At 44.3% G+C, this 57,671-nt stretch carries 45 protein-coding genes, 1 pseudogene and 1 riboswitch (1 of these 47 running past the window's edge); of the genes and pseudogenes, 23 read left to right on the top strand and 23 right to left on the bottom strand.

The window, feature by feature from the left end:
* Positions 1 to 758, bottom strand: the 5' portion of a protein-coding gene (locus AB4154_RS00230; protein ID WP_017069525.1) for a LysR family transcriptional regulator. It extends 154 nt beyond the left edge of the window; the window shows 758 of its 912 coding nt (coding positions 1-758); the start codon lies at positions 756 to 758; its stop codon lies off the left edge, out of view.
* Positions 759 to 1,088: 330 nt separating this feature from the next.
* Positions 1,089 to 2,561 carry a carboxypeptidase M32 gene (locus AB4154_RS00225; protein ID WP_372121907.1) on the bottom strand — a complete coding sequence of 491 codons (1,473 nt, stop codon included), beginning with the start codon at positions 2,559 to 2,561 and terminating at the stop codon, positions 1,089 to 1,091.
* A gap of 296 nt (positions 2,562 to 2,857) precedes the next feature.
* Between AB4154_RS00225 and AB4154_RS00220 the strand changes: the two genes are divergently transcribed.
* Entirely contained in the window at positions 2,858 to 3,493 is a 636-nt protein-coding gene (locus AB4154_RS00220) for a LysE family translocator (RefSeq protein WP_017058961.1), read from the top strand.
* A gap of 106 nt (positions 3,494 to 3,599) precedes the next feature.
* Here AB4154_RS00220 and AB4154_RS00215 read toward each other — a convergent pair whose 3' ends face one another.
* The 4 genes from AB4154_RS00215 to AB4154_RS00200 form a co-directional block, all read right to left on the bottom strand.
* Complete coding sequence (locus AB4154_RS00215; protein WP_017063796.1) at positions 3,600 to 5,075, bottom strand: aerolysin family beta-barrel pore-forming toxin; 1,476 nt, start codon at positions 5,073 to 5,075, stop codon at positions 3,600 to 3,602.
* A gap of 560 nt (positions 5,076 to 5,635) precedes the next feature.
* A complete protein-coding gene (locus AB4154_RS00210; RefSeq protein WP_017059728.1) occupies positions 5,636 to 6,097 on the bottom strand; it encodes a hypothetical protein in 462 nt (153 codons plus the stop codon).
* Positions 6,094 to 6,906, bottom strand: a complete 813-nt coding sequence (locus AB4154_RS00205) for a winged helix-turn-helix domain-containing protein (protein ID WP_017066273.1) — start codon at positions 6,904 to 6,906, stop codon at positions 6,094 to 6,096. Before AB4154_RS00205 ends, AB4154_RS00210 begins: the two co-directional genes overlap by 4 nt.
* Before the next feature lie 386 nt (positions 6,907 to 7,292).
* Complete coding sequence (locus tag AB4154_RS00200; protein WP_017059726.1) at positions 7,293 to 8,663, bottom strand: sodium:alanine symporter family protein; 1,371 nt, start codon at positions 8,661 to 8,663, stop codon at positions 7,293 to 7,295.
* Between the two features lie 128 nt (positions 8,664 to 8,791).
* Positions 8,792 to 8,911: riboswitch (glycine riboswitch) on the bottom strand.
* 609 nt (positions 8,912 to 9,520) lie between these two features.
* Between AB4154_RS00200 and AB4154_RS00195 the strand changes: the two genes are divergently transcribed.
* Positions 9,521 to 10,255, top strand: coding sequence for a chromosome partitioning protein ParA (locus AB4154_RS00195; protein ID WP_372121905.1), 735 nt, complete (start codon positions 9,521 to 9,523; stop codon positions 10,253 to 10,255).
* Positions 10,256 to 10,577: 322 nt separating this feature from the next.
* Positions 10,578 to 10,805, top strand: coding sequence for a hypothetical protein (locus AB4154_RS00190; protein ID WP_065584878.1), 228 nt, complete (start codon positions 10,578 to 10,580; stop codon positions 10,803 to 10,805).
* Between the two features lie 143 nt (positions 10,806 to 10,948).
* Here the strand turns inward: AB4154_RS00190 and AB4154_RS00185 are convergent, their stop codons facing one another.
* The 6 genes from AB4154_RS00185 to AB4154_RS00160 form a co-directional block, all read right to left on the bottom strand.
* Complete coding sequence (locus AB4154_RS00185; RefSeq protein ID WP_017059723.1) at positions 10,949 to 12,490, bottom strand: sodium:alanine symporter family protein; 1,542 nt, start codon at positions 12,488 to 12,490, stop codon at positions 10,949 to 10,951.
* A gap of 560 nt (positions 12,491 to 13,050) precedes the next feature.
* Positions 13,051 to 14,223, bottom strand: coding sequence for an ABC transporter permease (locus tag AB4154_RS00180; protein ID WP_102320370.1), 1,173 nt, complete (start codon positions 14,221 to 14,223; stop codon positions 13,051 to 13,053).
* Entirely contained in the window at positions 14,220 to 15,521 is a 1,302-nt protein-coding gene (locus tag AB4154_RS00175) for an ABC transporter permease (RefSeq protein ID WP_065583586.1), read from the bottom strand. Before AB4154_RS00175 ends, AB4154_RS00180 begins: the two co-directional genes overlap by 4 nt.
* Positions 15,522 to 15,528: 7 nt before the next feature.
* Positions 15,529 to 16,503: an HlyD family secretion protein gene (locus AB4154_RS00170; protein WP_017070946.1), complete on the bottom strand. Its 975-nt coding sequence runs from the start codon at positions 16,501 to 16,503 to the stop codon at positions 15,529 to 15,531.
* A 3-nt stretch (positions 16,504 to 16,506) separates the two neighbouring features.
* Positions 16,507 to 17,943: a TolC family protein gene (locus tag AB4154_RS00165; protein ID WP_017059718.1), complete on the bottom strand. Its 1,437-nt coding sequence runs from the start codon at positions 17,941 to 17,943 to the stop codon at positions 16,507 to 16,509.
* 215 nt (positions 17,944 to 18,158) lie between these two features.
* Positions 18,159 to 18,386, bottom strand: a complete 228-nt coding sequence (locus AB4154_RS00160; protein WP_372121903.1) for a hypothetical protein — start codon at positions 18,384 to 18,386, stop codon at positions 18,159 to 18,161.
* A 617-nt stretch (positions 18,387 to 19,003) separates the two neighbouring features.
* On the opposite strand from AB4154_RS00160, the gene AB4154_RS00155 reads away from it, so the two are divergent.
* From AB4154_RS00155 to gnd, 5 genes are all read left to right on the top strand, one after another.
* A complete protein-coding gene (locus tag AB4154_RS00155; protein WP_372121901.1) occupies positions 19,004 to 20,656 on the top strand; it encodes an ATP-binding protein in 1,653 nt (550 codons plus the stop codon).
* Positions 20,657 to 20,722: 66 nt separating this feature from the next.
* Positions 20,723 to 21,418, top strand: coding sequence for a response regulator (locus AB4154_RS00150; RefSeq protein WP_372121900.1), 696 nt, complete (start codon positions 20,723 to 20,725; stop codon positions 21,416 to 21,418).
* Positions 21,419 to 21,855: 437 nt separating this feature from the next.
* Positions 21,856 to 23,358 (top strand): glucose-6-phosphate dehydrogenase, encoded by a 1,503-nt coding sequence (zwf, locus tag AB4154_RS00145; RefSeq protein ID WP_017059714.1) that lies wholly within the window; start codon positions 21,856 to 21,858, stop codon positions 23,356 to 23,358.
* Positions 23,355 to 24,089 carry a 6-phosphogluconolactonase gene (pgl, locus tag AB4154_RS00140; RefSeq protein ID WP_017066266.1) on the top strand — a complete coding sequence of 245 codons (735 nt, stop codon included), beginning with the start codon at positions 23,355 to 23,357 and terminating at the stop codon, positions 24,087 to 24,089. The genes zwf and pgl overlap by 4 nt, the downstream gene beginning before the upstream one ends.
* A gap of 28 nt (positions 24,090 to 24,117) precedes the next feature.
* Positions 24,118 to 25,566 carry a decarboxylating NADP(+)-dependent phosphogluconate dehydrogenase gene (gene gnd / locus AB4154_RS00135; RefSeq protein ID WP_372121898.1) on the top strand — a complete coding sequence of 483 codons (1,449 nt, stop codon included), beginning with the start codon at positions 24,118 to 24,120 and terminating at the stop codon, positions 25,564 to 25,566.
* Positions 25,567 to 25,698: 132 nt separating this feature from the next.
* Here gnd and AB4154_RS00130 read toward each other — a convergent pair.
* Positions 25,699 to 26,852 (bottom strand): annotated as a pseudogene (locus AB4154_RS00130) (HD-GYP domain-containing protein).
* A 428-nt stretch (positions 26,853 to 27,280) separates the two neighbouring features.
* On the opposite strand from AB4154_RS00130, the gene AB4154_RS00125 reads away from it, so the two are divergent.
* Positions 27,281 to 27,694 carry a VF530 family DNA-binding protein gene (locus AB4154_RS00125; RefSeq protein ID WP_010438513.1) on the top strand — a complete coding sequence of 138 codons (414 nt, stop codon included), beginning with the start codon at positions 27,281 to 27,283 and terminating at the stop codon, positions 27,692 to 27,694.
* A 116-nt stretch (positions 27,695 to 27,810) separates the two neighbouring features.
* Here AB4154_RS00125 and AB4154_RS00120 read toward each other — a convergent pair whose 3' ends face one another.
* From AB4154_RS00120 to AB4154_RS00100, 5 genes are all read right to left on the bottom strand, one after another.
* Positions 27,811 to 28,002: a hypothetical protein gene (locus tag AB4154_RS00120; protein WP_017059711.1), complete on the bottom strand. Its 192-nt coding sequence runs from the start codon at positions 28,000 to 28,002 to the stop codon at positions 27,811 to 27,813.
* A gap of 226 nt (positions 28,003 to 28,228) precedes the next feature.
* Positions 28,229 to 28,987 carry a sulfite exporter TauE/SafE family protein gene (locus tag AB4154_RS00115; RefSeq protein WP_102333369.1) on the bottom strand — a complete coding sequence of 253 codons (759 nt, stop codon included), beginning with the start codon at positions 28,985 to 28,987 and terminating at the stop codon, positions 28,229 to 28,231.
* A gap of 192 nt (positions 28,988 to 29,179) precedes the next feature.
* Positions 29,180 to 30,700: a tripartite tricarboxylate transporter permease gene (locus AB4154_RS00110; RefSeq protein WP_012603793.1), complete on the bottom strand. Its 1,521-nt coding sequence runs from the start codon at positions 30,698 to 30,700 to the stop codon at positions 29,180 to 29,182.
* Between the two features lie 10 nt (positions 30,701 to 30,710).
* Positions 30,711 to 31,211 carry a tripartite tricarboxylate transporter TctB family protein gene (locus tag AB4154_RS00105; RefSeq protein ID WP_004733594.1) on the bottom strand — a complete coding sequence of 167 codons (501 nt, stop codon included), beginning with the start codon at positions 31,209 to 31,211 and terminating at the stop codon, positions 30,711 to 30,713.
* A gap of 245 nt (positions 31,212 to 31,456) precedes the next feature.
* Positions 31,457 to 32,428: a tripartite tricarboxylate transporter substrate binding protein gene (locus AB4154_RS00100; protein WP_017062289.1), complete on the bottom strand. Its 972-nt coding sequence runs from the start codon at positions 32,426 to 32,428 to the stop codon at positions 31,457 to 31,459.
* A 499-nt stretch (positions 32,429 to 32,927) separates the two neighbouring features.
* On the opposite strand from AB4154_RS00100, the gene AB4154_RS00095 reads away from it, so the two are divergent.
* The 11 genes from AB4154_RS00095 (at position 32,928) to AB4154_RS00045 (ending at position 48,937) form a co-directional block, all read left to right on the top strand.
* On the top strand, positions 32,928 to 36,101 hold the full coding sequence (locus AB4154_RS00095; protein ID WP_372121896.1) for an HD domain-containing phosphohydrolase: 3,174 nt from the start codon (positions 32,928 to 32,930) through the stop codon (positions 36,099 to 36,101).
* A gap of 392 nt (positions 36,102 to 36,493) precedes the next feature.
* Complete coding sequence (locus AB4154_RS00090; RefSeq protein ID WP_372121912.1) at positions 36,494 to 37,213, top strand: GntR family transcriptional regulator; 720 nt, start codon at positions 36,494 to 36,496, stop codon at positions 37,211 to 37,213.
* Positions 37,214 to 37,313: 100 nt separating this feature from the next.
* A complete protein-coding gene (gene prpB / locus AB4154_RS00085; RefSeq protein WP_372121895.1) occupies positions 37,314 to 38,210 on the top strand; it encodes a methylisocitrate lyase in 897 nt (298 codons plus the stop codon).
* A 146-nt stretch (positions 38,211 to 38,356) separates the two neighbouring features.
* The gene (gene prpC / locus AB4154_RS00080; RefSeq protein ID WP_372121893.1) at positions 38,357 to 39,568 is read left to right on the top strand and encodes a 2-methylcitrate synthase; all 1,212 of its coding nucleotides are present in this window, start codon (positions 38,357 to 38,359) and stop codon (positions 39,566 to 39,568) included.
* A gap of 101 nt (positions 39,569 to 39,669) precedes the next feature.
* Positions 39,670 to 42,306: a Fe/S-dependent 2-methylisocitrate dehydratase AcnD gene (gene acnD, locus AB4154_RS00075; protein WP_372121891.1), complete on the top strand. Its 2,637-nt coding sequence runs from the start codon at positions 39,670 to 39,672 to the stop codon at positions 42,304 to 42,306.
* A 9-nt stretch (positions 42,307 to 42,315) separates the two neighbouring features.
* On the top strand, positions 42,316 to 43,488 hold the full coding sequence (prpF, locus tag AB4154_RS00070) for a 2-methylaconitate cis-trans isomerase PrpF (RefSeq protein ID WP_372121889.1): 1,173 nt from the start codon (positions 42,316 to 42,318) through the stop codon (positions 43,486 to 43,488).
* Positions 43,489 to 43,606: 118 nt separating this feature from the next.
* A complete protein-coding gene (locus AB4154_RS00065) occupies positions 43,607 to 45,511 on the top strand; it encodes a propionyl-CoA synthetase (protein ID WP_372121888.1) in 1,905 nt (634 codons plus the stop codon).
* 147 nt (positions 45,512 to 45,658) lie between these two features.
* The gene (locus AB4154_RS00060; protein WP_050648228.1) at positions 45,659 to 46,105 is read left to right on the top strand and encodes a hypothetical protein; all 447 of its coding nucleotides are present in this window, start codon (positions 45,659 to 45,661) and stop codon (positions 46,103 to 46,105) included.
* Positions 46,106 to 46,341: 236 nt separating this feature from the next.
* Positions 46,342 to 46,743: a glycine zipper domain-containing protein gene (locus AB4154_RS00055; protein WP_017062298.1), complete on the top strand. Its 402-nt coding sequence runs from the start codon at positions 46,342 to 46,344 to the stop codon at positions 46,741 to 46,743.
* 215 nt (positions 46,744 to 46,958) lie between these two features.
* Positions 46,959 to 47,438 (top strand): GNAT family N-acetyltransferase, encoded by a 480-nt coding sequence (locus tag AB4154_RS00050; protein ID WP_009846623.1) that lies wholly within the window; start codon positions 46,959 to 46,961, stop codon positions 47,436 to 47,438.
* Positions 47,439 to 47,524: 86 nt separating this feature from the next.
* Positions 47,525 to 48,937 carry an NUDIX domain-containing protein gene (locus AB4154_RS00045; protein ID WP_029235369.1) on the top strand — a complete coding sequence of 471 codons (1,413 nt, stop codon included), beginning with the start codon at positions 47,525 to 47,527 and terminating at the stop codon, positions 48,935 to 48,937.
* Positions 48,938 to 49,037: 100 nt separating this feature from the next.
* On the opposite strand, the gene AB4154_RS00040 is transcribed toward AB4154_RS00045, so the two are convergent.
* On the bottom strand, positions 49,038 to 49,847 hold the full coding sequence (locus AB4154_RS00040; protein WP_017062301.1) for a Cof-type HAD-IIB family hydrolase: 810 nt from the start codon (positions 49,845 to 49,847) through the stop codon (positions 49,038 to 49,040).
* Positions 49,848 to 50,031: 184 nt separating this feature from the next.
* On the opposite strand from AB4154_RS00040, the gene queE reads away from it, so the two are divergent.
* On the top strand, positions 50,032 to 50,700 hold the full coding sequence (gene queE, locus AB4154_RS00035; RefSeq protein ID WP_346762947.1) for a 7-carboxy-7-deazaguanine synthase QueE: 669 nt from the start codon (positions 50,032 to 50,034) through the stop codon (positions 50,698 to 50,700).
* A gap of 58 nt (positions 50,701 to 50,758) precedes the next feature.
* Complete coding sequence (gene queC, locus AB4154_RS00030; protein ID WP_136974304.1) at positions 50,759 to 51,454, top strand: 7-cyano-7-deazaguanine synthase QueC; 696 nt, start codon at positions 50,759 to 50,761, stop codon at positions 51,452 to 51,454.
* 7 nt (positions 51,455 to 51,461) lie between these two features.
* Here queC and AB4154_RS00025 read toward each other — a convergent pair whose 3' ends face one another.
* From AB4154_RS00025 to AB4154_RS00010, 4 genes are all read right to left on the bottom strand, one after another.
* Positions 51,462 to 53,441 carry a diguanylate cyclase gene (locus tag AB4154_RS00025; protein WP_136974303.1) on the bottom strand — a complete coding sequence of 660 codons (1,980 nt, stop codon included), beginning with the start codon at positions 53,439 to 53,441 and terminating at the stop codon, positions 51,462 to 51,464.
* Between the two features lie 162 nt (positions 53,442 to 53,603).
* The gene (locus AB4154_RS00020) at positions 53,604 to 53,954 is read right to left on the bottom strand and encodes a DUF2750 domain-containing protein (RefSeq protein ID WP_017062305.1); all 351 of its coding nucleotides are present in this window, start codon (positions 53,952 to 53,954) and stop codon (positions 53,604 to 53,606) included.
* A 135-nt stretch (positions 53,955 to 54,089) separates the two neighbouring features.
* Positions 54,090 to 54,707, bottom strand: a complete 618-nt coding sequence (locus AB4154_RS00015; RefSeq protein ID WP_136982597.1) for an OmpA family protein — start codon at positions 54,705 to 54,707, stop codon at positions 54,090 to 54,092.
* Complete coding sequence (locus AB4154_RS00010; RefSeq protein WP_017062307.1) at positions 54,707 to 56,014, bottom strand: TolC family outer membrane protein; 1,308 nt, start codon at positions 56,012 to 56,014, stop codon at positions 54,707 to 54,709. Before AB4154_RS00010 ends, AB4154_RS00015 begins: the two co-directional genes overlap by 1 nt.
* Positions 56,015 to 56,416: 402 nt before the next feature.
* Between AB4154_RS00010 and AB4154_RS00005 the strand changes: the two genes are divergently transcribed.
* On the top strand, positions 56,417 to 57,671 hold a 1,255-nt coding region (locus AB4154_RS00005), incomplete at its 3' end, for an Ig-like domain-containing protein (protein WP_372121886.1).

Below are 57,671 nucleotides of genomic sequence, written 5' to 3'. Positions count from 1 at the left end.
ATAGCATGATTGGCAAACTCAGTATTAGCAAAGGTTTTAGGCAGTAACGCCCAACCCAACCCCGCTTCGACCATCTTTATCACTAGGGCAAGTTGATCGATTGCTTCATTGTCTGAGCTGTAAATAATCTTCTCTGACATACCTTCTTCAATAAAAGATCGTAAGACAAATTGTTTGCTGTTTTTCAGAGCCACCAAGACTGCACTTTTCTCCAACCTAGATAGATCTCCACCTTTTTGAACAAAAGGGAGAAATTCGAAATGCCCAAGGAAAGTAGCATCAAAGCTATACATCGCCTGACGGTCATGCACATTGACGATACCAAAATGGTATTCGCCACTATCTATGCCTCTTTTGATGTCCTGTTTATTCCTAACAAAAAAGTTCACGCGCATTAGCGGAAAATCGCGAAGAAATTGCTGGCGGATTTCAACCAAAGCGCGATGAGGAATCACACTAGAATAAGCGATGTTGACGCTTTCTAATCCACCATAAGAGAGGCTTAGCGCCAATTTATCGAAAGTACGCGCTTGCTCGATGGTTAATTTAGCATTGTGATAAAGAAGGTGACCATCTTCAGTTGGCTCTACCGAACGCCCCACTCGTTCAAACAAACTGACCGCTAGTTGGTCTTCAAGGTTGGTAATCACCTGCCCTATCGTAGTTCGGTGCTTATTGAGTTTGACCGCGGCTTTGCTAAACGAGAGTTGTTCATAAACGGTCACGAACGCGAGAAGTTGTTCAAAACTAAAATTCATAGGTTTCGCTTCCTTTCTAGAGTGATTTACTTAAAATATGATAACTGATCTGCACCAGTGATACTGGACACTCGACTAAGCGAGTTGCCCTACTTCTGTTAATTCATGACTTACTAAATTAGATAAAACGCAACTCGGAAATGTCCAGAACCTTCACAGATGGCACTTCGTAACTCAGAAGTGCCCCTTTTCTAGTTAGAACCAAAGCTACCCTTCAGCTATAATTGTGACTTTTGACTTACAATACTTGTACTATGCTTTTTTCAGCTTGGTTCTACTTACACAGCAAGCTCTGCAAGTAGAAACCTTCAATGTAGTTGGGCGTTTTATCTACAGATAACGACTTCTCAAATGGTCTTTGAAGTATTGCGCATTCAAGGTTTCGCCCGTTGCACCTTTCACCAAGTCATCAGTGGTCAGCAGGCTGCCTTTGCTCCAAATGTTTGATTCTAACCAAGTGAAGATAGGGGATAGGTCACCGCTTTCAATCACAGAGTTTATATCTACCGTTTTCTTCATTGAAGCCATGAACTGCGCCGCGTACATCGCACCTAATGTGTACGATGGGAAGTAACCAAATGCGCCGTCTGTCCAGTGGATGTCTTGCATACAGCCGTTAGTGAAGTTGCCTTGAGTGCTTAAACCAAGGTAAGACTGCATCTTGGTATTCCATAACTCTGGCACGTCAGTGTGTTTGATCTTGCCGTTGATCAAGTCACGCTCAATCTCGTAACGCAGGATAACGTGTGCAGGGTAGGTGAGTTCATCAGCATCGACACGGATGAAGTCTTTCTTCACGCGCGTGTAGATCTTCTGGAAGTTTTCTTTCTCAAATTCTGAGCCTGAGAATTGCTGACCAGCCAAGTTCGCTAAGTGTCCAATGAACGGGTCGCTGCGGCCGACTTGCATCTCGAAGAATAAAGATTGAGATTCATGAATGCCCATAGAACGAGCTTCCCCCGCTGGTTGTCCTGCTAGGTGTTTTGGTAAGCCTTGTTCGTAACGTGCGTGGCCTGTTTCATGCACAATACCCATTAAGCTTTGAACGAATTCCGCTTCGTCATAGCGTGTTGTGATACGCACGTCTGAAGGCACGCCGCCACAGAATGGGTGAACACTTTCATCCAATCGGCCGTGTTCAAAATCGAACTGAAGCAGCTTCATGACTTCTAAACCCAGTGCTTTCTGTTTCTCGGTCGAATAGATACCTGATGGTGCGTTAAATTGCTCGCTCGATTGTTTTTCGATCACTTCATCAATTAAACTTGGAAGCCAAGTTTTAACGTCTGCAAATAGGGTATCAAGTGAAGTAGAGCTGGTGCCCGGTTCATAAATATCCAGCATCGCATCATAAGGCGTTAGATTGGCTGCGTCTGCGCGAATCTGCGCTTCTTCACGAGAAAGCTCAACCACTTCACGCCAGTTCTTTTCGAATCCAACCCAGTCGTTGTTACCGCGTTGGCTACGCCACGCATGTTCACATTTTGAACCCGATAGAGATTTCGCTTCAACCAGTTTTTCTGGAAGTAGGTTTGCTTGTTGCCACTGGCGTTTTATTTCACGAAGTGACGATTGTTGCTCAGTGTTCAGCGCTTCATTTTCAGCGTCTGCAATCCAATCGCCAAGCTGTGGTTGAGTCATTAAGCCGTGAATATGAACAGAAAGCTCGGCCATCGCTTCACTACGAGCTTGGTTACCACCTGCTGGCATCATTGAAGCTTGGTCCCAACCACAAATAGAAGCTAGGTGTTGAAAGCGTGAACATTTTTGAGAGTGTTCGACTAGTTTTTTGAATGCGCTCATTTGACTACTCTTAATTTGGTTTCTTTAAATGATCCTTAGGGCTGCGTCAGCGTTAAGGTTCATCTCGTGTACTTTGATTATGGCTTTGCTTTTTAATGACGCCGACCTTCGCAGTCGAAGATATAGCGAGAAAAGCATGAGGCGGTACGATGCCTTGAATTTACTATTTCTTAACAAATCAAACTGTTCTATTGTGCACAAAATCAGTGAGTTGTATAGCTGGTGGCAATTGTTGCTTGCGAATTGTTCAGATACACGGTATTGATGATAGATCGCTGAACAAAAATGACAATGATATGGATATTTTGAACTTTGAGGCATTTCTAATTGCCATCACTATTTTAACGCTAACGCCGGGCTTAGATACGGCTTTGGTGATTCGCAATACTAGCCGCTCTGGCTTAGCTGACGGTTGTATGACGAGCTTTGGTATTTGTAGCGGCTTGTATGTACACGCGTTTTTCTCTGCTGTGGGTATATCTGCAATCCTCGCCCAATCCGCTGAACTCTTTCAAGCCGTTAAGATGGTAGGTGCGGTTTACCTCATCTGGCTTGGCTTAAGCAGTTTGCGAGCATTAATGAAAAACGGTGGCGGTTTAAAGGTCGGAGAACAAGCTCAGCAGGCATACAGTGCAAAGCGTTCTTTGCGTGAAGGCTTTCTGTCTAACGTTCTTAACCCAAAAACAGCAGTTTTCTATCTGGCCTTTTTACCTCAATTTGTAAACCCTGAAGGTTCGCCTTTATTGCAATCTATGTTGATGGCTTCGGTACACTTTATGATTGCGATGGTATGGCAATGTGGTTTGGCTGGCGCGCTTAACTCGGCTAAAAATTTGCTCAAAAACGCGAGTTTTATGAAGTGGATGGAAGGTGTGACGGGCATGGTGCTGGTTGGGCTGGGTGTTAAGCTTCTGATGGAAGAGCCTGTGTAGTTCACCGTTTTCAGTTGAACATGAATATATGAAAGCCCACGATGTGTCGTGGGCTTTGTGCTTTATTACTGGTAGATCTTTGTACCGATCTTATTCTACAGCGCAGTTATTCAACGACGCTAATGTTCATCTCAGCACCTTCGAAACCTAAGTCACTCAACTCATCGGCGTTAAAGTTGGTGGTAACTTCGATGTCGCCAATGCGCTCAGTAGATTCGTTGACGGAATCAGTACTTCTTTTGCTGCGTAGATTGTTAGTAATTGGTGTTGCTTGTCCAATTTCGATAGTACCTGCAAATTGAGATTCAGCGTAGAAATCTCCAGACACGTAAGAGTGGAAGGGGCGTAAGCTTCCGCCAGTCGCGTATTGCATGCTTGATAAGCCAGCTTCTTTAATCGCCCAGCCCCAATCCCACCATTTAGTTTCACCTGGGATGTAACGGTGATCCCATTGGTAGCGAATGTCGGCAGATTCACTGCTGCCACGGCCCATGGTGAAGGTATGAGCCTTGTACGGGCGGTTATCTGGATGAGAGTGCCACGCGTTGCCACCCCAACGAAGGAAGCCGTTGAATTCAACATCGTAGCTAATATCGGCGTTGAATCGGTACGGGTAAGAGATGCTTGAACGATACAGCTCAACTCGAATCGGTAGCTCCGAATTCGCAGGAACCATAGGACGAGCTTGAAGTGTTACTTGTTCGCTAGTGGAGTTGCCATTTGTTTCAGCGAAGCTTTGGTTAGCCTCGAACTTAACGGTGAGCTTAGTTTCGCCAACCAAAGGCCACTTGAAGGTGTTCTCTGTTTGAACGCTCTGTGAGAATCCGTAGCTGTTCGTTTTCGACCAGTTTGTTGATTCGTCTACTTTTAGGTCTACCACCACTTGTTGCGCGATGTTGCTGTTGTTTCTTGCCGTCGCGTAAACCGTTTTCACTAGTTCACGATCCGACTCGACAACATCACCATGCCAAAAGTTGTCGTCGTTAACGGTGTAGGCAAAATTGTCGACGGTGATTTTGGTTTTTTCATCACAGCGATAGCCGCTACAAGAGCCATTGTTATTTCCTTGTATTACCCAACTGTTGCCAGAGCGCTTTATCGTCATGTCTTCGCCCACGTACTGACTGTTATTACCGCCAACCCAAGCGTAACCTAGGTTGTGGGCTAAGTAGCTTAATGGGCGTACAAAGTCGTTACGGTTGTTCACTAATTCATACTGAACATCGATTTCGCTGCCTTCCTGAACCGATTTGGCGGAATAGTTGGGGATTTCAGATTGGTCGTTGTTTGGGTAACAGAACGTTGACCCACTGCTTGATTGCTTAATTTCGCCATGATAACCCGGCCCCATGATTACCCAGTTTCCTTTTAACCCGGTGATCTGCCAAGTGCCCATGCGAGCGACCAAAGTACTCTTCTGCTCTTCTGCTTCATAACGGTCTATAGGACGATAACCAGAGCGACAGACATCTTCACCAAGTTGGTCAAACACTATTTGGTCTGGGTAAATCTTCGCATTTACACCGGTTGATAGAACAGACAACACTGCGGTTGCTAAGAGACTTCTGTTTACTGTGATCATTAACAATTCCCTCATTTGTAATTTTTCTATTTTGATAATGTTTTGTGTGCCGTGCAGTTAACAAGACAAGTTCACTTTTTCATGTTGATAAATAGATAGATACTGAAAAGGGTTGAATTAAATTACCCAGTTAATTCAATGGCTTGTATTGTCATTAGTGTTTTTACGGTGAAAGAGTATGCAACTGAACGTAAATTGTTTGATGGGGCTCAAACCGTTTTTAGAAAAATGAAGGCCCATTATTCGGGCTTAGACGTCAACATTATTTGACGTTATTTTTGGCGTTTGTATGAATGGTTAATTAGAAGAACAGGTATAACCATTCACAATACTCGTAGTTTTAAGGTGGGCAGGTAGTGAGTGACAAAGAGTAAAAATCTAACTTGAATATTTTGCTTTGCTATCGGTTTTAAAATGCAAACACTTAAAGTAAGGAAGACTGTAATAATTGTATTACTGATAAAATAATGAAAATAACCATCCGTTTTTTATGTGTAATATCGGAAAAGCTTGCTACTTGATAATAGGGCACTTTTTGCTAGTGGTTAAACTATCTCTAATTATCGTTTGGCCAGAAGTTGCGTTCGGCCTGTATTACACGTTTTAATGATGGCAAATAAATCATTCGAACTTAAGATATCAATCTTTACCGTTAATGGGTCATTGTTGATTAACAGGTAAGGCGCCAATCGGCTGTCATTCATTGTTTTATTTATTTTTTGCACAGAGACTAAGTCAATGGTGCCAGAAATAGAAAAGAAAAGTGATTGAGAAGGACGGGCTGTTCCTCTGAATCGCAGAACAAGTGGGTCGGGCATGTTGTCGTCTTGAACGGACATCAGGTGCAGCACCTTGTTGTTACTTATTTTCGTTAATCCGTCGGTACGTAATACATTGTCATTCACTATCAGGTCCACCACGCTATGTTGGTAGCGATGCTCTTCTTTTGGTTGGGGCGAAGGGATACTCCATATGCCAACCAATAAAACGAATGCAGAAATGAGCGCAACGATTGGCATCATAATTGACCTCTTTCTAGGAATAGGGCCAGTTCGGTACTGGCTTGATCTAGTTGGGTTGGCGTGTAAAAGATGTTGACGGACTGGCGTGTGGCTTTGTTCAGAATAGAGAGCTCAGAATATTCCGCTTCTTCGCTAATGTACGCCACGCAATCACATTGATACTGATAGAGAATGCTTTCTAGCTCTGGCGTCATCGCCATTTCAGGGGCTTGGAAAACTTGTATTTGACCTATCCATTGCTCGCTGAGCCGGTTAACGGGGTTGATATCGCTGAGGTTTCTCTCATTAACCTTAGCAAAAGCCAATAACGCTGATGCCAACAGTAAGCAGCCAGTGGTGAAGTAGCACAACTTGTTTCGGTTTTCAGCAGTGGGAAAGTAAGCCGACGAACTTTGTTTAGGGTTAGGCTTAGGTTCGACTGCAACAGCTGCACCGATAGCAATACCGTTATTGCCGACGGGTATCAGGTTGCTCGCATCAGCAAGGGGAGTTGTGGCTGCATTATTGATGGGGGAGTCGATTACCACGCACTCATCGATAAGGCGATAGCCCACCTTAGGAACGGTGACGATTGGGGTTTCTTTGATGCCTAATCTAACGAACCCTTGGCGCAGTAAACTTATACTTTTCGCTAGTGACGTATCCCCTATGAACTCGTTTCCCCAAGCGAAGCTAATAATATCTTGTTTGTTAACAATATCGGGTGAGTTTTTATGTAATAACTCCAGGACCCGAGTTTCACGGTATCCTACTTTAATAGAACGTTCATCGTTATAAATACGGTTTTTAATCGGGTCGAATCTGATCATATAGCCAACGTTTTATTTTTATTATAATTCTCTCTCATCAATGTAGATGACTATAAACTGACTAATATATGAATTAAAGTCACATGTTTTATTCTTCTGGTTTTTTGTGTCGTTGAAACGAAAATAAATTTAATATGTTTGTTACAAAACGCCTGACACCAACGCATAATCTGTTAAATATAAGTAATATCTAATTAAGTGTTGGTTTTATTAGTGTCCTTTTTAGTAGTCTTCTATCTTCTTTATTAAATCGCATAGTGGTCGATTTAATATTCTTGTTATTTATAAGGGCATATGTGCTGCATAATAATTTAAGACGTTTCGCTATGTGATGAAAATAAAAAAGCCCGCAGTTGAATGCGGGCTTGGTATTCAATCACTTCAGTTTACGCTTTAACTGCTTCACAATCATTTGAAGACGTCAACGGTTTGAAGAATAGCTTGGTTTCTTCGATAACAACGTGGCGCAGCAAGATAAGCCCGATTAGGTTCGGAATTGCCATTAGGCCGTTCACGATATCAGCCATTATCCAGATCATGTCGAGCTTTAAGAATGCACCAGAAGCCACCAACGCAATGAAGATGATCTTGTAAGGCAATACAGCTTTGGTACCTAGCAAGAACACAACACAGCGCTCACCGTAGTAGTTCCAACCTAAAATTGTTGTAAACGCAAAGAAGATTAAGCCAACAGAAACCAACATAGGGCCAAGGGTATCTGCATTCAGACCAACAGCGAATGCGTGAGTGGTCATCGCAGCGCCTGAAAGATCAGTCTGCCAAGCACCCGTTAAGATAAGCGCCAAACCTGTCATCGTACAGATGATGATGGTGTCGAAGAAGGTACCTGTCATAGAGACAAGTCCTTGTTTCACACATGAGTCTGTTTTAGCCGCTGCTGCAGCCATTGGTGCGCTACCTAGGCCAGATTCGTTCGAGAACACACCACGAGCGATACCTGATTGGATAGCAAGCATGATGCTCGCGCCAAAGAAACCACCGGTTGCTGCTGTGTTGGTAAACGCAGAAGTCACAACAAGGGTAATGGCATTCAGTAGTTGGTCGGCATTTGAAATCAGAACGCTTAAACACGCGACGACGTACATAACCGCCATAGTAGGAACAACTTTCCCTGCCACTTTAGCGATAGATTGGATACCACCAAGGGTAACCACTGCCACTAATATCGTAAGAACGACAGCAGACATCTCACGCGAAGCGCCAAATGAGATTTGAGTTGCGTCCAAGATAGCGTTGACTTGTGGGAAGGTACCGATACCGAAGCAAGCAACGCCGAGCGCGAAGACAGCGAACATTACCGCTAAGATTCGTGAGCCGACACCGTATTGCAGGTAGTACATTGGGCCGCCAACCATTTCGCCATTGCTATCGGTTCTGCGGTATTTAACGGCGAGTAGACATTCTGCGTACTTGGTCGCCATACCAAATACAGCGGCAAGCCACATCCAGAATAGGGCACCAGGGCCACCAATCTTGATTGCGGTCGCTACACCAACGATGTTACCTGTACCAATGGTTGCTGAAAGTGCAGTACACAAAGCCGCGAAACTCGATACGTCACCCGTACCAGATTTGTCTTTGCTGAACACCATTTTCAGTGCAGTTGGGAGGTGTCTAAACTGGAGTAAGCCTAAGCGAAAAGTAAAGTAGATACCTGTACCCACTAGCAGAATAAGCAGTGGTGGTCCCCAAACGAATTGGTTAATGGTTTGTAGTGTAGCTTGTAGGTGGTTCATAGATTCCCCTTAATAAATTAAAAATTTAAGGAGAAGAGGGAAGGCAGTGCAGATCTCAGGGATCGGGGGCACTACTTAATACATACGGATTTCTAGATAGAATTCTTGTGTTAATTAAGGCTGTTGCTTTCCACTCCTCTGTCCTTTTGCCTGAGAGTTTCACTTAGCGAATCACTTATAGATAAGTAACGGGCACTAAGCTTGCTCCTTCGGCGACCGATCTAACGGTTCTCTCCAGAGGTTCCTCCAACGACAGTCCTCACTTTTCTGGATTTCTCCAGCATAAAGCACCTGAAAGATTTACTTCTTCGGCGGGTCAACCTAACTAAATGTTAATGTTTAGTTAAAAACCACTCTCCTGCAGTCTTCATCAGAACAATTACCTAAATAATTAGGTAATCTGTAGGCGTATCCTAGATCATATAAAATGTGATGTCAGCTACAAAATATCTGTTTGCACAAATGTTGTTCAACTAAATGATCAAACAACGAGTCTCTGACGTAACTTGCTTATTTAAATGGTATAAAATAGAGAAACAAGGAGGAGTTATGACTCGACTAATAGCGATTGTTTTTTTATTGGCTTTGGCATTTGTACTATTTCGTTACCGGACAAACGAAAAACTGCAAAAATGGGTAGTGATAGTTATCGTTAGCAGTTTCCTTTTGTATACTGCCAGCTTGATGATTTCGGAGTTAACTCGTTAAGCCTGCCTGTAAACAGGTGGGATGAATGTGTTAGTAAAGCTTAAGTGCTTCTGGCTTGAGCGATAGGTTTAACTGAGCCTTCACAATCAGTATTGGCATTCGTGTCAGTGACCGCGTAACGTTAAATAAATTTTTGGGAGTACCCGCTAGTGAACCAGCAATCTGGACAAAGCGAACAAGATGAAGTGGTTGTTATAGAAGAACGCGATAAGCGCAGTCAGCTCTATATCGGCATTGCTGCGGTTATAGGTTTAGCACTGGGTGGCTTAATTGGTTCTACAGTTACGGCTTCTAAGTGGGAGTCCACTTACCAGGTACTCGAAACTCGTTATCAAGAACTGCATGACAGCAGAGCACAGTTGATGACATCCGTTGAAACTAAAGTGGCAAAAGTTGATACCGAAATCGATGCGAAAGTAGAAGCCGCTCTAGTGAAACAAAAGGAAGAGCATCAAAAAGAGCTCCAGGAATTAGCGAAGCAGTCTTCGGTTTTAGAGAAGGCGAACTACTCGTTAGAGCAACAGCTAAATGAACAGAAGCAAACGTTAGAGCAAACTCAGCAAGACAACCAGAAACTTAATCGTCAGGCTGACATGCAATCGACTTTGTTTGAGCGTGCGCGTGAAGTTTTCCGAAAAGAATTACAGATTTCTCAAGAACTTGAAAAACTTGAGAAAGAAAGAGATCAACTCGAGCAGAATCTTGGTTCTCTTAAGAAAGCGTGTGATGTTTACTTAGATGGCACATCATGGGATGCGAAATCTGACGCGTGTGAGAAGCAAGATAACGCTAACTCTCGACTGAGTGATATAAGACAAATGATTGAAGTCCACACCATGGACCTCAAACAGATCAAAACTCTCACTGAAGAGATGGGTCTATAAGCCGAAGGCTTTACCAACCTAACGTTAGTTTTGCACTAAATATTGAAACGCCCACATCACACACGTGATGTGGGCGTTTTGCGTTTGTCGAGAGCATAGATCCGGTGCTTTCTCATTATTGATTATTTGCGTGTTTTCATTGTTTGCTTAGATATTTGTGAATAGTTACGTATATCCACAATGATATGTTACTTGTTGTCTATTAAATGACTTTGCATACATATTTTCAGCTCAGAGTCGCTGCATAATAGTGTTGTTCAGGATGAACACGCAGTCGATTGCTAGTTCGCATTTGGCTGCTTTGACGACAAGGGATGGAGTGATGCCAGAGTATCTTTGTGAGAACTGCACCATAGCTTATTGTTTCGATGATTGTCGCTCGCCATTAGCGCAAAAAGAGATGATCAAAGTAGAAGAGTTGGTTCGTCGTGTCGATGTTGAACACGATGATGAACAGAGTGAAAAGGGTGAAAAGAGTGAGCAGGGCATTGAAGGTAGTTATTCGCCTAATCGTTCAGACATAAAAAATCCCCACAAGCCAAGCTGGTAGGGATTTTGGAAAAGTTGCAGTCCTGTTCTCGCTTTCTCAAGCAAAGGGTCTTACAAAAATTTTTAGAACAGTTTCGTTTTTAGAGCTGTGTCGTTTCTTAGAATGCAGTTAGCTACTAGAGCAAAACCTCATTCCACTAAACGTTATTTCTCATACGTTTTGATTTCGCCTGATTTCACACGAGCAACAAACGATTGCAGTTCTTTCTTCACAACTGGCATCAAGAAGTACAGACCAAGAATGTTGAAGATAGACATCGCAAAGATAGCCGCATCAGAGAAGTCGATTACCGCACCAAATTGAATCGTGGCACCAATAACAACAAACACACAGAACATCACTTTGAAAATCAGCTCCGTTGTTTTGCCTTCACCAAATAGGTAAGTCCAAGCTTTAAGACCGTAGTACGACCAAGAGATCATGGTAGAAAACGCAAACATGATTACTGCGAGAGCGAGTGTGTATTTGAATACTTCTGCCGTTTCAGTAAACGATGCAGCAGTCAGCGTTACACCCGTTAAACCAGAGCCATCGAATGGACCTACGTTTAAACCAGCGATAGTGATAACCAATGCGGTCATTGTACAAATGATTACCGTATCAACGAACGGTTCTAATAGTGATACTAGACCTTCGGTGATTGGTTCTTTTGTTTTAACCGCTGAGTGAGCGATAGCTGCTGAACCTACACCTGCTTCGTTCGAGAATGTTGCACGTTTCAAGCCTTGAATTAGCGCACCAATAAATCCACCAACAACACCTTCACCAGTAAATGCACCTGTAAAGATTGCGCTGAACGCAGGGCCAACTTGATCAAGGTTAGAACCGATAACAATCAGAGCCATACCGATATACAGAGCAGCCATCCAAGGAACAACTTTTTCTGTTACCGATGCGATAGAAGGCATACCACCAACAATCACAGAGAAAACTAAAGAGGCAAGTACAAGGCCAGTGATCACACCGTATTCACTTGGTACATCAAATGCGTAAGTTAACATGGCGTGTGCTTGGTTAGCTTGGAACATGTTACCGCCGCCTAATGCGCCTAAAATACACATTAATGCGAAACCAATAGCGAGCACTTTACCTAGTCCGCCTAAACCTCTTTCACCCAGACCTTGGCTTAGGTAGTACATTGGACCACCCGAAACAACACCTGAAGGTAGGATAGTTCGGTATTTCACACCTAAGGTACACTCACAGAACTTAGAAGCCATACCCAGAAGGCCACACAAGATCATCCAGAATGTCGCGCCAGGGCCACCAATCGCAAGTGCAGCACCTACACCGGCAATGTTACCAAGCCCGACAGTACCAGAAAGCGCCGTTGTTAACGCTTGAAAGTGAGAAACCTCGCCGTCCTCTTTAGAGTTAGGATCGGTATACTTACCTTTGATAATGTCTATCGCCATGCCGACACGTTTAAATTGAACAAAGCCAAAATAAACAGTGAAGATGATCGCAGCGAGCAACAGCCAGCCAACAATCACTGGGAAGTTAGCTTCACCAATCGGTACACTTTTAAATATCAGCCCAACGAACCAACCTGTGTATTCGTTGAAAAAACCATCAACACTTTGACTTAAGTTGCTGATAGCTTGGTTAAATGATCCTTCTTCTGCAAATGCACTGGAACTAAACAATAATATAAACCCAAAAAATAATTCACGTATGTTTTTCATGGTTTTCCCTGTCTTTTTAATAAATTATGTTTGTTGCTGTTGTGTTTGTTTTCTATTTGATTTGTATATCTCAGTGGTTTATCTACTTCATTCGACGGCAACATAAACGGCTGTAGCTAGGTCGAAAAACGAAATAAATATAAGTACTGATCTTGCTTTGTATGGATATCCTTTTGGTATGTGCACCAATAAGACTATGGCATTCGGGCTACCAAGTCCTACTGATAATCCTATACATAAAAATAATGCCAACAAAGAAATTTTTACAATAAATTTACAGTTGTTCGGGTTTTGTCATCATTTGGGAATAAGTCGATGCTTTTTATGCTGAGAAAAGCATATGCAGTAGCTGCTATAGAGTCGGGTGAAGGAGAATTCAGAGTGATGGGCTGGAGGGACATAGAGGGCGCGTAGGGGATTTCGAGTATTCGATATGTTTTCGAGGTGTATAAACATTCTAAGGCTGAAAGTGTATTCGGATCTTAGGATATTAAAAAAGCCCTTTATAAGAGCTTTTTTGATGAGCGGAAAGCATGACTACTTTCCGATAGCACATAAAACTAAACGGCTCGATCACTATTGCTATTGCCAACCGTGCTTTTGCTGGATTTGTGGTAGAGCTTAAGTGCCAATAACGAACCCCACAACAAAACTTGTCCCCAGAGTAATGTCCATTGAGATGCCACCTCTTGCCAAGATGCACCCATCTGATCAAGTGCTAAGAAACCTTGGATAGCCGGTGTGCTTGGGAACAGCTGTGATAATAGAACTAACCATTCGGGCATCATTTCAACTGGCCAGATAAAACCTGAAGAGAAGATCAGTGGCATTGAACTGATTAACACTACAACCGTGACTAGCTCTCTTCGTGGCACTAACTCACCAATAAAAATCCCGATCAAACAACTGGCCAGTAAGAAGGGCAGAAGTAAGGTTAAGATCTGTGTTGTTGAGGCGAGCTGGTTTATCCCATACATCGAAAAGCTAGCGCCGAAATAGTACATCGACAACAGGTAATAAATGCCGACTAAGGTACAACAGCGGGCAAGCATCAGTTTCGCTGGAGAGGTCTTACTCCAGTAGCCAAATGTCGATTGAGCGTTTTGGGTTGCACCCACTAAACCAGAAGCCATGGCTAAGGTTTGTTGCAGGATCAACACAAAGACGGCTGGAACTACGTAATCGATGTATCCCATGCGACTATTAAACGTTGGTTTCAGGTTCAAGCTGAATGCACTGTAGCCTTTGGCTGCCGATTCTAAAGGCACACCTTCGACTAACAAATGGCTGACCTTAACTTGCGCAGCTAACGTACCACCGGCCTTGGCAAGCCCTTCAACAATGGTTCCGTAGACCAAAAAGTAAGAAGCATCACCAGCGTAAGAAAGTGTCGGGCTCTTACCGAGCAACAAGTCTTTGTAGAAATCTTCTGGAATGACAAGGAATCCGCCAATCTCTTGGTTAAGCACGGCTTGTTTCGCATCGGCGATGGTGGAGTCTCGACGGACCAATTCGATCTGAGAGGTGGCATCCACCATACGCTCTAATTGATAGCTGCTTTGACTCTTATCCAAGTTCACAACCGAAGCTTTCAGTTGTTGAGGAACTTGGTTCGCGTAAGGCAATGGATACAAGAAGGAATAGAAGACCACACCACCAAATACCGTAAGAAGCACGACAGGGTTGCGCAATACCGCTAAGAGTTCTTGCTTGAGCAGTTGAGTAAAGCTCATCGTTTTACTCCTTGTTGTGCTGATGCTTCTGGCTGTGTTGACGGCGTTGTTTTTGCAGATATAGCTGCTTTTGTAGATGGATCTGCTTGTGCAGTTAGAGTTGATTGCGCCAAGTGTTTCTTAATTAGCAACATTACCACGAAAGCAGGAACTGCATACCACAACATAGAAGAGAGGCTGATCAAAGACTGTGCTGCGCTCACACCATAACTAGACTGCGCCGTTTGTACTTCGATGTAATGACTCACGGGCAATAAGCTTCTCCAAATTTGAGCAGCTGTATTCATGTCTGTTACTGGAAAGGTAATACCCATGAACGCAAAGCTTGGTGCCGTAAATGCGCCAGCGAAACTCATCGCCCTTGCTGGATCAAGTGTTAAGAAGAAAAACAAACAACCCATAATGATACAACTGATCACGGTTAGCAGTTGGGCAATAGTCAATGCCACAAAGCTGCCGTTAAATGGCCAGTCTAAGAGCACATAGAACCAAAAACTAAACGCGATACCAAACATCAAAAACAAGACAAGGTAGGGCGTTAATGTTGATGCGAGTGACTTCATAGGGGCGTTGGATAACCAAGCGTGAAGCCCACGAGCTCTAACGTTCGCCGTCAAAACCAATATCGTGCCCACCACAATCATGATCTGCCACAGTGCAGGAATAACCGCAGACACCAAGAACTGTGCATAACTGGTGTTCTTGTTGAACAGCGGCGTGATCTGGCTTTGTACCGTTACTGCTTGGCCTAATGCGGATTGCACCGTGGTATCACCGTGTGACAGCTGTTTCACGACTTCAAGTTGCGCGTTAAAAGTCCCTTGAGCCTGCAGCAAGGCAGAGTTCACCAGCTTACCGATTAAGATAAATTGGCTGTTATAGAATACAGACACTTGCGGATTCAAGCCGAGCAGAAGGTCTCGGTCGAAGTGCCTTGGTATCACAACATAACCATAGATATCACGTTCGATCATCGCTTTCGCCGCATCACTCGCAGAGCTGTATTTCTGAGTGACTTGCAGCGTTGGTGACGCATCAACAAGGCGTGTGAACTGTTGCGAGATTTGACTGTGCTCAAGGTCGACAACTGCGACCGGTAAGTCACGAGCGATCCCTTGTGAAAAAATCAGCCAGATACTGGCAGCAAGCAGCAAAGGAATCCAAGTTAGGCAAGACAACAACCATTTGTCTTTGCGGACAATCGCCCACTGCCGAAGCAAGGTATTCTTCGCTCTATGATGCTCAGTTGATTGCGAGCCTCTAGATTGCGATCCAGTATATTGAGAGTTAGCAGACATAAGTCACCTAAAGCTCAACCACTAGGCTCATGCCCATACGCAGTGTTTCGCTCGTATCGACAGGGTGTGCTTCTACTTCAAAAGTACGTAAATCGAAGCCTTGTGCTGCGTCTGTTGAGCGCCAAGTTGCGAAATCACCCATTACGGCGATGTGAGTTACTTGGAAAGTTAATGATTTATCCAGAGCCGGTAGGTACGCCTCAAACTGGCTGCCTTTCTCGAAATGCTTAAGCATGTCTTCACGAACATTGAGCACAGCCCAAGCATCCTTGGTGTCGATAACAGTCACAACAGGGAAGCCTTGTGGTGCAAGTTCTCCACTGCTCAATAGAACCTGAGAGACTTCGCCATTAAACCAGCTGTGGATCTGTGTGTCTTTTGCGTAAGCTTCAACTTCCGCTACCGCACCCGCTGCCATTAACGCTTTTTGAGCGGCGGCCACTTTGGTTTCGTCACGCGCACCTTCTTGCGCTAATTGATACATTTGGAATGCAGCGCTTTCGGTGTACTTCGCCGCTTGCCACTGTGTTTTGGCTTCATCACGCTTCTGCTCGGCAACCACACCATCATTGTAAAGGTTGTTTACACGTTGGTAGGTTTTGTCCATCAGATCGGCAGCTGCTTTGGCTTTCAACCATTGGTCTTTAGCCGCTTGGATCTGTTGAGTACGCGCGCCATTCTCTGCTTCTTGTGCTAATGCACCAGCGGCTTTCTGACCAGCTTTTGCTTGCTCTAGCTTCGCATCAATCTCAGGGCTTAGTAGAGAGAAGATCAATTCGCCTTTTTCAACCGAATCGCCTTTGCGCACGAATATTTCATCAATTCTGCCAGGTACTTTCGATGAGATGCTGTATTGCTGCACATCGATTTGACCTTGAAGCTTAACCGGCTGAGGTTGATAAGCTTGATAGAAACTGTATCCGACCCAGCCAATAACGCCGATACCAACTAAAGATAGAAGAAGGGGCTTAATAGGTTTCATGAATTATCCTTTTGACTGGCTAACGGTGTCTGTTTTTGAGTCGAAATCAGACGGAACAGAGGAGGTTAAGTAACTGGAGTAAGCATTCATTTCGCTGGTTAGCGCTAACAGCTTGTTGAGAGAGATTAGGTATTTGAAGCGAGCAGCAGATTGCTGGGTTTTAATGCTCGCAAGATAAAGCTCGGCATCAACCACTTCTAATGAGTTAGATAACCCTTGTGTGAAGGCTTTTTTACGAAGTAATAGGTTTTCCTGAGCTAAAGACAAGCTCGAGTTTAGGCCTTGAACCTCTTCAATCGCTTGGTTTGCTTCAAGGTAAGTCTTTTGTACCAACACGGTTAAGTCTTGCTTAGCTTGTGACTTAAGGAATTGAACCTGTGATACGGCACTGTGAGCCGCAGCGACTTTGTCGGAACGGCCAGAGGTATCAAGCAGTGGCACATTCACACCAATGCCAACCAACCAATCGGGTTTCATTTCACTGGCTAGAGAGTCATCTTCATACAGGCTGTAATCACCATAAAGGTAAACCTCTGGGTAGTATTTACCTTTCTCGGCTTTAATTAAGCTGCTTGCTTGTTTCTCTTTTGCATCAAGAATCTTAAGGCCGGGGTAGGTCATGAGTGTCTGGTCAATGAACACGTCCATATGAGGCAGGTTCTTATTGATAAACAGTTGTTCAGAGGGTTCTACACTTTCATTTTGACCAAGGATTTGGGTCAACGCCAATTGCGCAATTTTAAGATCGTTCTGAGCTTTCGTGCGCTCTACAATCGCTTTATCTAAAGAAGCATCGGCTTGTAGGCGTTCTACTCGGGCGATTTGTCCTTGCTGTTCAAGCTTGATGGCGAAATCACGATGCTGAGTTAAGCCTGCTTCAACGGCTTGACGCGTTCTCACCACGTCTTCCGCTAAGATCACCGAGAAGTAATACTTACTTAAGTCTTCGTAGCGAGCTTGTTTCTCCATCAACAGTTGGCTTTGCGCTTCTTCGCTTTTACCTTCAGCGGCATTTTGCGCAGCGGTTATTCGACCACCAGTGAAGATAGGCCACACAGCACGAATGGAAGAGCTAAAGATGTCTTGTTCGGTAATGGTAGAGGTGATGCCACCTAACTGAGCTAAGAAGGGAGCAAATGCTGGATTTACGCCGCTTAAGCTGTCACCGAACTGTTCACCATTAATCGTCACATCACTATCAAGGTGCGTGTAGTTAGCCCCTAAGGTAATAGAAGGTAGATTAAGGCTACTTGTTGAGTTCTGAAGGTGTTGATAACGTTCAACGTTGGCTTGTTGAGCCGCAAGTGAGTTGTTGTTTTCTTGCAATATTTGCCACGCTTCAGAAAAAGTGAGCGGAGCTGCATAGCCTGGCGAAGCCATAGTGCCGAGAAGCATACTGGCGATCGCAAGGTATCGGAATTTTGGTTTGGTCATCTGCATTAAATACCAATTAGAGTATTAACTCTAATGTTAACAGGGCGATAGTCATTTGTCTTGAATAGATTGTCTCATATGAATAGAAATTTTCATAACTCGTTAATCAAGTGTAAATAAGATTGAGTGACGTGAATATCAAAGATAAATGAAACTTAAAAAGCACGCATAAGCGTGCTCTTTAAGTTCAGTATAGAAGTGTTTTTACAAAATGAAGTGGCTTATTTAAAGCTAGGACAATGGTGATCGGCGCGCCATTCCAATTGTCTTGAACCTTGCATTGTTTGTAATAAATCTCTCCCTGACATTTGCGGGAATGCTAACAATACCTTGAGATCGAGTGAGGAGGTGCCATCTTTCTCATAGGCTCTTACGTGAGTAAAAGTCGATTGTAAGTGTTTGAACAGCATAGTCTTAGTAAGACAAATTCCAAAGTTATCGCGTTTCATTGCCTTGTTTCCTTTTCAACAATGTTTATACGTTATGTTTGTTATCCTGTTTCTATTGGACGTTGCCACTGATCGATACTTCCTGCTCATCAATGTTTTATTATTGGGTGATGCTTTTATCAGTCACCTCTTCGTTGTCTGGCTAGCCGAGTTTGAAATAGCGATGGATGAATAGGGGAGAATACTTAATCCGTTTGTTCATCATTCGTAACGGCGAGCGTGCAACTTTTAGTTATAGATACGTCCAGCGAGCGAAGGGTTGTTGCTATTTTGTTAATCGAAGTTTCGATTCAAAGCGCGGTCTGAAAATCATGACCTATGGCTTAGCAACAATAAACTTCTTCATATGCAACCATTATAATTGTATTTATTTTAAACAACCTAAAAAACACCTAAAATCTTAGTGATCTAGCTCAATATTTATTCGTTTATTTTGGTTTTTAAGCTAATCAGTCCTAAAAATGAACGATTAATCGAGATGAACAACGTAAAGGATTATCAATTAACAATCTGCTCAATTATTTAGTTGAGTAGCAGTCACAAATTCACGTCCCTAGAAAGGTCATGCGATTAACTTGGTGTTAACATTGATCGTCTAACGCTAGGGACGGTGGAATATGAAATGGAGCAGTATCAGTTTCCGTAAAAGGTTACTGATTATCATGACGGTCACTGGCCTCGTTGAACTTTTGATTCTTGCAGCGGCTGGTTTTTACTACGTCAAACAATCTCAAGAACAAGAGATGGGTTTGAAAGCGTTAGGTGTTGCTGAATTTCTATCTGAATCGCCGCTTGTCACCAGCATTATTCAAGAAAATGGAACGTTGGACCCTAATGGCGTTCCCTACGTTTTGTCTGAAGAAACCCAAGTTAAATTTCGTAACCTTACTCAGCTCATTGGCGCGGCGTTTATCGTTGTTGGAGATGATAAAGGTATCCGCCTGATTCACCCTTATGATGACAGGCTCGGTAAACCCATGCGTGGTGGCGATAACCAAAAAGCATTGGTATTGGGCGAGTCTTATGTGTCGACAGCCAAAGGATCGCTGGGTTTTTCAGTTCGTGGTAAATCCGCGGTAAAAGACACCCAAGGTACCGTTATTGGTGTGGTGTCAGTTGGTTACTTATTGGATTCGTTGCAAGATCGAATCGAACCTTACTTAGCCTTTTTGATTGTGATGGCGTTGCTGGTGGTTGCGGTCAACGCTTTGATTTCGAGTTATGTATCTCGCCGTTTTCAACGCGCTATTTTGGGCTTTGAGCCTGAAGAGATAGGCCGGTTGTATGTTGAGCTAGATGTAACCATGAGTACCGTGAAAGAGGGCATTCTGAGCATCGATAAGCACGGCATTTTACGTTCAATTAATAAGAGTGCCTGCGATATTTTATCGATAGACAGGGATAAAGCACTCAATCAACAGCGCCTTTCTGATGTATTGCCAGGCAGTGATTTAGAACAACTGCTATCAACCGGCGACACCGACCACGATGTTGAGTTGTATTTAAACAATAAGCGAATCATTGCTAACCGAAGCCCGATTATAGTGGCAGGTGAGGTGGTCGGGGCGGTATCGAGTTTCCGATTACGAGATGAAATCAACGATTTAACAGACCAGCTCTCACAAACCAAAGAATATGCTGATCTACTGCGTTCACAAACCCACGAGCATCAAAACAAGCTCAACACCATCAGTGGCTTGATTCAGATGGGCGAGCTGGACTCTGTTCAACAATTGATTGGTCAAGAAACCGCTCATTACCAGAGCTTAATTGAGTTCTTAAGAGAGACGGTGAAAGACCCTCTTATTGCAGGCATGCTTTTAGGCAAAACAGAGCGAGCTCGAGAGATTGGGTTAGAGCTTAAAGTGGAAGAGGGATCAAGGCTTGAAGCTCTGCCTAGCTGGTTAAACGCGGATGACGTTGTCACAATTCTTGGCAACCTGATTGATAACGCCTTTGACGCCACCATGACGGCGATTAAGCAAGAGGGTCAAATTGCGCCAGCGCGTCGGGTTATTGAAGTTTCAATCAGTGATTTTGGTAATGAAATTATCGTAGAAGTAGAAGACAAAGGGTGCGGTTTGCCGAAAGAGTTGGCGACCAAAGCACTCACCGAAAAAGGCGTATCGAGCAAAGCGAAGCAAAATCGTGGTGTGGGTTTGTATCTGATAAAGCAGCTGGCAGACCGATATCAAGGGCAGCTTGAAATGGTCGACAACCACGATTTTGGCACGCGAATGACGGTTTATCTGCCAAAAGAAGAACAATAATTAAGCACGAAACGATCTTGCGAAGATCATCGTGACGGAAAAAGCATGGTTAAAGGAAGAACATAAATGAACGCAATCACGAGAGTCATGGTCATTGAAGATGATATTGCGATTGCAGAGCTACACCATCGTTATTTAGAACAGATGGGTGGCTTTGACGTGGTCGGCATTGCCACCACACAGTCTGAAGCGCTCATGCAACTGGACATCTTAAAACCGAATTTGGTGTTATTGGATGTGTATCTGCCGGACGGGTGTGGGCTCGATATTCTTAATCACGTAAGAGGGAGCAATCAAGGCTGCGACGTTATCTTGATTACTGCTGCTCGGGATGTCGATACGCTGCAGCAAGCAATGCGTGGTGGGGTGGTCGATTATCTATTGAAACCAGTAATGTTCCCTCGTTTGGAAGCGGCACTGAAAAAGTATCAATCTCAACAGCAAGAGTTTGAAAGTGTGTCGGATTTGAATCAAGGTTTGGTTGATAAGATGCTGCAAGCCAATGCCAAAGCGGACTCTGGAAAAGTATCCACCTTACCCAAAGGCATTGATGGCGTAACGTTGGATAAGATCAGAGCCATTTTTCAGCAAGCTGATGCCGTTAATATTACCGCCGATGAAGCCGGAGAACGAATTGGTGCTAGCCGAACCACAGCCAGACGTTACTTAGAGTTTTTGATTACGACGGGTGAGTTAGTCGCTGACCTAAATTATGGGACAGTTGGTCGCCCAGAACGCTGCTACAACAAAGCTAGAAGATAGATTTAGCGACAACAAGTCACAAAGACAAACGCGATGCTGTCAAATAAATATAAAGCCAGTTGAATAGGCTGGTTTTGCCTTTTTCTCCCTTTCCTATTGCTCACTCCACCGACCAGATACCGTTCTTTCTTGACTACACTGTTTGAGAATGCCGATTTGCTTCTCCCTCGGGTCAAATGAACGGAACTATCGATTAGAATTTGTTCGAAATGAGTCAATATTTAATCGATTGCTTTCACAGTGGTTGATGTAAATCAAATAGTCATAGACAATACTGTCCCGAATAGAGGTGATAGCTTTCACCCTCGTTTACCAAACGCATTCTCAAATTTAATAGGCGCTTACTATTGATGTAATAGTTAAGACCTATTATCTATTTTCGTATGTCGCTGATACCTTTGGCGAATACTAAAAACCTTGTTTTTATAGGAAAGATGATGGTAATACCTGAAAACAGCAGCATCGTTATTTTTGGTGCGTCGGGAGATCTAACTTACCGCAAGTTAATTCCTGCTCTATACCACCTGTATGCTAGCAATCAACTACCAGAATCCTTTGCGATTCTTGGAGTGAGCCGTACTGAGTACAGCGATGAGTCTTACCGTGAGAAGCTGAAGAAGTCTCTTCAGGAAATGGAAAAAACTGAACCAGAGACGCTGAATGCATTTATTGAACATCTGCATTACCAAGCGATCAATACTTCAGATGTAGACGACTATGCTCGCTTAGCACAACGTCTAGACAAGCTTGAGCAAGACTACCAATTCGAAAACCATAACACATTGTTCTACTTGGCAACCCCGCCAAGCCTATACGGTGTGATTCCAGCAAACCTTGCTGCGCATGGCCTTAACGATGAATCGAACGGCTGGCGTCGTCTGATCATCGAAAAACCATTTGGTTACGACTTAGCATCAGCTCAAGCGTTGGATGAAGAGATCCATCATCACTTCCAAGAACACCAGATCTACCGTATCGACCATTACCTTGGTAAAGAGACGGTTCAAAACCTTCTAGTGCTTCGTTTCTCAAACGCGATGTTTGAACCACTGTGGAACCGTAACTTCATTGAATACGTTGAAATCACAGGTGCTGAGTTCCTTGGCGTTGAAGAGCGTGGCGGATACTACGACGGTTCTGGCGCAGTTCGCGACATGTTCCAAAACCACCTGCTGCAAGTGCTAGCGATGGTAGGTATGGAGCCGCCTGCACAAATTAACGCTGATTCTATTCGTGATGAAGTGGTTAAAGTGCTTCAGTGTCTGAAACCATTAGAAGAAGATGATCTGCGTAAAGACTTAGTATTAGGTCAGTACACAGCATCAGATGTTCGTGGTCAGCACCTACTAGGTTACCGTGAAGAGCATGGTGTAGCGGATGATTCTCGTACCGAGACTTACATCGGCTTGAAAGCTCACATCAATAACTGGCGTTGGAATGGTGTTCCTTTCTACGTACGTACAGGTAAACGCTTACCAACACGTGTGACTGAAATCGTGATTCACTTTAAGAACACGCCACACCCAGTATTTGGTCAAGATGCACCAGAGAACAAGCTGATTATCCGCATCCAACCGGATGAAGGTATTCAGATGAGCTTTGGTTTGAAAGAGCCAGGCGCAGGCTTCAAAGCAAAAGAAGTGAAAATGAACTTCTCTTACTCTGACTTGCCTGAAACTCAGATGCTGACGGCTTATGAGCGTCTTCTTCTTGATGCACTGAACGGTGATGCGACTCTGTTTGCACGTACCGATGCGGTAGAAGCATGTTGGAAGTACGTTCAACCAATCTTAGACTTCAAGCAAGATCCTCAAGCACTGTTTGGCTATGCTTGTGGTACTTGGGGCCCACAGGAAGCAGATGAACTTCTGCAACGTGATGGCCGCGCATGGCGTTTCCCATGCAAAAACTTAACAGACACGGATTACTGCGAACTATGATCAATCACAAGATCTTTGCAACGCCTGAACTGGTTGTTGAAAACCTAGCAAATGAAATGAAAGCATACAGCGAGCAGGGCAAACCTGTTCACATTTCACTGTCTGGTGGCAGCACGCCAAAAATGCTTTTCAAACTTTTAGCACAGGCGCCATACGCGGAAGGTATTCAATGGAATAACCTTCACTTCTGGTGGGGCGACGAACGTTGCGTTGTACCAGACGACGCTGAAAGCAATTTCGGTGAAGCAAACGCGCTCTTATTTTCAAAACTAAAAGAGTTTACTCAAGTAAACCTTCCTGCTGAAAACATCCACCGCATCCGTGGTGAAGATGAACCAAAAGCAGAAGCAGAGCGTTTCGCAAAAGAGATGGCAGACGTAATCCCAACAGAAAACGGCACGCCTGTATTCGATTGGATTCTGCTTGGTGTTGGCGCAGACGGCCACACAGCTTCACTATTCCCAGGTGCAACCAACTACCAAGATGAGAACCTATCTGTATTAGCTTCTCACCCTGAGTCTGGTCAAATCCGTGTTTCTAAAACAGCGAAAGTTTTAGAAGCAGCAAAACGAATCAGCTACCTAGTACTGGGTGCAGGTAAAGTTGAGATCGTTAAAGAAATTCATACAACTCCTGCTTCAGAACTGCCTTACCCGGCAGCGAAAATCCAGTCTAAAACTGGCGAAACAGAGTGGTTCCTAGATTCAAATGCAGCAAGTGCTATCGCATAAGTGCGAATAGCCGCAAGGAGATAAAATAATGAAAGGTGATATCGGTGTAATTGGCCTAGCAGTAATGGGTCAGAACCTTATCCTAAACATGAACGACCACGGCTTCAAAGTTGTGGCTCATAACCGTACTGCTGCTAAAGTAGACGAGTTCCTAGAAGGCCCAGCTAAAGGTACTAACATTGTTGGTGCTTACTCTCTAGAAGAGCTAGTTGAGAAGCTAGAAGCGCCACGTAAAGTGATGCTTATGGTTCGTGCTGGTGACGTTGTAGACACGTTCATCGAAAACCTAATCCCACTTCTAGACGAAGGCGACATCATCATTGATGGTGGTAACACTAACTACCCAGACACTAACCGTCGTGTAGCGCATTGTCGTGAGAAAGGCATCCACTTCATCGGTACTGGTGTATCTGGTGGTGAAGAAGGTGCTCGTTTCGGTCCTTCAATCATGCCAGGTGGTGCGGCTGAAGCTTGGGAAGCGGTTAAGCCAATCTTCCAAGGTATCTCGGCAAAAACTGACGCTGGTGAGCCTTGCTGTGACTGGGTTGGTAACGACGGTGCTGGTCACTTCGTTAAGATGGTACACAACGGCATCGAATACGGTGACATGCAGCTTATCACTGAAGCATACCAGTTCATGAAAGATGGCCTAGGTATGTCTGCTGACGAGATGAAAGCAGTATTCGCTGACTGGAACAAGACTGAGCTAGACAGCTACCTAGTTGAAATCACTGCTGACATCCTTGGCTACAAAGATGAAGACGGTGAAGCGCTAGTTGAGAAGATCCTAGACACTGCAGGCCAAAAAGGTACGGGTAAGTGGACTGGTATCAACGCACTAGACCTAGGTATCCCACTAACACTGATCTCTGAGTCTGTATTCTCTCGTTGCCTGTCTGCTCTTAAAGACCAACGTGTTGAAGCTGAAGCTTTGTTTGAGAAGACAATCACTCCAGTTGAAGGCGACAAGCAAGAGTGGGTTGATGCACTACGTCAAGCTCTACTGGCTTCTAAGATCATCTCTTACGCTCAAGGTTTCATGCTAATGCGTGAAGCGTCGAACGAAAACGGCTGGGACCTAAACTACGGTAACGTAGCGCTAATGTGGCGTGGTGGTTGTATCATCCGTTCTGCATTCCTAGGCAACATACGTGATGCGTACGAAGCAAACCCAGACATCGCGTTCCTAGGTTCTGACGAGTACTTCAAAAACATCCTACAAGGCAGCCTAGTGGCATGGCGTAAAGTAGCAGCGAAATCTCTAGAGTCTGGTATCCCAATGCCATGTACGATTTCTGCGCTATCTTTCCTAGACGGTTACACAACTGCACGTCTACCAGCGAACCTGCTTCAAGCTCAACGTGACTACTTCGGTGCTCACACTTACGAGCGTACTGACCGTCCACGTGGTGAATTCTTCCACACAAACTGGACTGGTACAGGCGGCGATACTGCTTCTACAACTTACGACGTATAATCGTTAGTTAGAATCAGTTAAGAACCTTGTTGTTCTTATTAGCTGTAAACTAGAAAACAAAAGGATGCCAACTGGCATCCTTTTTTGTTGGTTCTGCAAGAGAGTCACAGACAGCAAATTCAATACAACCCGTTAAGCGAGTGCAGCTTGTGGACTTTGCATATCACTGTATTGCTCTCGTATCGACATGAAGTAATCAAGGTTTTGCTTCAGCGCAGAGACGCACTCTGGATCAAACATCAACCCTGTATGCGCTTCAATGTAGTCCATTACCTTAGATGCTGACCATGCGTGTTTGTAAGCTCGTTTACTCAGTAAAGCATCGAACACATCCGCTAGCGTTACAATTCTTGCCTCCAGTGGAATCGCTTCTCCAACGAGCGCATCTGGCAACCCTGAGCCATCAAACCGTTCATGATGGTGACGTACAATATTCTGGATGAACTGAACTTCTTCGCTACACATTGAGCTGTGGTGGGAAAGGGCAACCACGTCATCAATCATCTCTTCGCCATATATCGTGTGATTGTTCATGATGTTTCTTTCTTCTTCCGAAAAACGCTCAGTACTGAAGAGCACTTTGTCTGGGATTCGGTACTTCCCTATGTCGTGAAACGGGGCATACAAGCGAATGCGGTGAACGAATTGGTGGGTAATCTCATTGTTACTGTGCGAAAGCGTACGTGCGAGCTGTTCGCTGTATTTTCCCATGCGAATCAGATGCTCTTTGGTTTCAGGATCGCGTGCGTGCCCCATGTTTAGGGCGATGGCTAATGAGGACTGAAAATGTCTCTGGCGTTCGAAGAGTTGCACAAACAGGTTCGAAATCGCTTGGGTGAGGTAGGCGATGTCGCTTTGTATTGTCTGCTTAGCAAAAAAGTCAGTGCATGAGGCGTTGATGAAAACGAACCCAAGGTTACTCTCTTGATTGGAGTGGTATAGCTACTTTGGTGACCAAGCTCGAGTAGATGAGAGATTTGTTTAGTCGGATTCATCAAAGAGAGGTCATCAACAATTCTTGTTTCCAATGATTCAGCCAGACGACTCAACGCAGAGTTGGGTTTGATCTCCTGTTCGATGTAATGATGCTTGGCGTTTTGGCACAGTGAATCCGATACAAAATAATTCGATGCTTTATTTTCACTGCACAGCACCACGGATAGCCGAGATAATATGGGGTAGTGTTCACGAGCTAGCTGGAAGAGAGCATCGACTATGGCGACGATGTCTTTGTCTTGGGCCGCTGCTCTACTGAAATGGGAGTAGTCAAACATGTGGCAAGCCAACCTTTAATTATAATTATGCCACTGTTTAATCGGGTTTTTTACCGTTTCGATATTCAATAAAACCATAGCACTGTGTTATTAAAATGTAATACTGCGTACTGAAAAACTTTAATGTCATCACTAAATATATGGCTTTTGCATACGGTTACCGTAGGTTTTGTTAAGTTAAACCAGTCTCATAATCTTTAAGGGGAAATTTTGTTCACAGAATGTCTTAGTCTGTATAGCGAGCTAAGGTAGGGTGTTAAGTGACCAATTCGAAATTAATTTCAAAGATAAATAGGATAACGAGTATGCTTTATGCCATCATAAAGGCATAAATAAGGGCAATGGATGTAATGCCCAAGTGATTGAGCTAGAAATGGTCAGTGATGACGGTGTTCTAGAGTAAATTCAAGGCCTTTAGTTGCCTTGAAAAAGGTAATGTTATGACTGAAGAAGAAAGAATCGAACTGCAACAAAATAACCCGCTACACGGCTTAAAGCTTGAAACCATGATCACTGAATTAGTGGATCATTATGGTTGGGAAATTTTAGATGCGGCAATGCGTATGAACTGCTTTAACACTAAGCCTACAGTGGCAAGCGCAGTTAAATACCTGAAGAAAACCGAATGGGCTCGTGAGAAGGTTGAAAACTTCTACCTTTACCGTTTCAAGCGCATGCCTAAAGCATCGGACATCGAATACCAGATGCCTCCGCGTTCACGTACATTCCGCCATGGGCTAGAGCCTCGTGAGCCAATGGAACTAACGGTTGAGTCTATCCACGCTTCTCAAGCTAAAGCTGCGTCTGCATTTAAAGAGCGCCGCGGCGGTAACGGTCGTAACTTCCGTCGTTAATAAGAAGGCGTCGTTAGATAAGGCGTCGACGATTAGTACGCCTAATTAGATAAGCGAAAAACACAAAAGGAGCCTATGAGCTCCTTTTTTAATTCGTTCGATTAAACCGTAATTGGCTAAGCTTCGCGGTTTTTTCTTTGATTCTTCCAAAGATCGGTGACATAAACGATCGCACTGACCAGTAAGAATAGCGCTGACACAGAAAACAGAGCGGGCATTTTTAAGATCCACGCGAATGTGGCAGCAAGAAAAGCGACGAAGCAAATGAGTCGACTTGATGACATGACATGACCGAGTTTAGTGTTCATAACGCCTCCTAATGAAGTCTCACTTTCGACAGGAGAATTATCCTATCTTTGGCAAAATAAAGGCTAAAAAACAGTCTAAATTGTTATCAAATTTGCTAATTGAAGGACTCGTCTCACACATTTTGGCTTGGCTATTTTATAAGTAATAAAATAGCCAAATCGGTATGAGCAGGGTGGAGTCTTTTGGCTTTATCTTTTCAGTTGCAAGTCTTATTAAACCGAACGTCTAATTAGCATAGAAAAAGTAAGCGGTGATCAAAAAGCTCGCGATGATCACTGTGGTTCGAACATAGTGTTGAGGGATGCGGCGAGAGATTTTTGCTGAATAATAACCACCAACCAATGTACCCAATAATACAGCCATGCCAGACGGCCAATCAATCGAACCATTGACGATAAAAAATACGATCGCTGCGAGGGAAGCACACGCGGACACGAGCAGTTTGATGCCATTCATCACGTTGATGTTGGTGTAACCAGCCAGCGCCAAGTAGCTCAATGTCACAATGCCTAAGCCTGCATTAAAATAACCACCATAAACACACACGATCAAAAGCAATACAGCGGAAAAGAACGCCCCTGCGCTGGTGGCGTGCTTATGTTTAGCGGTTACTTTCTTTAGCCATTTGTTGAGAGTGCCACCAAAGGTAAAAAGCAGAGCGGCGAACAGTAGTAACCAAGGTACGGATTGGGTAAATAGCGCTTCTGGCGTGTGTAGTAGTAAAAATGCACCAATGCCGCCGCCAATTACGCATAGCCCAACAACGAGCTTGAGTTGTTTGGTACCAGATTGAATTTCGTGGCGCAGTGCGTAAGCACCACTGATGTAACCAGCGCATGAAGCAAAGGTGTTGGTCGCGTTGGCTGCTATTGGTGGAACGCCAGCAAATAACAAAGCAGGGAAAGTGATGAAGCTGCCGCCACCCGCAATGGAGTTAAGCACACCGCCAACCACCCCTGATAAGAATAGAATCAACCAATCCATAGTTTTAGAATCCAATACGTTAACTAACTGGTTACCTTACTTGAATTTGTTATGAATATCAGCGCCATGTGTGTTGTAAAGATAGGTTTGTGAGTTTGCTACCATCTTTAACCGCTGGTTTTAATTGAGGCTTTAAATGAAAAAAGGAGTCAATGGCTCCTTTCGTTGAGGTTTAGTTGATTCGATAAAGCTTTACACTTCTACTGGCTTCGCTCTAAAACTCTTAAATAGTTTCACTAGAATCGGGCTAGACAGCACCAATACCGCCAGAATAGTGAAGGTCATCGTAATAGGGCGTTCCCATAAGAAGTTCAACTCACCATCGCTGATCATCAATGCTCGTCTTAAGTTCTCTTCCATCAAGCCGCCCAATATGAAGCCTAACAGTAATGGTGCCAATGGGAAGTTGGCTAGCCTTAATGCTATCGCAGCCATCGCTACCAGTAGCATCACAAATACGTCCATCGTGTTGAATGACACCAAGTACACGCCAGTGATTGAGAAGAAGATAATCATTGGCAGTAGAACCGTTCTAGGTACCGCTAGCAGTTTAGAAATATAAGGGATTAAAGGCAGGTTCAAGATAACCAGTACGATGTTGCCAAAGTACATAGAGATGATCACTGACCAAAATACATCTGGGTGTTCAACGAACAAGCGAGGACCAGGCTGAATACCGTAGGCAATCAATGCACCAAGCATAATCGCAGTTGTACCAGAGCCCGGAATACCCAGCGTTAGTAGCGGAACGAATGAACCACTTGAAGCGGCGTTGTTTGCTGATTCAGGAGCAACAAGACCACGGATACTGCCTTTACCGAACTCTTTCTGCTTGTCTTTTGGCGCGAGGCTACGCTCCATACCGTAACTTAGGAATGCCGCAATAGTGGCACCTGCGCCCGGTAGAACACCGGTAAAGAAACCGAGAATAGAAGATCGAATTGAAACTGGTGCCACTTCTTTGAACTCTTCTTTGGTGACCTTCATGCTACCAATATCCGACATCTTTTGGCTTTCTTCCGCGCTGGTGTCTTGCTCTGGTTTTAGAATACCCATCAAGGTTTCACCCAGTGCGAATGTTGCCATCGCTAATAATAGGAAGCTAAAGCCATCCATCAGATCCGTAAGGCCAAAAGTGAACCGTTCAACGCCAACACCTTTGTCGATACCTACAGTTGATAGCATCAAACCAAGAATAGTCATCATCCACGCTTTGATTACCTGACCTGGGCCTGCAAACGCCGCTACAGCGGACAAACCTAATAGCATCAACGCAAAGTAGTCTGAAGACTGGAAGCTCAGTGACACGCTTGCTAGAGCCGGTGCGGCAATCAAAAGCATGATTGCTGAAAGCGTACCGCCTGTGAAAGAAGAGTAAGCCGCGAGAGCAAGTGCTTTACCTGCTTGGCCTTTTTGAGCCATCGGGTAGCCGTCAAACGCGGTTACTACCGTTGAAGAACAACCCGGAGCATTGATTAAGATGGATGACGTCGAGCCACCAAATACAGCGCCGTAGTACACACCAGCCATCAAGATTAGGCCAGAAGAAGGATCTAGGCCGTATGTAATCGGGATCATCAACGCGATTGCTGAAATTGGACCGAGTCCCGGTAGCATTCCAATAAAGGTACCAACAAAACAGCCAACAATTACCATCATGATGTTCATTGGCATCACGGCGGTAGAAAGTCCTTGTAAAATTCCGTCTAACATAATGTTATCCCTACCAAAGAGTGAAGATTAAACCAGGCTCTAGGTAGATATCTAAGCCTTGAGTTAATAAAAGAAAGAACGCGATAACGAAAGGAAACGACGCGCCAAATAAGACAGCTTTGCGGCGCTCACCCAGTAGGTAAAAGCCTGCAAGTAAGAAGAAGCTGGTTGCTAAAACAAAGCCAAGATAAGTCAGTCCAACACCGTACAGAGCCATTAACACCAAGAAGCCAATAAGCAGTTTCCAGTTCAGCGGCGTAGTGTCGCATGTAACTTTTTTATCCGGCTGTCCGGTTATAAGCAGGATCAACGAAAGGCCAATGCCGATAAACGTTAGCAGGATAGGTAAGGTTCTTGCTGTGAAGGGTTCGTACTCGTCACCGGGGAACAAAGGAATCAGCGTGGTTTGGTAGCCATAGCATAAACACGCAAGCATAAAGAGCATGGCTCCGATGCGATCCTTCGAAAGCAAAGATTCCTTACTCAGAAATTTGGTTGGTAAGTCCGACATATCCAACTCCATTTGGGGTGGTATAAAAAATAAAAAAGCCGTACATGAGCGAGTCAATGAAATGTCTGGGATCACTAACCAAAGGTAAGCGAATTACGGTACTGGTTTATCAGCCACTTGCGTTTACAACGAATCGGCAAGCGTTAGTAATACGTCTACGAATAAACAAAGGAGTTTGAAGTTAACTCATGTACGGCGAAACAAGGAAAGAGTAAGAGGGCACATAGGCCCTCTATGGTTGTTGGTTATTTCAAGAAACCAAGCTCACGCATTAGGTCGCCCATCTGTTTTTCTTGGTCTTCTAGGAAGGCGTAAAAATCTTTGTCAGCTTTGTAGTTGTCGATCCAACCGTTACGGTCACGAACCACTTGCCACTCATCGGTTTTGTACATTTTGCCAAGCGCTACATTCCACTCGTCGATCTTCGCTTGGCTTGTGCCAGGTGCCGCAAAGAAACCACGCCAGTTAGCGAATACGGTTTCGTTGCCGTACTCAGTCAGTGTTGGGATGTTAGGTGCAGCATCAAGACGCTTTGGCGCCGTCACAGCAAGCACTTTTACTTGGCCAGATTTAGACATCTCTAGCACTTCACCAAGGCCCGTTGAAAGCAGCTGTGTTTCGCCAGAAAGCAGTGCCGCCATCGCTTTACCGCCAGCATCGTAGGCAATGTAACGTACTTTCTTCGCATCAAAACCTTCGCCTTTGAACGCTGCCGCTACTACAAGGTGGTCCATGCTGCCACGAGCTGAACCGCCAGCAATCTTCACTTTACGTGGGTTGGTTTCGAATTCTTTAACGACGTCTTCCCAAGTGTCGTACTTAGAATCCGCAGGAGCGACGATTGCGCCGTAATCGGCAATGGTTGCTGCTACCGGAGTTAGGTCACGGAAAGATTGAGGGAAGATACCTGTTAGTGAACGAACAACGATAGGCGTTGAGTTCACCATTAGCGTGTCTTCTTGGCGTTGTGCTGTTTCGATTAGGTGAGCAATCGCTTTACCGCCACCGCCACCAGACAGGTTTTGGAAAGAGACATTTTCTACGATGTCTGATTTCACCAATACATCACCCGTACCACGAGCTGTCATATCCCAACCACCACCAGCGCCGCCAGGGATTAGGAAGTGGATTTTTTCTACGTCAGCAGCAAAAGTGTTGAAAGAAAAGGTTGCTGCGATGATAGAAGCCGCAAGAGTAGGTTTCAGTGCCTTGAACATGGTTCACGTTCCTTATGTAGGGGATCTCTTCAATGGAGAGAAACTTATGTTTTATTTCCAGCTACTAAACAGATGAGTAGGATATTGCTTAGCAGATGAAGCTAAAGTTAACGGTGTGTTAATGAAATGTCTGTAATGCGGCGATATTGAGAATAAAGAACATTGGATTAATATTGTTCATAAAGTTCACGGTAACGTGTTTTTGTCCATTTACTGTTGAATGATATCTGGATTCTAAAATCGTAGTTATTGTCTCAGAATGATTGAATTCATTGACAAAGGTTGGATTTAACTAGCGTTTTCTACTCGAGTGCATTGGTTGTTGGTCTATATTGTTAGATGTGACTACGATAACTATTTCTGCAAAAGAGTCAGGTGTATAGAGGTGTTAGATTTTAGATGTGGAATAATGAGTTACTATAGTTGATATGCAACTTAAGCGGTATTGATTGCGCTAGGCTGTTAACTTTGGAGTTGGCGATTATTCAAGGATGAAATAATGGCATTAAAAAAAATTTCGTTACGCTTTACCGTTGGAACAATGTTCATACTCGCGACTGTGCTAACGGCTGTGGTTGCGGTCTCTCTTCAATACTACTTCAGTAAAAAAATGGCGACGGAGAATACTCTGTCAAAGTTGACGATGGGATCTCATGACCTGAGTGATTATATCGGCGCGATTGACTCTGACGCAGCCAACACCGCGCGTTTACTTGCTACAGTGAAACTATCTATCAGTAACAAAATATCGAAAGAAGAGTCGCGTAGTATTCTTTCTGAAGCCATTAAAGATAACCCTCTCTTTTATAGTATTTACATTGGCTCATCCGATGAAAATTTCTTCCAAATTATTAACCTAGAATCTGCCCCTGTCGTTAGAGAAAAAATAGGAGCACAACAAACGGATCGTTGGGTTGTGGTTGAGATTCAAAATATAGGGCAGGAGCGAGTCCGGACAACGAAATACTTTGACCAAGAGTTTTCCCTCAGAAGCTCAACTACGGAGCAGAGCAACTACTTTCCAACGACCAGGCCTTGGTATGTTGCTGCCAATGTTCTGTCGGTCGAAAAAACTCAGCCATATCTTTTTCAGCATTTACAAATTACCGGACAAACTTATTCTTTAGCGTTTGAGTCGAAAATCGAATCTGAAATTCAACATGTGATTGGTATTGATATTGTGCTGTCTTCTTTGGCTAACAAATTATCAGGTACGGCGCTTGGATTAGCAGAAGATAGTAAGGTTGAGTCTTTCTTATATTCGAAATCGGGTAACATTATTGCGTCTAACCTCAAGGTTAATAATCAGGAATCGGAGTTTGATGTATCAAAACTGATGCTATCATCTGAGCAAAAAGCCTTGGTTAATGATACTCCTCCGCTGTTAGTGTCTAATCAAAATGATTGGGGGCCGATGGACTTTTCAGTGGCGGGAAGACCAGACGGCTATGCGATAGACCTTCTCAAAATGATTGGTGGTATGACTGGGATCAGGTTTGAATTTGTGAATGGTTTTTCTTGGGGAGAGCTTGTTAATAAGTTTCAAGAAGGAACTATAGATGGGCTGCAATCGGTGCAAAATTATAAAAATAATGGCATAAGCGGCCTCTACACCACTCCAATCTATGATTTACCGTTTGCTATCGTGACCAGAGAAGACGCGAAGATTATTACTAATTATGCCGAGCTTGAGGATAAAAAAGTGGCCATTTTATCTGGGTGGTCAATTATTCCTAAGCTAAGGGAAGACTTTCCGAATATTGATTTAGTTGAGTTTGAAAACCTAGAGTCCGCATTTGATTCAATTGAAAGCGGAGAGAACTTTGCATTCTTAGACGCTGAACCCGTACTCTCGTTTGCATTAGATAGGTTTTTCCAACCAGGCCTTGTTGTAAATGGGGCTCTAGAAGATCTAAAACAGAACTACTCAAATCAATTCCATTTGGTGTTGCAGAGCAAGCATAAGCAATTGCTTCCAATTATTGACAAAGCTATCGGCAGGTTAAGTGATGAACAACTTGATACCTTAGCGAAAAAGTGGCTCCATGATACCGGCTTTAATACGAATACGACGGTTCCTTATATTGAACTTTATGATTTGACTAAGGAAGCAACGGTTGAAGGCAGTATGGTAAGGGTAGAGTTGAATGGCGAGATCAAGCATCTCTATTTAAAGAAAATAGACACGGGCGAACACTACTCTGAATATTTTGCGGTATTGATTCCCGAATCTGAAATCTTTAGTACAGTCAATAAACGTCTAGCAACCTCGGTTGGTATAACGATGTTACTGATGAGTTTGACGTTGCCTATTGCTTGGGGTTTTGGTGCACCGATAGTGCGTCCTATTCGTCAATTAGAGGAGGAGACTCATAAGATCAAGATGCGTGATTATGATAGTGTCGAGCTTGTTGACACTCGAATCAAAGAAGTATGGGAGCTGTCTGTGGCAGTGAAAGGCATGGCGGCAGAGATTAAGCAGCATGAACAGACACAAGAGGCGTTTGTGGAGTCGTTTATCAAGCTTATCGCACAAGCTATCGATGATAAATCTGCTTATACGGCAGGGCACTGTAATCGTGTACCAAAACTCGGCTTGATGTTGGCTGATGCAGTTGAGAAATCACAGTCCGATCATTTCAAAGATTTTGAGTTTAAAAATGATGATGAACGTCGTGAATTCAGAATTGCGGCTTGGCTTCACGATTGTGGCAAGATCACGATACCCGAACACATCGTCGATAAAGGTACGAAGCTAGAAGCGAACTACAACCGAATTCACGAGGTGAGAACTCGATTTGAAGTACTTTGGCGTGATGCGGAAATCACCGCTTTGAGAAAGCAACTTGAAGGTACGCTATCAACGCAGCAAATTGCAGATGAGTTTGCGACAACCAAACAACAGCTACAAGATGACTTTACTTTTATCGCGACATCGAACGTTGGTGGTGAATTCATGAGTGAAGACAAAGTCGCTCGTATTCACGCGATAGCTGAGACGACTTGGACGCGTAACTTTGATGATCAACTTGGTTTATCACCGATAGAGGCGTTGAACCGAGAACCGAGTGCAAGTTTACCTGCGACAGAGCCACTGTTAAGTGATAAACCTGAACATATAGTGAGAAGAGATAGGCCGTTAGAGTTTGACCCGAAACATAAAATCAAAATGGATGTACCTGAGCACTTATATAACCTAGGCGAAGTCTACAATCTGAGTATTGCACGCGGCACGTTGACTGCAGAAGACAGATTCAAGATAAACGAGCACATGCTTGGCACGATTAAGATGCTTGAGAATCTGCCATTCCCGAAAGAGCTAAGCCGTGTTCCTCGCTATGCTTCGACGCATCATGAAACACTCAAAGGTACGGGATATCCAAGGAAGCTGACTGGTGATGACCTTTCAATCCCAGAACGTATTCTGGTGATCTCCGATATTTTTGAGGCGTTAACTGCTGCGGATAGGCCTTATAAGAAGGCGAAGCCAATCAGTGTTGCTGTCGACATCATGTACAAAATGGCGTTGGACGAGCATCTCGATATCGAACTGTTTAGATTGTTCTTAACCAGCGGTACTCACCTGCGTTATGCAGAAGAGTATCTCAAACCGGAACAAATTGATTTCGTTGATATCAACAAATACCTAGAAGTTACTCGTCAGATAGCTTGATTAAAGGTTGGCTTGTTAGAACGGGTTCGATGAATGAAAGGCGCACATGAGTGCGCCTTTTTTATATCTGTTTATCGGTGAGCTGGTGGATAGATACTAAGGGATCTGCGTTTGACAAGTTCGGCTATAAGTTGTCGACACATCGATTCTAAGTAATTTTAGAGTAGATAAGAATTTAGTGGTTCTTTCTCCGTTTAAATCTATATATAACAAATGCTTGATTTGTTTTCAGTGTCCTTTTGGATGAGTTTTTATCGTCTATAAAAAATACTACCTTAGTCTAAATTGTCGACAATTATCTTGATTGTCGACAATTTAATCGTGTATTTTATGTTCATGTTATGAAAATGTTTACAATTAAGGCTCAACAGTCAGAAGTGAGCAGCGTGAATATGAATACTGCGATAAAAGATCTCACCTTAAGTGCAAACACGAAAACTCGTGTGAGCGATAAAGAAAACACCAAGTCAGAAAACCTAACGGAATACCTCGTTGAGGCAATTGTTAACGGTGAATTACCTCCGGGCAGTAAGATCTCGGAGCCTGAGCTGGCCAAACGCTTTGAAGTAAGTCGAGGCCCATTACGTGAAGCGATAATGCGAGTTGAAGGGCTTGGCCTAATAGAACGCATTCCACATGTTGGCGCGCGAGTGATTACTTTTTCGGCAGAAAAACTGCTAGAGCTTTACGCGGTGCGAGAGGCTTTGGAAGGCATGGCTGCTCGACTCGCAGCGAGACATATCACACAAGAAGAGCTTATTGGGCTTGAAGGGTTATTGTCGACACACTCAAAGCACATCGATGAAGTCGAAGGTTCTTCTTACTTTCATCAACATGGGGATTTCGATTTCCATTATCGCATTATCAAAGCGAGTCGTAACAGCAAACTCATTTCGCTGCTGTGTGACGAGCTTTATCACCTATTACGAATGTACCGCTATCAATCGCCTAGGGCTCAGTCTCGACCAAAAGAGGCGCTCGATGAACACAAATACATCCTACAAGCGATTCGTAATCGCGATGAAGAGCTAGCAGAAATGCTAATGCGACGACACATCTCGGGCAGTCGATTGCTGATAGAACAACAAATTCAATCCAAAGATCTTGATTAACTGGCGACTGGTATCTGTCAGCGGGTCAGAGCTGGCGATAACCAAAAGCCGTAAGTCTTAAAGGTTAGCTAGAAATAAACAATTAACAGGGAGCGTCATTATGAAGTTATCAGCAGGAGCTAAGTTCCGACAAGCTGTGCAAGACAACGACCCATTGCAGATCGTCGGCACGGTCAATCCGTACTGCGCAATGATGGCAAAGAACTTGGGCCACCAAGCTATCTATTTGTCTGGCGGAGGTATCGCCAATGCGTCTTACGGTTTGCCTGACTTGGGCATTACTACATTGAACGATGTGTTGGTCGATGTGGAACGTATTACCAATGCGTGTGATTTACCTTTGCTGGTGGACATCGATACGGGGTTTGGTGGTGCATTTAACATTGCACGAACCATTCGAGCGATGGAAAAAGCGGGTGCTGCTGCTATTCACATGGAAGATCAAGTTGCCCAGAAGCGATGTGGTCATCGTCCCAATAAAGCGATTGTGAGCCAACAAGAGATGGTCGATAGAGTCAAAGCGGCAACAGATGCCAGAACCGATGACAGCTTTGTGATTATGGCGCGTACCGATGCATTGGCGGTTGAAGGCATTGCTAGCGCGATTGAGCGAGCGATAGCTTATGTTGAAGCGGGCGCAGACATGATCTTCCCTGAGGCGATGAATCAGCTAGACCAATACGTGAAGTTCTCGGCGGCGTTGAAATTAGCAACGGGTAAGCACGTGCCTATTCTTGCGAACATCACTGAGTTTGGCCAAACGCCACTCTACAACTGTAATGAGTTGGCCCAATCAAGTGTCGACATGGTGCTTTATCCATTGAGTGCGTTCCGTGCGATGAACAAAGCGGCGGAGAATGTTTACAAGCACTTGTTAGTTGAAGGCAATCAAGAAGCTCTGTTGGATTCAATGCAAACCCGTAAAGAGCTTTACGAACACCTGAGTTACCACGATTACGAGAACAAGCTTGATCAGTTGTTTTCAAGCGAAGGGTAAACCAGTTTCAATTAATCAAAAATCAACTTAATCCAATAACGTGAAATGGTTAGTCGCCAAATCCAGTACCGATGATAAAGATCATCGGGCATATAAATAGGCAGCACCAAAGAGTGCAGGCGGCTAACACAGAAAAGGAGTTCACCATGTCTGTATCTTTGAGTGATAAAGCCGCTGTCGAAAATGCTTCAAAAGTAGAGCAAAAAAGTGAAAAAACAGCAAACAAACCAGCCAGCGCACCGGCAATCGGTGGTGCTGGTCTACGTGGTCAAAGTGCAGGGTCGACTGCGCTATGTACGGTAGGAAAATCAGGAACGGGTTTAACTTACCGTGGCTATGACATTACCGATCTTGCTAACCACGCTCAGTTTGAAGAAGTGGCACATCTGCTATTAAGAGGCCATTTGCCCAATGAAAAAGAGCTAGACGATTACAAAACATTGTTGGTTGGTTTACGTGGTTTACCTCAACCTTTGAAAGCATTGTTGGAGCTTATTCCTGCAGACGCTCACCCAATGGATGTGATGAGAACGGGTTGTTCGATGCTAGGTAATCTAGAGCAAGAATCTGATTTTTCAGAACAATTGCCTGCGACTGAACGAATGCTCGCGCTTTTCCCTGCGATTATTTGTTACTGGTATCGCTTTAGCCATGAAGGCGTGCGCATTGATACGGAAGATCAAAGTGAAGCCTGTCTGGGTGGCTACTTCTTGAAAATGCTAACAGATAAAGCGCCGAGTGAACTGCATAAGCAGGTAATGCACTGTTCGCTAACGCTTTACGCAGAGCATGAGTTTAACGCATCTACTTTTGCTGCCCGTGTCTGTGCATCAACACTGTCAGATATTCATTCGTGCGTTACAGCAGCAATTGGCACACTAAGAGGTCCTTTACATGGCGGTGCGAATGAAGCGGCAATGGAAATGATCCAAGATTGGAAATCCGCTGATGAAGCAGAAACTAACATCATGCAGATGCTTGCTAACAAAGACAAAATCATGGGCTTCGGTCATGCCATTTATCGTGAAAGCGACCCACGAAATGCTCTAATCAAGCGTTGGTCAAAAGAGCTAGCTCAAGAGGTCGGTGATAAACAGCTTTACGCCGTTTCAGAACGTGTTGAAGCGATTATGAAGCGCGAGAAAGGCTTGTTCTGTAATGCTGACTTCTTCCATGCATCGGCATATCACTTCATGGACATCCCAACCAAATTGTTTACTCCGATCTTTGTGATGAGCCGCCTTACAGGTTGGACGGCGCATGTGTTCGAACAAAGAGAAAACAATCGCATCATTCGTCCAAGTGCAGACTACACCGGGCCAGAGCATCAAGACTGGTTACCTATTCATCTACGTTAGCCCTCTATAACGAGCCGACTTATGTCTTGAGGTGACTTCCGTCTTCATACGACAAGGCCTCAAGAATCAACGAATAGAATTTAACAGATAATGGTGGATGTATGTCTGATGTAAAACTTGAAAGAAACCAAGAGCTTGATGAAAACAAGTATCGAAAGGTTTTACCGGGAACGGGTTTAGAATATTTCGACGCTTGCGAAGCGGTAGAAGCAATATCCCCGGGCGCTTATAAAACCTTGCCTTATACGTCGCGAGTGTTGGCAGAGCAATTAGTAAGACGCTGTGATCCTGAAACCCTTGAAGACAGCTTAAAACAGATCATTGAACGCAAGAGCGACTTAGATTTTCCTTGGTATCCTGCGCGAGTGGTGTGTCATGACATTCTAGGTCAGACCGCTTTAGTTGATTTAGCTGGCTTACGCGATGCAATTGCCGACCAAGGCGGAGACCCTGCCAAGGTGAACCCAGTGGTCGAAACTCAACTGATTGTTGATCACTCTTTGGCAGTGGAACATGCCGGGTTTGATAACGAAGCATTTGATAAAAACCGCGCGATTGAAGAGCGCAGAAACGAAGACCGTTTTCACTTTATCGAATGGTGTAAAACCGCGTTTAAAAACGTGAGTGTGATTCCTGCGGGGAACGGGATCATGCACCAGATTAACTTGGAGAAAATGTCTCCGGTTATTCAATCCAAAGAAGGTATCGCTTTCCCTGATACCTGTGTTGGTACCGATAGCCATACACCGCACGTTGATGCTCTGGGCGTTATTGCGATTGGTGTGGGCGGCTTGGAAGCTGAAACTGTGATGCTCGGTCGTCCGTCTATGATGCGATTGCCTGATATTGTAGGCGTTAAACTGACGGGTCAACGACAAGAAGGGATAACCGCAACGGATATTGTGCTTGCGATTACAGAGTTTCTTCGCAATCAGAGAGTGGTTTCCAGTTATCTAGAGTTCTTTGGTGAAGGGGCTCGTGCACTGACCATTGGCGACCGCGCCACTATATCGAATATGACACCAGAATACGGCGCGACAGCAGGTATGTTCTATATCGATGAACAGACCATACAATACCTAAAGCTGACAGGACGCGAGCCTGAACAGGTTGAGTTAGTTGAGCTATACGCTAAGCAAACTGGCTTATGGGCCGATGATTTAGATTCCGCTCAATACGAACGTGTGCTTGAGTTTGATTTGTCTAAAGTTGAGCGCAACCTTGCAGGGCCATCCAATCCACATCGTCGTTTACCAACCAGTGAACTTGCCAAACAAGGCATCAGCCAAGCTTCTTGGAAAGAGCAACACGCTGAACAATATTCTGATGAACAAATGCCAGATGGTGCCGTGATCATTGCGGCGATTACTTCTTGTACCAATACCAGTAACCCAAGAAATGTCGTCGCCGCAGCATTGGTTGCGAAGAAGGCCAATCAGCTTGGATTAGTTCGTAAGCCATGGGTAAAAACGTCATTCGCGCCAGGCTCAAAAGTTGCCAAGCTTTATCTTGAGTCCGCCGGTTTGTTGCCTGAACTGGAAAAACTAGGCTTCGGTATCGTCGGTTATGCGTGCACAACCTGTAATGGAATGAGTGGTGCGTTGGATCCTAAAATTCAACAAGAGATCATCGACCGTGACCTATATTCAACCGCTGTGCTATCGGGGAATCGAAACTTCGATGGTCGAATTCACCCTTATGCCAAACAAGCGTTTTTAGCATCACCGCCATTGGTCGTCGCTTATGCCTTAGCTGGTACGATTCGCTTTGATATCGAAAAAGACAGCTTAGGTACAGACAGCAACGGAAAATCGATCTATTTAAGTGACTTGTGGCCGAGTGATGCAGAGATCGATGCAGTGGTCGGTGAACATGTTAAGCCTCAGCAATTCCAACAAATCTACGTGAAAATGTTCCAGCCAGACGAGGAACAGGTGACTACTGAACCGCTTTATGACTGGCGACCTCAAAGTACCTATATTCGCAGACCACCTTATTGGGAAGGAGCTCTGGCGGGAGAGCGAAGCCTATCTGGTATGAGACCTTTAGCGATTTTGGGTGACAACATCACCACAGATCACTTATCCCCTTCAAATGCGATTCTCGCTTCGAGCGCTGCGGGGGAATACCTCACCAAAATGGAAGTGCCGGAAGAGGACTTTAACTCTTACGCGACCCATCGAGGCGATCACTTAACCGCGCAACGAGCAACATTCGCCAACCCTAAGCTGTTTAACGAAATGGTGAAGGACGCTGGAGAAGTCGTGCAAGGTTCATTAGCAAGAGTTGAACCTGAAGGTCAAGTTACGCGAATGTGGGAAGCGATAGAAACTTACATGAATCGTAAACAACCCTTGATTGTCGTTGCTGGTGCCGATTATGGACAAGGTTCATCACGTGATTGGGCAGCCAAAGGTGTGCGTTTAGCGGGTGTTGAAGTGATTGTTGCTGAAGGGTTTGAACGAATTCACAGAACCAACTTGGTTGGCATGGGCGTGTTGCCTCTGCAATTCAAAGCGGGGACCAATCGCAATACCTTAGAATTGGACGGTACCGAGCTTTACGACGTGTACGGCGACATTGAAGCAGGTTCAGACTTGGCTTTAGTGATCACTCGTAAAAGCGGTGAAAAGCTTGATGTGCCAGTAACCTGTCGATTAGATACCGCAGATGAAGTGAATGTGTATAGCGCTGGTGGTGTGTTGCAGCGTTTTGCCAAAGACTTTCTTTCACAGTAGGAGCTAGTTATGAACATCAAACAGATAAAAGTACCTGCTACCTACATGCGGGGCGGAACAAGCAAAGGCGTTTTTTTCAACTTAAGTGACTTACCTGAAGCTGCGCAAGTTGCCGGAGAAGCTCGAGACGCATTACTTCTGCGCGTGATTGGTAGTCCAGATCCTTATGGCAAACAAACCGATGGTATGGGTGGTGCAACATCCAGTACCAGTAAAACCGTGATTGTTTCGAAAAGTAGTAAAGCCGATCACGATGTTGACTACCTATTCGGCCAAGTTGCCATTGATAAGCCGTTTGTGGACTGGAGTGGTAACTGCGGCAATCTGTCTGCTGCAGTGGGCCCATTTGCTATTCATAGTGGCCTAGTCGACTCGAATCGTATTCCAGAAAACGGTGTGGTCGAGGTGCGAGTATGGCAAGTGAACATAGAGAAAACCATTATTGTTCATGTACCTATCGCTGGTGGCGAAGTTCAAGAGTTAGGTGATTTTGAACTCGACGGTGTGACTTTCCCCGCCGCTGAGATCCAAGTTGATTTCCTAGACCCCGCCGATGCGAGTGGCTCTATGTTCCCAACAGGGAATGTTGTCGATTTTTTAGATGCTCCCGATCTGGGTTGCATCAAAGCGACATACATTAATGCTGGGATACCCACCATTTTTGTTGATGCTGAATCGGTTGGCTACCAAGGCACTGAACTTCAATCAGATATCAATAGTGATACCAAAGCCTTGGCTCTGTTTGAATCCATACGAGCACATGGTGCAGTAGCAATGGGTCTTATTGATTCTTTAGAACAAGCTGAATCACGTCAACATACACCTAAAGTCGCGTTTGTTGCTAAGCCTCAAGCGTACCAAGCTTCCAGTGGTAAATCGGTTGCTGTCGAAGATACTGACCTTCTGGTGCGTGCTTTGTCTATGGGGCAACTGCACCATGCCATGATGGGTACGGCTGCGGTTGCTATTGCTTCAGCGGCAAGTGTTCCTGGCACCTTAGTGAACTTGGCAGCCGGTGAGGGAAGTCGTGATTTCGTGACCTTTGGACACCCGTCAGGAACCTTAAAGGTAGGTGCGAAAGCGCTGCAGGCCGAAAGTGGGTGGAAAATAGAGAGGGCGATTATGAGTCGTAGTGCCCGAGTGATCATGGAAGGTGCCATTCGTGTGCCTTTTCCCAAGTAAAGCGATTGTCGTGAACGGTTAAATGTTCACGAACATTACGCTGAGAAAAGAGTGCACCCAAGTGACACTGCTAAAAGCTAGTTGCTTGGACAAATGGATAAATCATGGAGGATGCACTATGTCTGCTACGAATCGAATGACTAGAAAAACAGATTACATCACCGAGTATCAATGGGCGAGGGAAGACCCAAATTCGTTTTGGGAAACACAATCACAAGCAATTGATTGGTTTGAGTCACCTAAAACGATATTACAAACTGACGATAACGGAATTGAGCGTTGGTTTCCTGATGGGGTGATGAACACCTGCTGGCTCGCGCTGGATTATCATTGTGAAAATGGGCGAGGTGACAATACCGCACTGATTTACGACTCTCCAGTTACAGGAACTCAATCCTCGTACACTTACAATCAATTGCGTAACCAAGTGGCTAAAGTCGCTGGTATGTTAGCCACGCAAGGCGTTACCAAAGGTGATCGTGTGGTGATCTACATGCCAATGATTCCTGAAGCGGCGATGGCAATGTTGGCCTGTGCACGACTAGGTGCGGTGCATTCGGTGGTGTTTGGTGGTTTTGCCCCTCATGAGCTTGCCGTTCGAATTGAAGATGCCGAGCCCAAGGTGTTGATTACTGCATCCTGCGGTGTCGAGACAAATAAAGTCCTGCCATATAAGCCGATGGTCGATCGCGCGATCATGGACAGCCGATGGAAGCCTGAGAAAGTGGTGGTATTCCAAAGAGAGCAGTCTCTAGCCGAATTGAACAACGAACGTGATGTACTTTGGCAGCAAGCTGTTGAGGATGCTTTGCCTCACGTATGTGTGCCTGTTCTAGCGACTGACCCACTATATATCTTGTATACATCAGGGACGACGGGTAAGCCAAAAGGCGTGGTGCGCGATAATGGTGGTCATGCGGTCGCGATGAAATACTCGATGAGCACTATCTACGATATGCCGCAAGATGGTGTGTTTTGGGCGGCTTCTGATGTCGGCTGGGTAGTGGGGCATTCCTATATTGTGTATGCGCCATTGATTCATGGTTGCACAACCATCTTGTTTGAAGGAAAGCCAGTTAGAACGCCAGATCCGGGGGCATTCTGGCGTGTGTGTGAAGAGTACAACGTCGATGTGTTATTTTCTGCGCCAACGGCATTTAGAGCTATCAAGAAAGAAGATCCTGAAGGCGAGTTACTCACCAAGTATGACTTATCATCGCTCAAGTCGATTTTTATGGCGGGAGAGCGTTTGGACCCGCCAACATTGGATTGGGTTGAGTCTCATACCAATAAACCGGTTATTGACCACTGGTGGCAAACCGAAACGGGTTGGGCTATTTCTGCCAATCCGACAGGGCTGGAATCTTTGCCAGTGAAAGCAGGTTCTTCAACTAAGCCTGTGCCCGGTTACCAAGTCGAGATTCTTAATGAATTGGGTGAAACGGCACAGCCAAATCAGCAAGGCTTTGTTGCACTCAAACGTCCACTACCACCCGGTTGTCTGCCAACGGTTTGGCGTAATCATGATCGATTTGAATCTGGCTATCTGAGCCAATTCCCAGGCTATTATGTTTCTGGGGACGGTGGCTATCTCGATGAAGATGGGTATCTATTTATTATGGGCCGTATCGACGATGTGATAAACGTAGCGGGACACCGTCTGTCGACTGGAGAAATGGAAGAGATCGTGGGTGGTCACCCAGCCATTGCAGAATGTGCGGTAGTCGGGATTCACGATGACTTGAAAGGACAACTTCCTTTAGGTCTAGTTGTGTTAAAAGATGGCGTAAAAGTCGATGGCATTGAGTTGCAAAGGGAATTGGTTGGCAAGGTTCGTAATGAGATCGGCGCGGTAGCTTGTTTTAAGCAAGCCTTGGTTGTTGAGAGGTTACCTAAGACACGCTCAGGTAAGATCTTACGTAGAACGATCCGGCAGATCGCAGAAGGTGAACAATATGTGGTGCCTTCAACTATTGACGACCCTACCAGCTTAACTGAAATTGCTGAAAAGCTCGGCAAATAGACGTCGCAGTTTAGGTAATCTCACCTTCGGCTTGTTGATTTATACATAATCCGGCGTGATGGTTTACCTAAACTCTACTTTATTCATCCGCTTATCCATTGCGTTTACTATGACCTCATTATGAATCCCACATATTGAGGTCTTTTTATGCGAGCTTACTTTTTGTTGATTGCTTTATTGGTCAGTGGTGCTGCTAGTGCCAGTATTTCAAAGGATGAAGCGAGTAGAGCGTTGTTAGAACCTTTGAGTCATCCCAAGGTATTTAAATGTGTATCAAAGACTGGCGTCGATCTCTATCAAGCGGTTTTTGATATTGGTGTGGGATATGAAGCCGACCCTATTAACTCGAAGATGATCGTTAATTCAAGGAAAGGCCGCTACGAATATCAAATCTTAGGCGCAGTAAGGTCTGAAAGAGCTGGTGAAATTGTCGTGTTAACTCGCCATGTGGGAGACGGTGTTAAAGTTGCGGCTATGATTGATGACGAAAATGGCAAGATACTGGGGATCGGCGATAAAAATCATTATCGAGATTGTGGTGTTAGGCCACCACCTAGCGTAGCAAACATGCAAAACTTTTGGTCTAAAGGCTAAGAGATATGTGAAAGGCAAGAATTATAGAGAAAGCGCGATTGAGGCGACCTTATTGGTCGCCTTTTTTGTTGGTGAGGATAAAGCGAGCTCAAAGCTATATATCATTAATCAGTTATGCGATGGCTGAATAATACATAGCTGAACATGATGTATCGTCTAAACGTGGCTTTATTTATCTTATTAACGGCTCTGCTTAAGATGGTTCTACTCAAAACGAAGAACTAAGCGAGACTCCTATGAAATTCACTAAACCTTTTCTTTTAGCGACACTGATTGTGACTCTTTCTGGTTGCGCATCACCAGCAATGGATAACGAAAATGAGAATGCCGCACGTAATCGTGGTGCGGTAGGTGGTGCTTTATTAGGAGCAACAGCCGGCGCTCTAACTGGAGATGCGAGTTTAGCCGTTAAGGGCGCTGCATTAGGTGGTGTGACTGGTGGTGTTGCGGGTTCAATGAAAGATACGGACGATGCAAGAAACGCACAACGAACCCAAGTTACTGCTGATGGTCTAGCGCAAGACAATCGCACTGATGCAGAAAAGCGAGTTGCGGAAGTAGAGGCGGAAATTAAGCTTATTGAACTGGAACAGCAGCTTGCTGATCTCAAAGAAGAGAAAGAAGATAACGGTGCATAAAGCTGAAGCTACAGCAAAAGCCACAGCAAAAAACATAGCTTCGATATTCGTTTAATTCAAAATCATTCAAACAGAATGGCCACGTAATGTGGCCGTTTTTGTATCTAAAATACACACTTCAAACAATGAATTAATTCAATAACTTGTATAGATACTCACGCCAAGTAAACTAGACTCAGTTTAGATATTAATTTGGTTTGAGAAGCGCAATAGTCATGAATGTCACCTTAAGGGCCGCAAAGCACGCGGATTTAGAACAACTTAACGAGTTAATGTTCGATCTCCACCATCACCACCACCTTGCTAGCCCAGAGCACTTTAAAACGGCAGAAGAGATTGAGCAGGAAAAAAGCATTGCACGATACTTGGATGACCCTGAATGTTTGGTTTATGTGGCATTAAAAGGAGAGCTCATTGTTGGCTTTATCTCTGGGCATTTTTGTGAGCTTATCTCAACGGTCAGCAAACCAGTGCCGATGGGAAGTGTCGATGAACTGTTTGTCTTGCCTGATTATCGAAAAGAATCGATTGCTGAAAAGTTGTTTAACAAAGTTGAAAGTACTTTTGATGATTATGGGGTTGAACAAGTCTTTGTAGAAGTTTGGGACTTTAACTCGCCTGCCAAGGACTTCTATCAAAAAATGGGGTTCACACCTCACATTCAATGGATGAGGAAGGCTTTGCACAAAACGTAGACAGCGATTTTGTGTGGCTTTGATTACAATAGTTCAACTGCAACAGCAGTCTTCAATATTCTTCTATTATTTTTTAGGTAAACTCGTTGGTTATTCGATATTTATTAGTTTTCATACTGTCTCTTTTGAGTACTACTTCCGCTTGGGCAAACGACACTTTGCCCGATCATATCGCGGGCGCCTTGTGTGTAGTACGTGCTGATAACCAAATCGTGTTGGTTGATGAGTTGATCACCGGTCAATTGTCTCTACCGGGAGGCACTGTTGTTTCAGGTGAGCCGCCAGCCGTCGCGGCGCAACGTGAAACGTGGGAAGAGGCTGGTTTGTCGGTAACGGTCGGTGATGTGCTAGGTTATACCGACAGTGCCGTCGTGTTTGATTGTATTTCTGACTCTGAAGTGATCAGTTACAAGGCTCGAAATGAGTTAGGTGGCTTTGAGCTGCCGATTTGGTTTGCTCCTCATTATGGCGTGGAAGTCAGCCGAGCGATGTTACTTCCTCCTACTGAATTGCAAGATCACCAATACCGCTACCCAGAACAGTGGTCTGAGATTAACGAGCTGTTTTTATCTGCGACAGATCAACCGGTGACGTATGTGACTGAGCTGGTGGGCGCGGCACCCAAAGTCCATCAAGTTGAATTAAATTGGATTGTGTCACTTCAAAACACGTTCGATAAGATGCCAAGCGTATTTGCGAATACTGTGCTTTTGACTGACTTGTTGGCCAAGCCATGGGTCTTCATTGTGATATTGCCGTTAATTGCTTGGTACTTTGGCCGTAACTTCGCGTTGAAGTTTGGCTTCACTTTGATCTCGGTGACACTACTTACTTTAATCGCGCACCAAGGTTTTGGTTTTCCACGTCCACACGCTTACATGCCAACATTGAAACTGGTGATGAGCAGTGGGTATAGTTTTCCAAGTCTGTTGGCTGCCTTGTGGGTCAGTTTAACCTTGTTAGTCTTTTGGAAACTAAAGCGCCTCTTGGAGCAAAAAGCCATTCTGGTAGTGCTCGCTGGCCTGCTGTGGATCATGCTATTTAAGTCTTATTCAGGTAGTGCGTTTTTTAGTGATGTATTAATGGGTGGCGTATTAGGCGCTTTAACGACGTGGCATATCGTGAGATTAGACGCGAAACCGGATGTTGATATTAGCGCCTTATTGAGTTCTAAAGGTGTTTGGTGGGCATTGTGCTTACTGTCGATTGTTCTGACGGTGATATGGCCACTGCCAACATTCTCATTCTGGGTGGCGATTTTGATGACGATTGCATGCCTAGTGACGTTAACAGACTCGAAACCTTTGGTTGGTCAGTTCTCATTCAAGATCGTTCTTGGAGTGATGGCGATGTTGTTAGCGGGAAATTTGCTGATTAGCTGGGCTGGAAGCTTTGTCTCTTTCAGCGGTATTGCTTCATTTATTGTTGAAACGTTACGTTTCCCAATCTTGATTCTGTTTGGTGTGGTGGCATTTCGTCTGCCATGGAAAAGAGAGTAAGCGACTCGACTAACACAAAATCAAAAAGGCTGTGCAGTGCACAGCCTTTGTCATTTCTGAAACAAGCAAAAAGTAATTCTTATTAGAACCTGTTGAGCGTTTATGAGTTGAAGATAAACTTCTCAATCGCGACCGCTACACCATGGTCGTCGTTGCTAGCTGTGATGTGATCCGCCAGTTTCTTGGTTTCTTCCATTGCGTTTTCCATTGCAATGCCAAGGCCAGCGTATTCAAGCATATGGTGATCGTTTTCAGCATCACCCATGCAGATGACTTCTTCCGCTTTAATGCCTAAGTGTTTCGCTATCGCTTCAATACCGACACCCTTGTTTGATTTCGGGTTTAGGAACTCTAAGAAGAATGGTGCACTTTGTACGATAGTAAACTGAGTCTTAAGCTCTTGTGGCAACTTACCGATGATTTCAGTCAGCTTGCTTGGTTCAGCGACAATCATAGTTTTGATGATTTCGTGGTCATCTTCTAGTTGAGAAAAGTCGAACTCGGTTATATCTAAGCAATTAATACGCGCTTCAATACCAGTGTACTCATTGTTCTCAGGTGTGATTAAGCCGTGGATCTTGCTGAAAGCATGGACATAACCACCAAGCTGTTCAGCGAGGGCAGCAATCTCTTTTGCGGCTTTACCGTTGCTGATCTCACTGTGAATGATCTCTTTTGTCGATACGTTCTGAACCATAGAGCCGTTGTAGAAGAGTACAAAGTCATCTTCGCCGTCAATCGAAAGCTCATCTAATTTGCTTTGCATGCCTTCTAAAGGGCGACCAGAAGCGAGAACTACTTTCACACCTGCAGCTCGTGCTTTGGCGATTGCGTCTTTGTTCTCTTGAGAAATCACTTTTTCACTGTTGAGTAGTGTGCCATCCATATCAAGAGCAATCAGTTTGTACATGTTGTTCCTTACTAAAAAATTAAAAGCTAACGAAATCTATGGGCGAAAGGATAAGGGAACTTGAAAGTTCAGGCTAGGGCTTTGATCAACTCATTTATCAGTACTCATTTGTTTGACCAAAAGGGGGAAGTGCTTTAAGGTCTGCGGTTGATTAATTTCATCAAATGATTGAGCTGAGGGAAAGTTGTACAAGATTAATGAAATGTTTGAAACCATTCAGGGTGAGGGCGTGTTTACTGGCGTTCCCGCTGTTTTTGTTCGTCTGCAAATTTGCCCAGTGGGCTGTTCTTGGTGTGATACCAAGCAGACCTGGGAAGCGTTGCCAGAAGAGGAAACCAGCCTTGGCGATATTATGGTTAAGACAGAAGATTCACCTACTTGGTCAGCAATCGATGCTCAAGGAATCGTGAATGAATATATCAAGCAAGGTTACACTGCTAAGCACATTGTGATTACTGGTGGTGAGCCATGCATTTATGATCTTGTTCCTCTTACTGAAGCGTTTGAGCAGCACGGTTGTCGCTGTCAGATTGAGACTAGCGGAACATCAGAAGTTAAAGCCACACCGGACACTTGGGTTACGGTGTCACCGAAAGTGGCGATGAAAGCGAAACTGGAAATCTTAGATAGCGCCTTGCAACGTGCTAACGAAATTAAGCATCCAGTAGGTACAAGCAAAGACATCGAACAACTTGACGGTTTATTGGAGCGAGCAGCAGTTCCTAACGACACTGTTATCGCTCTGCAACCAATCAGCCAAAAAGACCGCGCTACTCAGCTTTGTATTGATACCTGCATTGAGCGCAATTGGCGCTTATCAATACAAACTCACAAATATTTGAGCATCGCATAGGTTGTATTTTTACTGGGCAAGATAAGTCGCTAGTAGAAGGTTCTCGTAAGGATTTAAGATGAAAAAAGCAGTGGTAGTATTCAGTGGTGGTCAAGACTCAACAACGTGTCTTGTTCAAGCATTAAAAAAGTATGATGAAGTTCATGCGATTACGTTTGATTATGGTCAGCGCCATAGACTCGAGATTGAAGTTGCTGAGTCATTGTCGAAAGAGCTTGGTGTGAAAGCGCACAAAGTGATGGATGTGACTCTGTTGAATGAACTGGCTATCAGCTCTTTGACTCGTGACGATATTCCTGTGTCTCATGAGCTGCAAGAGAATGGGCTGCCGAATTCATTCGTTCCTGGTCGTAATATTCTATTTCTGACTCTAGCGGGTATTTACGCTTACCAAATCGGTGCAAATACCGTAATCACGGGCGTGTGTGAAACTGATTTCTCAGGCTACCCTGATTGTCGTAATGACTTTGTGAAAGCGATGAACTCTGCGCTTGTACAAGGTATGGACAAGCCGCTTGATATTAAAACACCGTTAATGTGGCTCAACAAAGCTGAAACATGGGCGTTGGCCGACCAGTACTCAGCACTTGAGCTTGTTCGAAATAAAACACTGACTTGTTACAATGGCATTGTCGGGGATGGTTGTGGCGATTGCCCAGCGTGTGAACTGCGTAAAGTTGGCCTTAACGATTACCTAGGTGATCGTGAAGGTATTATGGCTGAGTTGGTTCGCAAACAGACTGAGAATAAATAACCTCAGGTCAATCAATTGGTTCGTTGTAAGCATCAATGATGCAGTTTCGGCCGTTGCTTTTGGCTTGATAGAGTGCTTGGTCGAGCACTGAATACAAGTCATCAAAGTCACTTAATGCGTTTGAGGTTGCTAGATAAGCAAAACTCGCGGTCACATTAAGTGACTTTTTGCTTTCTGATAAAAAGACAGTGCTTGAAATGGCGTAGTGCAACTCTTCAACGCGTTCTCGTACCTCTGCTGGTGGGGTATCGGTTAATATGATGACAAATTCTTCACCCCCTAAGCGACCAAACAATTCACCATTCACTAAGTGTTTTCTAATTTGATCACTAATATGGACCAGTGCCCGATCACCAGTAGGGTGCCCATGCTCATCATTAATCTTCTTAAACTTATCTAGATCGAGCAGCACGAGCACATGCTGTTTGTCCGTCCCTTTACAGCGTTTCACTCTTTTGATTCTTCGAATTATCTCAGTTCGGCTATATGCTTTCGTTAAGCCATCAATTGCTGCTTTTGCGCGAACCGTTTTGTTTATCAATACCGTGAAGCTTGCAGCGCAAAGCAACAGAATAACAACGATGTTGTACATCCATCTTTGATGTTCCATTTTTTCAATTTGAACGCGGTCGAGTTTCGTCTGATGTGTCAGGAAAGAGCTTTCTAGTTCTTGTTCATATTTGGCGTGCGTCAGGCCGAGCGCTTCGAGTGCGAGTCGATTGTCGATATCTCTAGCTTCCATTTGTATTGAAGAGTATCGCTGGTAGAAATAGAAAGCTTGTTGGTAATCGCTGAGTGATTGATGAATATCAGAAAGCTGAAGAAGTGACTGCGCGATGTATTTATGCCTTGTGACTTGTTCAGCTAATTCTAGCGCTTGTTGAGCATAGTTGAGTGCTTCCGTTGGCAGTTTCTGTTCTTCGAACATATCGCTGATCGCCAAGTAAGCATTGATGCGAATGACATCATTGCTCAGTTCGCTCGAAGCTGAAAGAGACTCAATTAGGTAGGTTCTCGCCACATCATAGTTTTTCGTTTGAGTGTACGCTTTTCCTAAGCCAAGACTTGTGAGTGCAATACCGTAGCTATGCGACGTTGAGCTCAGCAGTGTTCTTGCTGTCTGAAAGTGGTGAATTGCTAGTTCACTTTGCTCTTGGTTAAGGTAGAGATCCGCAAGGCTGTGATGCACTTGTGCTTTCATTAAATCTGAAGCGTTTACTCTGAGAATGAGAGCTTGCTCTAGATACTCCGCCGATTTTTCATATTGCTTTAATTCTTTGAGCAAGTTACCCACATCGTTGTAAACCCCTGAAATATCATGCCCTTGTGGAAACACGTTTATTAGTGATAGGTAGGTGTCTAGTGCAGCTTGATAGTCACTGCGGAAATGATGATTGTTCGCGATGACTCGATAAGTCCCGAATTTTGGTAATACAGGGTCAGCGATGTCATGTAAATCTGACTGAAGGGCAGAGCAGTAATAGTTCGCTTGATGGTATTTAGCTTGCTCGTTAAGCGATCGGCATAGCTGGTACTTTAGTAAGGCTTTACCAGTTAAATCACTGCGAGATTGCATTTTCGCCAAAAGTGTTAGAAAGCCTTGTTGTGCTTGTTCATATTGGCCTTTGCCGTCTTTCCTCAGAGCAGAAATAAACGCTGTTTCTATCGCTTGGTAGTCATTGTCGTTTGAAGCGATTCCGTAGAACGGCTGATCTCGGTGGCTCATGTATTGATACAGAAGAGACGCAAGGTAAAGCTTATCTCCATAAACCGTTGAGCCGATGTAGCGTGTTTGCAGCATGTTTAATGCGCGCTCAGGAGAGTGGTTTAAAGTAGAGAGATAAAGCGCGTTCCAATCAGCATTTGGAGTAGAGCTTAGATTGGAGGTATAGACTGGTGAATTGTGGTCACGATCTGATGTTGATACTTGGCTATAAGAACAAAAGCTAATGAATAGTAGAAAGGTAACAAAAACGAAGTGATTCACAAGAGACGATTAATCAGATAAAGAACGATATTCTATTATTAGTTTGATGTTGCTTCAAATTTTGAATGGTGCGACTACGTGGTTATGCGAGGTAGGTCTCTAATTTATTGATACTAATCAGAGGTATATCGGTCGCGCGAATCGTGCGACCGATATCGGAAATTAGATGTATAATTTCGCTAGGTCAGAAGGCTCAAGTTCTTTGCCTTCTAATGTTGCATTCCAGTTAGTACCAACAAGAACGCCGTCTTCAGCAAGAGTCAGTAACCAATCTTCTACAAAGATATCTAGTGGAATTTCTAATACTTCGAAGTCAGCCCACTCTTCAACGTTGTGAGTTTGAGCATCTTCTTTTGAAGACCAGAATGGCATCACTTCGCTGTTTTCGAATTCACTTGAGTCACATGCTAGCCAACCTTCTTCGTTGCGAAGGCCCCATACCAGTTTAGTTTCTTGTGTTTCAGAAACGAAAAGTTCTAGATTTGCTTGAGTATCAGCTGTTAGTTTGCTCATGGATTAATTCTCTATGTTGATAACGTGGCAAGATTAACATTATAGACGGCTTAGGTATATGCTATTCAAGGAATTATCACCATACTGAAACGTTAACTTAAGATAACGTTTCAGTATGGTAAAAGCTGGGTACGCCTACTTTTTAATTTTGGTGAAGATGTGCCATTCTTCTTTGATATTACCCTTAAATCCAACAACGGAAGCAACAACTTTTCGATGTAGTGCGTGATTGATTTGGGTGTCATCACTGCTGAATTCAGAATCACCATGACCTACGATGCTGACTCTAGATGGCTGAATACCGTTGCTAATTAGCGCTCGTCTTACATGTGATGCACGTTCTTTCGAAAGCTTTAGGTTATGTTCCGCGTTACCTACTTTGCTGGCATAACCTTGCAATTCAATGCTGGTACTTTCGTAGCGCTTTAAAAATGCCGCCATTTGGCGTATCTGCCCTAGAAAGACAGGGTTTATTTCCGTTGAATTATTAGCGAAGAGTATATGCAGCTCTTTCTTTTCCGATGACTCGAAATATGATCCACAACCGTCGTTATCGATCTCGGCACCAATTTGTGTATCGGGACATAAATCTCGCGCGTTTATTACACCGTCATTGTCATCATCTTGAAGATCGTAAATTTGAGTGGCCGGCGGTAGAGCGCGATATTCGAATTCATCTTCGTTGTTTTCAGCTAAAACATTGGCAGATACAACCATGAAGCAAAGCGATAATACTGTGTTGGTAAGCTTCATTAATATTCCACCTTTTCATTCCATTCTTCTGGGATCTCAACTCGTAAACCGATGAGTAGGTTACCAGTTGCGTTCATTACGCGATATTTTGCGTATTGCTCGTCATACTTAGCATCTAAATAGCCTTTACGAGCTTCGAATAATTCATTCTCAGTGTTAAGTAAGTCGAGAAGGGTACGTTTACCGATACGGTATTGTTTCTCATATGAGATTACCGTGTCTGATGCCGAGTCTACGTGGTCAGATAGGAACTCTTTTTGCTGAACCGTTAAATCAAGTGCGCTCCATGATAGACGTAGACTCTCTTCTACATTGCGGTAAGTACTTTCGCGAAGGTCCTTGGCTTTGTTGAGTTGGTAGGCTGCACTTTCTGTGCGGTCTTGATCCGAACCACCATTGTAAAGGTTGTATCTTAAACGAACCATGGCAGAAAACTCATCGCTGCTGCCTTCTGTACCACCGGCGTCATCACGCCAAGTTTGAGCGGCTTCAAAAGAAACAGTCGGGTAGTTGGTACTCTTAGATTGTTTGTATTGGAACTTCGCTGAGTCAACATCGGCTTGTGCAATCTTAATGACTGGATGCTGGTTAAACGCTTTTGCCAACGCACCATCAACGGTATAAGGAATTGCACCCGCATCTGCGCGAGGGAAAGTTAACCCTAAAGGAGATTGACCAACAAGTCTTTTAAACTGAGTATGCGTATCAAAAAGGTTGTTTTGAGCAGCAAGCAAATTCCCGTGCGCTTTCGCAATACGAGCTTCAACTTGTGACATATCTGCGGTTGAACCAATACCTGATTCCACGCGCTTACGAATATCGTTATATATCTCTTTGTGCGTCGCTAAGTTACTTTCCGAAAGAGAAAGCACTTCATAGGCTTTCACTGCATCAAGATAAACCTTTGTTACTTCTAAAGCGATGTCTTGCGCGTTAGATAGTAGTTGATAGCGCACGGACTCTGCATCAGCCGCAGTACGGTCAATATCATTGGATGTATTAGCGCCATCCCATATTAACTGGGTCAAGGTGATCGTTGCTTCTTTTCTAGTCAGATCGGTAGTGTCTTGGTTGGTTGCTAGATCAGTATGTTCATAACCAATCCCACCATCTAAGTCTATACTTGGTCGATAAGCACCACCAGAAGCGTCGTTAAGATAACGCTTACTGATATATTCGTTATAAGCACTTTTGATTTCAGGGTTGCTTTCTAATGTAAACGCAACGGCTTGCTCTAAGGTTTGTGCTGTTGTCGGCAAACTTAGCGCTATAGCTAACCCTAATGTTGTCGTTTGAATGTAATTCAATTTCCATCTCTCCAAATTGGACTGCATCTAAACCTACGCTTTTTAATGTGCTAGATACGAAATTTAGATGAACCGCCAAAAAAATAACGTTCGCTCGAGAAGCTACCGTAAATGGTTGTAAAGTTGTTAACAGTTTGCTGTGCGTTTTATGATGATTTTGAGAACGTCAATTTTACGTTTTTAGCTCTGTTATTTTTCGCAAACACAATAACTTATATTGATAGTGTGAGCACTTTCATTATTGTGTGATGTGATCAGCGTCATTACCTTGTCACTCGGTATGTTAAATGCACGATTCATAACTAGGAATTATGTGATGTTAAATGTTATATTTCGGCTAATATTATAAATAAGATGTCACAAAGTTGACGTGACAAGCGAAAATGGTTTTTAGGGGGTGATATGGACATTACAGCATTGAATTTGACCGGTGCTCTTGCATTGGGTCAGCGCATTGTTATTTCAGTTGATGGCACGGTTAGAGTACTCGAAGAGGGAGAGCCTCTACAGGCTGGAGATGTAACTCTTGAATCTCAAAATGGACCTAATGAACCTCAGGTATCAGTTAAGCGTTTTTCACCTGAAGACGGTGAAGTTGAACTAGACCAGGATATCGCAAATATTTTTGCCGCATTAGAAGAAGGTGAAGACCCTACTGAGTTAGGAGATGAGTTCGCTACCGCTGCTGGTCAAAATGGTTCTAGCTTGGCAACTAGTGGGACTGTAGAGCGAGACGGTGAAGAAACGATCCCAGCAACCGAATTTATAACAACGGGATTTGAAGCGCTGGGCATGTCGCGAACTCAAAGCCTGAGCCTTCTAGAGCAATTCCGTTCGTTTGAGCAAACTAATAGCGCCCCTACCTTTGTTGATACCAATAACTCGCCTGTCGGTGACACTCTCTCATTTACAACCGATGAAGATACTCCAGTAAGCGGAACGTTGTCAGCATCAGATGAAGATGGCGATTCGCTGTCTTTCGTTAAGTTCACCGATCCATCAAACGGTACTGTCGTTGTCGATGAAAATGGTGATTGGACTTATACCCCCAACGAAAACTACAACGGTACCGATAGCTTTACGGTTATCGTCGATGATGGAAATGGTGGTACTGACACAATTACGGTTAACGTTGGCGTAACTCCCGTAAATGACGCGCCGATAGGTAATGACCTTTCAGTAACCACCGACGAAGATACCCCAGTAAGCGGAACGCTAAACGCAACAGATACGGACGGAGACTCGTTAACATTCTCAAAAGGCACAGATCCGTCAAACGGTTCTGTAGTCGTTGATGAAAATGGTAATTGGACCTATACGCCAGACGAAAACTACAACGGAAGCGATAGCTTCACCGTTGTAGTTAGCGACGGGAATGGAGGCACAGATACTATTACTGTTGATATTGGCGTGACGCCTGTAGATGACGACTCTTTATTTTTTAACCAAGAACTAAGTTATGCGGAAAACCAAGTGGCGGGCGCGGTGGTGGGTACCTTGTCCGGCAGCGATCTGGATGGCGTGACCAAATACGAGTTCAAACACAGTGACGGCACCTTAAGCGCCACAAGTGAAGACGGTTTCTACAGTGTCGATGCGGCCGGCAACATCAGTATCACGGCAGCGGGCGTTTCGGCGGAGGTGAACGATTTCGAGC

This window comes from Vibrio sp. 10N.286.51.B11, assembly GCF_041469245.1.
Taxonomy (GTDB): domain Bacteria; phylum Pseudomonadota; class Gammaproteobacteria; order Enterobacterales; family Vibrionaceae; genus Vibrio; species Vibrio crassostreae_C.
The sequence above is the reverse complement of the archived record's forward strand: the minus strand, read 5'-3'. Positions and strand labels throughout refer to the sequence as shown.

What these genes read in the sequence shown, in the direction of transcription:
- AB4154_RS00225 (WP_372121907.1), bottom strand. Translation starts at nt 2,561, where the DNA reads ATGAGCGCATTCAAAAAACTAGTCGAACACTCTCAAAAATGTTCACGC.
- AB4154_RS00220 (WP_017058961.1), top strand. Translation starts at nt 2,858, where the DNA reads ATGGATATTTTGAACTTTGAGGCATTTCTAATTGCCATCACTATTTTA.
- AB4154_RS00215 (WP_017063796.1), bottom strand. Translation starts at nt 5,075, where the DNA reads ATGATCACAGTAAACAGAAGTCTCTTAGCAACCGCAGTGTTGTCTGTT.
- AB4154_RS00210 (WP_017059728.1), bottom strand. Translation starts at nt 6,097, where the DNA reads ATGATGCCAATCGTTGCGCTCATTTCTGCATTCGTTTTATTGGTTGGC.
- AB4154_RS00205 (WP_017066273.1), bottom strand. Translation starts at nt 6,906, where the DNA reads ATGATCAGATTCGACCCGATTAAAAACCGTATTTATAACGATGAACGT.
- AB4154_RS00200 (WP_017059726.1), bottom strand. Translation starts at nt 8,663, where the DNA reads ATGAACCACCTACAAGCTACACTACAAACCATTAACCAATTCGTTTGG.
- AB4154_RS00190 (WP_065584878.1), top strand. Translation starts at nt 10,578, where the DNA reads ATGCCAGAGTATCTTTGTGAGAACTGCACCATAGCTTATTGTTTCGAT.
- AB4154_RS00185 (WP_017059723.1), bottom strand. Translation starts at nt 12,490, where the DNA reads ATGAAAAACATACGTGAATTATTTTTTGGGTTTATATTATTGTTTAGT.
- AB4154_RS00180 (WP_102320370.1), bottom strand. Translation starts at nt 14,223, where the DNA reads ATGAGCTTTACTCAACTGCTCAAGCAAGAACTCTTAGCGGTATTGCGC.
- AB4154_RS00175 (WP_065583586.1), bottom strand. Translation starts at nt 15,521, where the DNA reads ATGTCTGCTAACTCTCAATATACTGGATCGCAATCTAGAGGCTCGCAA.
- AB4154_RS00170 (WP_017070946.1), bottom strand. Translation starts at nt 16,503, where the DNA reads ATGAAACCTATTAAGCCCCTTCTTCTATCTTTAGTTGGTATCGGCGTT.
- AB4154_RS00165 (WP_017059718.1), bottom strand. Translation starts at nt 17,943, where the DNA reads ATGCAGATGACCAAACCAAAATTCCGATACCTTGCGATCGCCAGTATG.
- AB4154_RS00160 (WP_372121903.1), bottom strand. Translation starts at nt 18,386, where the DNA reads ATGAAACGCGATAACTTTGGAATTTGTCTTACTAAGACTATGCTGTTC.
- AB4154_RS00155 (WP_372121901.1), top strand. Translation starts at nt 19,004, where the DNA reads ATGAAATGGAGCAGTATCAGTTTCCGTAAAAGGTTACTGATTATCATG.
- AB4154_RS00150 (WP_372121900.1), top strand. Translation starts at nt 20,723, where the DNA reads ATGAACGCAATCACGAGAGTCATGGTCATTGAAGATGATATTGCGATT.
- zwf (WP_017059714.1), top strand. Translation starts at nt 21,856, where the DNA reads ATGGTAATACCTGAAAACAGCAGCATCGTTATTTTTGGTGCGTCGGGA.
- pgl (WP_017066266.1), top strand. Translation starts at nt 23,355, where the DNA reads ATGATCAATCACAAGATCTTTGCAACGCCTGAACTGGTTGTTGAAAAC.
- gnd (WP_372121898.1), top strand. Translation starts at nt 24,118, where the DNA reads ATGAAAGGTGATATCGGTGTAATTGGCCTAGCAGTAATGGGTCAGAAC.
- AB4154_RS00125 (WP_010438513.1), top strand. Translation starts at nt 27,281, where the DNA reads ATGACTGAAGAAGAAAGAATCGAACTGCAACAAAATAACCCGCTACAC.
- AB4154_RS00120 (WP_017059711.1), bottom strand. Translation starts at nt 28,002, where the DNA reads ATGAACACTAAACTCGGTCATGTCATGTCATCAAGTCGACTCATTTGC.
- AB4154_RS00115 (WP_102333369.1), bottom strand. Translation starts at nt 28,987, where the DNA reads ATGGATTGGTTGATTCTATTCTTATCAGGGGTGGTTGGCGGTGTGCTT.
- AB4154_RS00110 (WP_012603793.1), bottom strand. Translation starts at nt 30,700, where the DNA reads ATGTTAGACGGAATTTTACAAGGACTTTCTACCGCCGTGATGCCAATG.
- AB4154_RS00105 (WP_004733594.1), bottom strand. Translation starts at nt 31,211, where the DNA reads ATGTCGGACTTACCAACCAAATTTCTGAGTAAGGAATCTTTGCTTTCG.
- AB4154_RS00100 (WP_017062289.1), bottom strand. Translation starts at nt 32,428, where the DNA reads ATGTTCAAGGCACTGAAACCTACTCTTGCGGCTTCTATCATCGCAGCA.
- AB4154_RS00095 (WP_372121896.1), top strand. Translation starts at nt 32,928, where the DNA reads ATGGCATTAAAAAAAATTTCGTTACGCTTTACCGTTGGAACAATGTTC.
- AB4154_RS00090 (WP_372121912.1), top strand. Translation starts at nt 36,494, where the DNA reads ATGAATACTGCGATAAAAGATCTCACCTTAAGTGCAAACACGAAAACT.
- prpB (WP_372121895.1), top strand. Translation starts at nt 37,314, where the DNA reads ATGAAGTTATCAGCAGGAGCTAAGTTCCGACAAGCTGTGCAAGACAAC.
- prpC (WP_372121893.1), top strand. Translation starts at nt 38,357, where the DNA reads ATGTCTGTATCTTTGAGTGATAAAGCCGCTGTCGAAAATGCTTCAAAA.
- acnD (WP_372121891.1), top strand. Translation starts at nt 39,670, where the DNA reads ATGTCTGATGTAAAACTTGAAAGAAACCAAGAGCTTGATGAAAACAAG.
- prpF (WP_372121889.1), top strand. Translation starts at nt 42,316, where the DNA reads ATGAACATCAAACAGATAAAAGTACCTGCTACCTACATGCGGGGCGGA.
- AB4154_RS00065 (WP_372121888.1), top strand. Translation starts at nt 43,607, where the DNA reads ATGTCTGCTACGAATCGAATGACTAGAAAAACAGATTACATCACCGAG.
- AB4154_RS00060 (WP_050648228.1), top strand. Translation starts at nt 45,659, where the DNA reads ATGCGAGCTTACTTTTTGTTGATTGCTTTATTGGTCAGTGGTGCTGCT.
- AB4154_RS00055 (WP_017062298.1), top strand. Translation starts at nt 46,342, where the DNA reads ATGAAATTCACTAAACCTTTTCTTTTAGCGACACTGATTGTGACTCTT.
- AB4154_RS00050 (WP_009846623.1), top strand. Translation starts at nt 46,959, where the DNA reads ATGAATGTCACCTTAAGGGCCGCAAAGCACGCGGATTTAGAACAACTT.
- AB4154_RS00040 (WP_017062301.1), bottom strand. Translation starts at nt 49,847, where the DNA reads ATGTACAAACTGATTGCTCTTGATATGGATGGCACACTACTCAACAGT.
- queC (WP_136974304.1), top strand. Translation starts at nt 50,759, where the DNA reads ATGAAAAAAGCAGTGGTAGTATTCAGTGGTGGTCAAGACTCAACAACG.
- AB4154_RS00020 (WP_017062305.1), bottom strand. Translation starts at nt 53,954, where the DNA reads ATGAGCAAACTAACAGCTGATACTCAAGCAAATCTAGAACTTTTCGTT.
- AB4154_RS00015 (WP_136982597.1), bottom strand. Translation starts at nt 54,707, where the DNA reads ATGAAGCTTACCAACACAGTATTATCGCTTTGCTTCATGGTTGTATCT.